The organism is Dactylosporangium sp. NPDC050688 (genome assembly GCF_040654515.1).
In the GTDB taxonomy this organism is placed as follows: Bacteria; Actinomycetota; Actinomycetes; order Mycobacteriales; family Micromonosporaceae; genus Dactylosporangium.
Genome location: NZ_JBFAIC010000028.1, coordinates 56412 through 114082 on the forward strand (window position 1 = coordinate 56412; position 57671 = coordinate 114082).

General features: G+C 76.2%; 26 protein-coding genes (2 of these 26 cut by a window edge). 7 read left to right on the top strand and 19 right to left on the bottom strand.

All coding sequences use genetic code 11. The features are described 5' to 3' along the window. On the bottom strand, positions 1 to 118 hold the start of the coding sequence (mqnE, locus tag AB0H83_RS25635; protein ID WP_360098621.1) for an aminofutalosine synthase MqnE. Its footprint begins 1049 nt before the window's first position; 118 of the gene's 1167 nt are visible here — the first part of the coding sequence; its start codon is at positions 116 to 118; the stop codon falls past the left edge of the window. Positions 119 to 162: 44 nt separating this feature from the next. Next, the gene (locus AB0H83_RS25640; RefSeq protein WP_360098623.1) at positions 163 to 1242 is read right to left on the bottom strand and encodes a hypothetical protein; all 1080 of its coding nucleotides are present in this window, start codon (positions 1240 to 1242) and stop codon (positions 163 to 165) included. Between the two features lie 207 nt (positions 1243 to 1449). Here AB0H83_RS25640 and AB0H83_RS25645 point away from each other — a divergent pair, with 207 nt between their 5' ends. The 6 genes from AB0H83_RS25645 to AB0H83_RS25670 all read left to right on the top strand — a co-directional run bounded on the left by AB0H83_RS25645 (position 1450) and on the right by AB0H83_RS25670 (position 11797). Then, complete coding sequence (locus AB0H83_RS25645) at positions 1450 to 2322, top strand: 1,4-dihydroxy-6-naphthoate synthase (protein WP_360098625.1); 873 nt, start codon at positions 1450 to 1452, stop codon at positions 2320 to 2322. 37 nt (positions 2323 to 2359) lie between these two features. Continuing rightward, positions 2360 to 2740 (top strand): DUF6069 family protein, encoded by a 381-nt coding sequence (locus AB0H83_RS25650; RefSeq protein ID WP_360098627.1) that lies wholly within the window; start codon positions 2360 to 2362, stop codon positions 2738 to 2740. Positions 2741 to 2832: 92 nt separating this feature from the next. Beyond that, on the top strand, positions 2833 to 5481 hold the full coding sequence (locus AB0H83_RS25655; protein WP_360098629.1) for a LuxR C-terminal-related transcriptional regulator: 2649 nt from the start codon (positions 2833 to 2835) through the stop codon (positions 5479 to 5481). After that, the gene (locus AB0H83_RS25660) at positions 5478 to 7724 is read left to right on the top strand and encodes a helix-turn-helix transcriptional regulator (protein WP_360098631.1); all 2247 of its coding nucleotides are present in this window, start codon (positions 5478 to 5480) and stop codon (positions 7722 to 7724) included. The genes AB0H83_RS25655 and AB0H83_RS25660 overlap by 4 nt, the downstream gene beginning before the upstream one ends. Further along, the gene (locus AB0H83_RS25665) at positions 7718 to 10546 is read left to right on the top strand and encodes a LuxR C-terminal-related transcriptional regulator (RefSeq protein ID WP_360098633.1); all 2829 of its coding nucleotides are present in this window, start codon (positions 7718 to 7720) and stop codon (positions 10544 to 10546) included. The genes AB0H83_RS25660 and AB0H83_RS25665 overlap by 7 nt, the downstream gene beginning before the upstream one ends. A gap of 567 nt (positions 10547 to 11113) precedes the next feature. Next, a complete protein-coding gene (locus AB0H83_RS25670; protein ID WP_360098635.1) occupies positions 11114 to 11797 on the top strand; it encodes a LuxR C-terminal-related transcriptional regulator in 684 nt (227 codons plus the stop codon). Between the two features lie 205 nt (positions 11798 to 12002). On the opposite strand, the gene AB0H83_RS25675 is transcribed toward AB0H83_RS25670, so the two are convergent. The 7 genes from AB0H83_RS25675 to AB0H83_RS25705 form a co-directional block, all read right to left on the bottom strand. After that, positions 12003 to 21824 (bottom strand): type I polyketide synthase, encoded by a 9822-nt coding sequence (locus AB0H83_RS25675; RefSeq protein ID WP_360098637.1) that lies wholly within the window; start codon positions 21822 to 21824, stop codon positions 12003 to 12005. Positions 21825 to 21892: 68 nt separating this feature from the next. Continuing rightward, complete coding sequence (locus AB0H83_RS25680; protein ID WP_360098639.1) at positions 21893 to 22105, bottom strand: MbtH family NRPS accessory protein; 213 nt, start codon at positions 22103 to 22105, stop codon at positions 21893 to 21895. 35 nt (positions 22106 to 22140) lie between these two features. Continuing rightward, complete coding sequence (locus tag AB0H83_RS25685) at positions 22141 to 22896, bottom strand: alpha/beta fold hydrolase (protein WP_360098641.1); 756 nt, start codon at positions 22894 to 22896, stop codon at positions 22141 to 22143. After that, positions 22889 to 30811 carry an amino acid adenylation domain-containing protein gene (locus AB0H83_RS25690; protein ID WP_360098643.1) on the bottom strand — a complete coding sequence of 2641 codons (7923 nt, stop codon included), beginning with the start codon at positions 30809 to 30811 and terminating at the stop codon, positions 22889 to 22891. Before AB0H83_RS25690 ends, AB0H83_RS25685 begins: the two co-directional genes overlap by 8 nt. Positions 30812 to 30996: 185 nt before the next feature. Then, positions 30997 to 31770, bottom strand: a complete 774-nt coding sequence (locus tag AB0H83_RS25695) for an NAD-dependent epimerase/dehydratase family protein (protein ID WP_360098645.1) — start codon at positions 31768 to 31770, stop codon at positions 30997 to 30999. 63 nt (positions 31771 to 31833) lie between these two features. Further along, positions 31834 to 33039, bottom strand: coding sequence for a cyclic dehypoxanthinyl futalosine synthase (gene mqnC, locus AB0H83_RS25700; protein ID WP_360098647.1), 1206 nt, complete (start codon positions 33037 to 33039; stop codon positions 31834 to 31836). Positions 33040 to 33089: 50 nt separating this feature from the next. Continuing rightward, entirely contained in the window at positions 33090 to 34019 is a 930-nt protein-coding gene (locus AB0H83_RS25705; RefSeq protein ID WP_360098649.1) for a menaquinone biosynthesis protein, read from the bottom strand. A gap of 162 nt (positions 34020 to 34181) precedes the next feature. On the opposite strand from AB0H83_RS25705, the gene AB0H83_RS25710 reads away from it, so the two are divergent. Next, complete coding sequence (locus tag AB0H83_RS25710) at positions 34182 to 35399, top strand: nucleotide disphospho-sugar-binding domain-containing protein (RefSeq protein ID WP_360098651.1); 1218 nt, start codon at positions 34182 to 34184, stop codon at positions 35397 to 35399. Positions 35400 to 35402: 3 nt separating this feature from the next. On the opposite strand, the gene rfbH is transcribed toward AB0H83_RS25710, so the two are convergent. From rfbH to AB0H83_RS25760, 10 genes are all read right to left on the bottom strand, one after another. Then, positions 35403 to 36713: a lipopolysaccharide biosynthesis protein RfbH gene (gene rfbH / locus AB0H83_RS25715; RefSeq protein WP_360098653.1), complete on the bottom strand. Its 1311-nt coding sequence runs from the start codon at positions 36711 to 36713 to the stop codon at positions 35403 to 35405. 28 nt (positions 36714 to 36741) lie between these two features. Continuing rightward, positions 36742 to 37788 carry an NAD(P)-dependent oxidoreductase gene (locus tag AB0H83_RS25720; RefSeq protein WP_360098655.1) on the bottom strand — a complete coding sequence of 349 codons (1047 nt, stop codon included), beginning with the start codon at positions 37786 to 37788 and terminating at the stop codon, positions 36742 to 36744. A 150-nt stretch (positions 37789 to 37938) separates the two neighbouring features. Continuing rightward, positions 37939 to 39264, bottom strand: a complete 1326-nt coding sequence (locus AB0H83_RS25725; RefSeq protein WP_360098657.1) for an MFS transporter — start codon at positions 39262 to 39264, stop codon at positions 37939 to 37941. A gap of 1 nt (position 39265) precedes the next feature. Beyond that, the gene (locus AB0H83_RS25730) at positions 39266 to 46987 is read right to left on the bottom strand and encodes an amino acid adenylation domain-containing protein (protein WP_360098659.1); all 7722 of its coding nucleotides are present in this window, start codon (positions 46985 to 46987) and stop codon (positions 39266 to 39268) included. A 95-nt stretch (positions 46988 to 47082) separates the two neighbouring features. After that, the gene (locus AB0H83_RS25735; protein ID WP_360098661.1) at positions 47083 to 48261 is read right to left on the bottom strand and encodes a macrolide family glycosyltransferase; all 1179 of its coding nucleotides are present in this window, start codon (positions 48259 to 48261) and stop codon (positions 47083 to 47085) included. Further along, complete coding sequence (locus AB0H83_RS25740) at positions 48258 to 49241, bottom strand: hypothetical protein (RefSeq protein WP_360098663.1); 984 nt, start codon at positions 49239 to 49241, stop codon at positions 48258 to 48260. Before AB0H83_RS25740 ends, AB0H83_RS25735 begins: the two co-directional genes overlap by 4 nt. A gap of 18 nt (positions 49242 to 49259) precedes the next feature. Further along, positions 49260 to 50201 carry a hypothetical protein gene (locus AB0H83_RS25745; protein ID WP_360098665.1) on the bottom strand — a complete coding sequence of 314 codons (942 nt, stop codon included), beginning with the start codon at positions 50199 to 50201 and terminating at the stop codon, positions 49260 to 49262. 19 nt (positions 50202 to 50220) lie between these two features. Next, on the bottom strand, positions 50221 to 51489 hold the full coding sequence (locus AB0H83_RS25750; protein ID WP_360098667.1) for an activator-dependent family glycosyltransferase: 1269 nt from the start codon (positions 51487 to 51489) through the stop codon (positions 50221 to 50223). 24 nt (positions 51490 to 51513) lie between these two features. Beyond that, positions 51514 to 52269 (bottom strand): alpha/beta fold hydrolase, encoded by a 756-nt coding sequence (locus AB0H83_RS25755; protein WP_360098669.1) that lies wholly within the window; start codon positions 52267 to 52269, stop codon positions 51514 to 51516. Next, positions 52266 to 57671: the 3' end of a type I polyketide synthase gene (locus AB0H83_RS25760; protein WP_360098671.1), read on the bottom strand. The gene runs 15234 nt beyond the window's last position; the window shows 5406 of its 20640 coding nt (coding positions 15235–20640); the start codon falls outside the window, past its right edge; the stop codon is at positions 52266 to 52268. Before AB0H83_RS25760 ends, AB0H83_RS25755 begins: the two co-directional genes overlap by 4 nt.

Consider the following 57671-nt stretch of genomic DNA (forward strand, 5'->3'; position numbering starts at 1 on the left):
CCAGCCCGCCGAGCCAGGCGAGGTCGTCGCACGCGTACAGCGCGATGCCGTCCTCGCGGCTGAGCCGCTCACCGGCGACGACCTTCGCCTCCAGTTCCCGCTTCAGACCTGTGTCCACCAACGACTCCTCATCGGCTCTGTGTGGGGGCTTGCGAGCGGGGCTCAGTAGAGCCCCTCGGGCGCGGCCGAGGTGATCTGCAGCGGCCGGACGTTCGCGACGGCGTCGCACGGCCAGGCGTCCCCGGCCCGGTGCCGGACCGCCTGGTCGCGCTCCATGATGTTGGGCAGGAAGAGGTCGTCGTGCAGGACGGTGAGGCGCACCCGGCCGGTCTCGCCGTAGCCGACCGTCCGGCGCGGGTCCTCCTTGTCGACGACGGCCATCGTGACCTGCGGATAGTTGGGCAGGTACGGCAGGACGGCACCGTCGCGCTCGACCGGCAGGCCCATCGCGCAGCCGAAGGTGTTGCCGTACGTCATGCCGATCACCCCGCCCTGCAGCGCCTCGGCGATCTCGGTGTACATCGGCGGGGTCAGCTGGGTGCCGCCCAGGCCGACGCCCTGCAGGCCGGCGACCAGCTCGGGCCGGCGGGAGATGAGCGCCTGCAGGATCGCCGGCGTCGTCTCCAGGTACTGCACCCGGCCGGTCTCCAGCACGTCGGTCATCTGCTCGATGGTGTGCTCGACGTACATGTTCATCTCGACCAGCCGGCTGTCGCGGATCAGCGTCTTGATCCAGCGCGGGTCGAGGTCCATCGTGTAGACGGTCGAGTCGTAGAGCTCGGCGATCTGGTTCGCGCCGCGGCCGACGATGTGCGGGCCGCTCGGGCAGGCGTACAGCCAGGTCCGGCCCGGTTCGAAGCCGCTGAGCCGCAGCCCGCGCAGCCGCCACGCGGTGTGGTGCTCGGCCATCGACGGGGTGTGGAAGATGCGGCACGGCTTGCCGGTGGTGCCGCCGGACTCCCAGATCCGCCCCGCGAGCGGGCGCGGCACGTCGGAGGGGACCAGCTGCACGGGGTCGAGCTCACGCAGCGTGGCCAGCGAGAACGGCCCGAACTGGGCCAGCTCGTCGTAGCGGGTGATGTCGAACGGGTCGAACCCGAGGTGCGGGCGGCGGGCCAGCCAGTACGGGCTGCCGCTGGCCGGGTCGAGGTGCCGGCGGACCACGCGCACGGTCCACGCGTCGAGATCGGCGGCGAGCCATGCGTCGGTGAGCGCCGCGGCGGGTTCCATGACGGTCGTCATCGATTCGTCCTTCGGGTGCCGGAAGCGATGGGCCCGGCTGGGATGCACCGGACACGTGGAGACGGGCAGCGGTCTGCGACCGACGCAGTTCTGCTGCTGGCATCGTGCCGTGGCGGAGATTGGGGAAATCACCACACTTGATCCCCGCGCACACCGTGGCCGCCACGAACCGGGACAAGCCGTCCCGTCCGGCCGTAAGATCCGCCCATGACCGAGCGGCAGCTGTCGATCGCGTACTCGCCGTGCCCCAACGACACGTTCGTCTTCCACGCGTGGACGCACGGCCTGCTGCCGGGCACGCCGGCCACGGCCGTCACGCACGCGGACATCGACGTCACCAACCACCTCGCGGGTAGCGACCGGTTCGACGTCATGAAGATCTCCTACGCGGCGCTGCCGGCGTTCCTGGACCGGTTCGCCCTGCTGCCGTGCGGCGGCGCCCTCGGCCGCGGCTGCGGGCCGCTGCTGGTCGGCCGGCAGGAGCACCCGCCGGCGCGGCTGGGCACGGCGGTCGTCGCCGTGCCCAGCGAGCAGTCCACGGCCTATCTGCTGCTGCGGCTGTGGGCGCAGCGGGCCGTGCCGGGCGGCCTCGGCGGGATCATGGTCATGCCGTTCCACGAGATCATGCCCGCGGTCCGCGACGGCCTGGTCGACGCCGGCCTGATCATCCACGAGGCCCGCTTCACCTACCCCGCCTACGGGCTGCTGGAGCTGGTCGACCTCGGCCGCTTCTGGGAGCAGGACACCGGCCTGCCGATCCCCCTCGGCGCGATCGTCGCCCGCCGCGACCTGGGCGCCGAACGCATCGCCGCGGTCACCGGCGCGGTCCGCGCGTCGGTACGGCACGCCTGGGCGCACCCGGAGGCCTCCCGGGACTACGTCCGCGAGCATGCCCAGGAGCTGGCGCCGGAGGTGACGGCGCAACACATCGCCCTGTACGTCAACGGGTTCACCGAGGACCTCGGCGACGACGGCCTGGCCGCCGTCCGCGCCCTGCTGGACCGGGCAGCCGCGGCCGGCCTGTGCCCGGCGGTGCCACCCCGCGCGCTCGACGCGGCGCAACCGTCACCCGTGTCCTGAAGCAGCACAGTTCCGCCTACCCCGGAGGTTCAAGCACATGAAGCCGTCCGCCGTGCGCCCGCTCGCCATCGTCAGCGCCGCCGTCCTCGCCCTCATCGTCTACTTCATCGCCCGTGCGGTCGCCGGTGACCTGGTGGTCAAGACCGGCGGCAGCGAGCAGACGGTCAGCCCGGTCGCGGTCGTCATCACCGTCGTCCTCGTCGGCCTGCTCGGCTGGGGGCTGCTCGCCCTGCTGGAGCGCCTCACCGCGAAGGGCCGCACCATCTGGACCGTCATCGCGGTCGTGTTCCTGGTGCTGTCGCTGCTCGGGCCGCTCGGCGGGACCGACGCCGGCACGAAGGTCTCGCTCGCGCTGCTGCACCTGCTGGTCGGCGCCGTGATCATCACGGGGTTCACCCGGCCGGCGCCGCGCACCTGACCGCCCGCCGGCCCTGGGCTCACCGCAGGCCCTGGGCCGGACCGGACGGACCGACCGGCACCTCACACCGACCGCACCGATGGGACACCGTCATGACACCGCAGCCCGCCGAGCCGGACCGCGGCGCCGGCACCGCGCCGGCGCGCGGCGGTCCGCCGGTGCTGCCGGACGTCGGGGCGGCCGCCGTGGTGATGGTCACCGGCGCGCCCGGCACGGGCAAGACCAGCCTGGTGCGGGCACCCGCCGGGCCCGGCGTGACGGTGCTGTCCGCGACCTGCACGGAGGCCGGCGCCGCGGTGGAGTTCGCCGCGGCGCGGCAGCTGCTGCCGGCGCAGCCGCGGGCGGGGACCCATCCGGCACCGGCCGACGGCGGCCACCGCACGGTGCTGGACCTGTACCGGCGCGCACTCGGCCTGCTGCAGTTCGGCCCGGTGCGGCTCGTCCTGGACGACGCCCACTGGTGCGACACGGCGACCCTGCGCTGGCTGCACTACCTGCTGCGGCGCTGCACCAGCCGGCCGCTGCAGGTGGTCCTCGCCGTTACGCCCCGCGAGCATCCCGCCCTCGACCCGCTGTTCGCCGACATCCTGGGCGGCCCGCGGCACACGGTGCTCGACCTCGACGCGCCCGAGCACGCCGGCGCCGAGCCGCGCACCGGCCGGCTGCGCCGCTTCCTGAGCCGCCAGCCGAACCTGCTGCGGGTCGCCGTGGCCACCGCCGTGCTGCAGCAGCACGACGCCGAGCTCGTCGGCGCGCTCGCCGGGCTGCCGCCCCAGCTGACCGTCGCCCGCCTGGCGACGCTGCGCAACACCGGGGTCCTCACCGGCGACCCGGACCGGCCGGTCCCGCCGGCCGTCGCCGTGGAGCTGTTCGGCCTGCTCGCCGCCGACGAGCTGCAGCGGCTGCGGCGGCGGGCGGTGTCCATGCTCAACGACGCCGACGCGCCTGTGCGGCGCATCGCCGACGTGCTGGTGGACCTCGACGACCTCGACGAGCCCTGGATGCTGGAGCGGCTGCGGGAGGCGGCCGAGCTGGCCTACCAGCACGACGCGCCCGCCGCGGTGCGCATCTGGACCCGGCTGCTGGCCGCCCAGCCGCAGTCGCCCGACGCCGCGGTCGACGTGGCGTTCGGGCTGCTCAACGTCGATCCGGCGGCCGCGCTGGGGCACGCCCGGCAGGCGTTGCCGCGCACCACCGACGCCCGCACGAAGGCGCGGGCCGTGGTCTGCCTGGGCCTCGCCGCGCTCGTCACCGGGCGCGAACCGACCGCGCCGTACCTGCTGCACGACGCCATGGAGACGCTGCGCCGCGCCGCCGGGAGCACCCCGACACTGCGGGACCGCATCCGGCTCGCGACGGTCGAGTCGACGCTGGCCGCCAACGCCGTCATCGGCGGCGCCACCTACCACACCGTGCGCTCCCGGATCGGCGACGCGCCCGCCGCCGTCGCCGACGCCTCCTCCAGCCGCCGGATGCTGGCCGTGCACGCGCTCGCCACCGCCTACGAGGGCGTCGACGCCGAGCGGGCGACCCGGTACGCCCGGCTCGTGCTGGACCGGCCGGTGACCGGCGACAGCTGGGCGCCGCTGATGGCGACCCGGGTGCTGCTGATGGCCGACGACACCGCCGGAGCCCTGGCCGCGGCGAGCCGGCTCGCCGCGCACCACCGCGACCGCGGGGAGCCCTGCGCCGAGGCGGTCGCCCGGGCGACCTGGGCGCGCGTACTGCTGGAGGTCGGCGACCTCGAGGCCGCCTGGGCGGAGGCGACGGCGGCGCTGCGGCTGGCCGGCGACGGCGAGTGGGGCGCCGCCACCTGGTCCGCGCAGACGATCATCTCGCTGATCGACAGTTCGCAGGCCCGGGTCCTCGCCGCCGAGGCGGGCCTGGAGGCGATGCAGGAGCGGACCTCCGACATGCCGCTGTGGGAGCAGGTGCAGGCGGTCGGGGCAGGGGCGCTCGCCGCGTACTGGGGCCAGGACCACGACCGGGCGCTGCAGCGGCTGCGGGTCTGCGGGCAGGTCATCGACGACGCCGGGGTGTGCAGCCCGGCGTTCAGCAGCTGGTGGCTGGACGAGATCGTCCTGCTGGCGGTGCGCGGCCGGCGGCAGGAGGCGCATCTGCGGCTCGAGCAGGCGGAGGAGCGGTGCCGGCGGTGGCAGACGCCGCGGACGACCGGCATGGCGCTGCTGGCCCGCGCCGCGCTCACCGAGGACGGCGCCAAGATCGAGCTGCTTTTCGGCGCGCTCGCCGAGCTGGAGCGCTCCCCCGCCCCGCTGCACCAGGTGAAGGCGCAGCTGATGCTCGGCCGGACGCTGACCGTCCTGGGCGACCGCACCGCCGCCCGCCGGCACCTGCGCGACGGCATGGTGCTGTCCAGCCGGCTCGGGTACACGATGCTGGCCGCGCACTGCCGCAACGTGCTCAGCTCCGCCGGCGGGCGCACCGGCACGCAGCTCGCCGCGTGCGGTGAGCTGTCCAGCAGTGAGAAGGCCGTCGCGTCCCTGGCCGCCGGCGGCGCGACCAACCGGCAGATCGCCGAGGAGCTGTTCATCTCCATGCGGACCGTCGAGTTTCACCTCACCAACGTCTACCGGCGGCTCGGCATCCGCCGCAGGGACGCCCTGGCCGGCATCGTGGAGCCGATGCCGCTGTCGCGCCGGGGCACCGCCGCGGCGCGGCCGGCCGGTCCCGCGCCGGGAACCGGCCCGCTGGCCGGGCCCGCCGGTGGGGGCGCGTCGTGACCGCACCGGCCCGCCCCGCCACCGCGAACGCCGCCGCGCTGTGGCGCTCCGCGCTCGCCACCGCAGGCCGGGGCACGTTGGACGCGCACACCGGGGCGCTCATCGCCGCCGCCGCGGCCGGCGACCCGGCGGTGCTGCTCGCCGCGGCCGCGCAGGGCGACCCGGCGGTGCTGCTGGCCGCGGTGCGCCGCTGCGGCGCGCACGTGGACCTCGACCGGCTCAACGCCGCCTGCCGCGAGGTGCGCCGCGACCGGATCGCCGAGCGGCTGGCCCACCTGTCCGGCCCGCAGCTGCGGTGGTTGCGGGTCCGGGCGCTGCTCGGGCCGGGGGTGCCGGAGCGCCTCGCGGCCAGGCTCACGCACGGCCTGCCCGGCTGCCCCGGGCTCGACCCAGCCGACCCGCTCGTCGCCGAGGTGGCGCTCGCCGCGATGGACGGCGCCGAGCGGGCAGCGCTGCGCCGGGACACCGCCGGGGCCGCGAACGACCGAGGGCTGCCACCGGCGCTCGTGGGCCGGCTGCTGTGCGCGACCGAGCCTGGCTGGCCCGGCTGGGCGCTGAACGCGCTGCTGGCCGCCGCTGCCTCCGCCGGCACCGGACGGCGCTGGGAGGCGGCGGTGACGCTGTACGAACGGGCGCTGTGCGAATCGATGGCCGACGACCTGCGGCTGGCGACCCAGCTGGCCCTCGGCGACGCCCAGCTGGGCTGCGCGCCGGAGGCCGCCGACCGCACCTACCGCGCGGTGCTGCGCGACGCGCCGGACGGCGAGACGGCCGGGGCGCGGACGGCGGCCGCGGGCAGGCTGCTGATCCGTGGCGCCGACGACGCCGCGCGGCGGGAACTGGCCGCCGCCTACCACCGGGCGGCCGGGCCGGCGCGACCGCAGGCCGCCACCGCCGCCGAGCGGGCCGCGCTGGCGGCGCTGTACTGGCTGGCGTCCGACCGGTCCGGGGTCCCGCCCGAGCTGACCTGCGACCGGGTGCCCGCGCCCAGCGGCGCCGCCGGCGACCCCGCGGGGCGGGGGGTCATCGCGTGGCGGGAGGCGGTGGCGGGCGAGGACCTGGATGCGGCCCGCCGGCACGCCCTCGCCGCGCTGGACCCACCGGCCGGTGCCGTGGTGCCGCTGCCGGTGCAGGTGGCGGCGGCGCGCACCCTGACGCTCACGGAGGACTTCGCGGCGGCGGAGCGGCAGCTGGACGGGCTCGTCGAGGCGTCCCGCGGGGCCGGCGGCGCCGCGGCCGGGGCGCTGGTCGCCCGCGCCGAGCTGTGCCTGCGCACCGGCCGCCTCGACGACGCCGAGCGCGACCTGCACGACCTGCGCCAGTGTCTGCCGGAGCAGTCCTGGCACCCCAGCATCCTGCCCCGGCTGCGGGCGCTGCAGCTCATGCAGCTGCTGGCCACGGGCCGGCGGCGCAAGGTGCGCGCGGTGCTGGACGCGCCGCTGCCGCCGGGCAGTGACCAGGGCGTCGCCTGGGCGCACCTGCTGTACGCCCGGGCGCTGGCCGAGGCCGCCGACGGTCAGGTCGACACGGCCGTGCGGATGCTGCACGAGTGCGGCCGCCGGTGCCTGGCCGCCGGGCACCGCAACCCGGCCCTGCTGCCGTGGCGGTCGCAGGCCGCGCTGCTGGAGCACGGGCGCGGCCGCGACACCGAGGCGGCGCTGCTGCTGCGGGCGGAGCGGCTGGCCGCCGAGCGGTGGGGAACCGGCGGCGCCGTCGCCCTCACCGAGCTGCGGGCGGCGCTGCTGCACGCTGAGGCGGTGAACCGGGCGGACCGGGCGGTGGTGGCGCTCTGGGCGGCGATGCGCGGCAGCTGGTCGGCGGAGACGCTGCTGACGCTGGAGCGGGCGGCGGCCGAGCTGCGCGGTTCGCCGGCGGCGGACGCGGCCATGCGCGCCGCCGGGCGCATCGGACCCGGCAACGGTTGGAGCGTCCGGGCCGGCGGCCGGGGTATCGCCCCGGCCGGGAGGAGCGCCGCGGTGCGCCGCCACGCCGCCCGCCCCGCCGAGGCGCGCGCCGCGCAGCCGGGCGGGGACGCGGGCACCTTGTCCGCGGCCCAGTTGAGGGTCGCCGAGCTGGCGGCGAACGGGCTGCCGAACGCGGCCATCGCCGAGATCCTGGGCATCACCAGGCGCACCGTCGAGCTGCATCTGAGCAACGCGTACCGCAGACTCGGGATCGTCGGCAGATCGGAACTTTCCGATGTGCTGAGTGGCGCGGCTGGGGAACACTCTGCGGTGTGCTGATCGAGCGGGAGCATGAACGGGACCTCTGCCAGGCCGCACTGACCCGCCTCCGCGGCGGGCACGGCGGTGTCCTGGCGGTCGCCGGCAGCCTGGGGTCGGGCAGGTCGGCGCTGCTGCGGCTGGTGGCGGACCTGGCCGCCGACGGCGGGGTGCCGGTGGTCGGGGCCGCGGCGATCCGCGCCGAGCGGGACCTGCCGCGGAGCCTGGCGGCACGGCTGTGGCGGGACATCCGCGGGTCGGCCGCCGCGCGCGCCGGCATGCTGCTGGTCACCATCGACGACCTGCAGTGGGCTGACGACGCGAGCCTGGCCTGGCTCGCCCGGCTCGAGCGGCACGCCACCCGGGCGGGCGGGGTGGCGGTGCTGGTGGCGTTCGCGGTTCTGGAGGGCGACGCGGGCGGCGACCGGCCCGCGGTCCGGGCCGCGCTGGGCCGCGCCGACCGGACGCTGCGGCCGGCGCCGCTGTCGCCGGCCGGTGTCGAGCGGCTGCTGCCCCAGGTGGGCCGGGCCGCGGCGGCCCGCTGTCACCGGCTCAGCGGCGGCAGTCCGTGGCTGGCGCGCGCGCTCGCGGCGGATGCCGCCGGGTGGCCGGCGTCCGCCGCCGTCGAACCGCCGGACGTCACCCGCCGCGCGTACGAGCCGCTGCTGCGCAGGGTCACCGCCGCGGTCACCGCACTGCCCGCCGCGCAGTGCGCGTTCCTGCTGCACGGGGTGCTGCTCGGCGCCGGCACGGACCCCGGCCTCGTCGGCCGGCTCGTCGGCCTCGACGACGTCGACACCCGCACCGCCGCCCGCGCGCTGCGGGCGCTGGGGCTGCACGGCGCGCCCGAGCCGCAGCCGTTGATGGACGCGCTGGTGCGGCACGTCTTCGGCAGCACCATCTGCCCGGAGTCGTTCGCGGTCGGTCACGGGCACGCGGCGGAGGCGCTGTACCGGGCCGGCGCGCCCGACGAGCGCGTCGCGGCGCACCTGGAGCAGGCGGTCGTGCTGGACCCGTACGCGGCGGGCGTGCTTTCCGGCGCCGCGGCGGCCGCGCTCGCCCGCCACGACGTGGGCACCGCGGTGCGGTATCTGCGGGTGGCGCTGCGCGGTCTGCCGCCGGGTGACCCGCAACGGGCCGCGGTCCTCGTCGACCTCGCCGTCGCCGAGCGGTGCGGCAACCCGTCGACGCTGGTGCGCCGCGTGCTGCAGGCGCTGCCGGCGCTGCCCGGCGACGACGCGCGGGCCGCCGCCCTGGCCCGGATCCCGCCGATGGCGCTGCTGGCCGGCGCGGACCCCGCCGTCGAGGCGATCGACGGCGTCCTGCGGCGGCTGGCGCCCGGACCCGACGGCGCCCCGCCCGCCGAGCCCGGCGGTGCCCCGCCCGCCGAGCCCGGCGGATCCGGGGAGCCGCTCGCCGCCCGGGACCGCGAGGCGCCGCCGGTGGGCGTCGAGGCGCTGGCGGTGGGCGTCGAGGCGCTGGCGGTGGGCGTCGAGGCGCCGCCGGTGGGCGTGGAGGCGCTGGTGTTGCGGCTGGAGGCGCGTCGGATGATCGCGGGCTGGCAGGACCCGTCGGTGCTGGCCACCGCGACGGCCCGCCTGCGCGGCAGGATGATGCGGCCACGCACCCCGGCCGAGCGGGAGCTGGCGGCGGTGCTGCTGTTCTGCGCGACCATGTCGGCGGAGCTGTCCGCGCCCGAGCTGGCGCCCCTCGCCCGGCTGCTGTTCGAACATCTGCCGGCCGACCACGACACGCTCGCCTCGGTCGCGCCGCTGCTGGTCGCCAGCGCCGTCGCCATCGAGCGGGTGCCGGCGCTGCAGCAGTGGCTCGCGGAGGCGCGCCGGGCCGCCGACGCCGCGCCGTGCCGTCGGGTAGCGGCGCAGGTCCATGTGCAGCTGGCCTTCCAGCAGCTGCACACCGGGCAGCCCGGGGCGGCGGCGGTCAGTGCCGCGAACGCGCTCGCCGTGCTGCCCGACGGCCTCGGCGAGGACGGGATCAGCGTCGCGATGCTGTCGGCGGTCGCCGCCGTGGTGCCGGACGACCGGCTGCGGCAGCGGGCGGCGGCGCTGTGCCGCCCGGAACGGACGACCGCCGAGACGGGCGTCCTGCCGATGGTGAGCAACCTGTTGTACGGGGCGATGCGGTACAACGCCGATCCGCACGCGGCGCTCGTCGCGCTGACCGAGTGCGAGCAGCAGCTGGCCACCCACGGCTGGCGCAACCGGGCGCTCTTTCCCACCGGCACGATGATCGCGCCGCTGCTGCACCGGCTCGGGCGGCCTGCGGAGGCCGTGGACCACATCGCCGAGGAGTGCCGGCTGGTGGCCGCCTGGGGCTCGCCGGCGGCCACCGGCCGGGCCCTGCGGGTCTGGGGCGAGCTCAGCCACGGCCGGCAGGCGCTGCGCCTGCTCGACGACGCCGTCGACGTGCTGGAGCACTCCGCCAACGAGCTGGAGCTGGCCCGTGCGCTGCTGGCCCGGGGAACCAGGCTGCTGGCGACGGGGCGGCGCGGCGCCGGCGAGGACCTGCGCCGCGGCGGGCAGCTGGCCGCCGCGGCCGGGTTCTCTTGGCTGGCGGAGCCGGCCACCGTGGCCCTCGAGGCGCACCACGAGCAGCTGGCACCCGGGATCAGTTCCTTCACCCCGGCCGAGCGGACCGTCACGGACCTGGTCACGGCGGGTCTGACGAACCAGGCCGTCGCCGCGCGGCTGGGCATCTCCCAGCGGGCCGTGGAGAAACACCTGACCAGTTGCTACCGGAAACTGGGCGTCGCGAATAGGTCCGCACTAAAGGCCGTACTCAGCCAGGTAGTAACCAAAATGTCCGATCTAGCCGTAGAATAGGCTCGTTCGCCTCCAAACAAGGGCGGATATCACGGCACGTGATAGCGGTGCCACCGAAAGCATTCATCGGCACGCTTCCGCGCCCCGCCGATCGGCACACACGCTCAAGTCAATGCTCAAATTTTTCGCAAGATCGACGCCCGCCTCTATGGCTTACCCGGCGGTCGCATCTCGGACAGATCGCGACTTCGGTCAGGATTCCGTTGCGTTCGGCGCCCATCCCGACCCTCCGGGACGGTCAGCCACTCATCCAGGCCTATGTTGACCTGCGTAAATCCGTCGTCAACGGCACACCTACGGAAACCTTGGCCACCCAGCGTCCCCGTCCGGCCACGCCGCGCTGTGCACTACGGTCCACCACACCGAACTAGGCGCACACCTACCACAGTCTTTACTGCCCGATTTGCTCGCGTTGACGCTCGCGGAAAGCCGTGCAAGGCTCCCGATGCGAGTTCAAATTTGGAGCATTTGGGAGACGTGTCGATGCTTCTTGTCGGTAACTTGAAGGCAGACGTTCGAGACGCAACTCAGACCGACCCGCTCCAGAGGCAAAACAGGAGTGAAACATTGCCGGAACAAGGCTGCGCGTTTTCGCAGCAGTATCCGGCGCTCGTCGGCGCGAGCGAATACGGCGAGCTGTTTCTGTCCATTGTCGAAAGGACCGGGGTCGGCCTCGCCGTCCTGAATCCACAACTGCGCATCCAGCAGACGAACGAGGCGCTCCTGGAGCACTGCGGCCAGCCGCGCTTCGACCTGCACGGATTCGACTTCTCCGAATTGCTGCACCCGAGTGTGCGCCAGCACATGCGCCGCCAGTTCGAGCGGCTCCTCACCGGTCGCAGCGGTCGTTTCGTCGAGCATCTCGCCGCGCTCTGGGCAACCCGTACGGCCTTCACCGGTTCGCTCACCGGAATGGCCGTGCAGGGCGACGCCGGGCAGCTGAAGACAATCGTCGTCCTGGTCGCGCCGGACAAGGGCGAGGACGATCGGCGGGTGCTCATCAGCCCGAACAAGATCTTGACGGAAATCAATGCAAAGATCCTCGAGGGAGTGGCCACCGGTGTCCCCACCGTGCAACTGGCCGCGAAGCTGTACCTGAGCCGGCAGGGAATCGAGTACCACGTCAGCAACATGCTGCGGCAGTTCAAGGTGCCGAACCGGGCGGCGCTGGTGTCGAAGGCCTACTCGATGGGCCTCTTCGGGGTCGGCTCGTGGCCGCCCAAGGTGCTCAGCGAATACGTGCGGCGTTGAAGGCGGCACAGCACGGGGCGACCGGACGGCCGGGGCGGATCCTCCGCCCCGGCCGTTCGCGTGTGTGCGCCGTCCACTGAGGACGCCCGGCGGCCGCACGCGGGGTGCCGCCGCCGTCCACTGAGGACGCCCGGCCGCCGCACGCGGGATGCCGCCGCCGGACGCCCGACCGCTGACCTTCGCCAGGCCCGGCGGCGACCTGCGGTCAGGTCAGCCCGAGTTCGCGGTCGATCAGGTCGAACATCTGCTCGTCGTCGGCGTCGTCCAGCCCGTCCCCCGGCCCGTCCCCGGCCGGCCCGTCGTCCCAGCGGCGCAGCAGGTTGCGCAGCCGGTCGGCGACCTGCCGCCGGGTGCCGGGGTCGACGTCGCCGTCGGGCAGCGCCGCCGCGAGCGCGTCCAGCGCCGCCAGCGGGCCGTCTCCGGCGTCCGGGACGAGCGCCGTGTTGAGGTGCCGGGCGAGCGCGGCCGGCGTCGGGTGGTCGAACACCACCGTCACCGGCAGGCGCAGCCCCGTCACGGCGGTGAGCTTGTTGCGCAGGTCGACCGCGGTGAGCGAGTCGAAGCCGAGCTCACGGAACGGCCGCGACGCGGACACCGCGTCCGGGGTCGCGTGCCCGAGCGTCCCCGCGGCGTGGCTGCGGACCAGGTGCACCAGCTCCCGCTGCCGCTCATCGGCGGCCAGGCCGAGCAGCCGCCGGGCCGGCTCCGGCCGCTGCGCACCGGGCTCCTGCCCGCCGGCGGCCGTGGGACCGGCGGAGGCGGCCTCGGGCAGCTCGTCGAGCAGCGGGCGGTGCCGGGCCATCGAGTACAGGGTGCCGAACCGGGGCCAGTCGACCCGGGCCACGACCAGCGCGGCCTCGCCGTGCTCGACCGCGTCCCGCAGCGCGGCGACCGCGTGCCGCGGGTCCATGCCGAGGATGCCGTGCCCAGCCAGCCGCGCGGACTCGCCCGCGTCGACCATGCCGCCGGCCTCCCAGGCGCCCCAGGCGATGCACGTCGCGGCCTGGCCGCGGTGGCGCCGGTGCCGGGCCAGCGCCTCGAGGTAGGCGTTGCCGGCCGCGTACGCCGCCTGGCCGAGGTTGCCCCAGACGCCGGCGCCGGAGGAGAACATGACGAACGCGTCGAGCGGGACCGCCGCCAGCAGCGCGTCCAGGTGCATCGCCCCGGCGGCCTTGCCGCGCAGGACCGCGGCCATGTCCGCCAGGTCGGTGCCGGTCAGGGGCCGCTCGTCACCGGGTACCCCGGCCGCGTGCACCACCGCGGTGAGCGGCGCACCCGCCGGCACGTCCGCCAGCAGCCGGCGCACCGCCTCGCGGTCGCCGACGTCGCAGGCCACCACGGTCGCCTCCGCGCCGAGCGCGGCGAGCTCCGCGACCAGGTCCGCGGCGCCCGGCGCGGCCATCCCGCGCCGGCTGGTCAGCACCAGCCGGGTCGCGCCGGCGCGGGCCAGCCAGCGGGCCACGTGCCCGCCGAGCGACCCGGTGCCGCCGGTCACCAGCACCGTGCCGTGCGGGCGCCACGGCCGGCGCGGGCCGTCGGCGAGCGGGGCCCGCACCAGCCGCCGGCCGAAGATCCCGTCGGCACGAATCGCGACCTGGTCCTCGTCGCCGATGCCGGCCAGCACCGCGCACAGCCGGGCGGCCGCGGCGGCGTCCATCGTGGACGGCAGGTCGACCAGGCCGCCCCAGCCCGCGGGGTCGTCAAGACCGGCGACGATGCCCATACCCCACACCTGTGCCTGGGCCGGCCGGTGCAGCAGGTCGCCGGCGCCGACGCAGACCGCCCCGCCGGTCGCGCACCACAGCTTCGCGCCGACGCCCTCGTCGTGCAGCGCCTGCACCAGCCCGACGTTGCCGGCCAGGCCCGCGGGCAGCTCCGGCACCGTGCCGTGCGGCGCCTCGTCCCAGGCCAGCAGCGACAGCACCCCGTCGACCGGCCGGCCGGTCAGCGGGCGCAGCCGCTCGGCGATCCTGCCCCGGTCGGCCTCGCCCGCCGGCAGCCGCAGCAGCTCGGCTCGGGCGCCGTGCGCGGCGAGCGCGGGCAGGACCGCGTCGGCCGGGCCATCGAGGGTGCCCCCGGCCGGCTCGTCACCGGCCGCCACGACCAGCCAGCGGCCGGTGAGCGCGACCCCGGCGGGCTCGGCGAGCGCGGCCCACCGCACCGCGTACCGCAGCTCGTCGACGGCGGCCCGCACCGACGACTCCTCGTGCCAGGTCCGCAGCGCCGGCAGGACGGCGGCGAGCGCGGCCGGATCCGCCGCCGTCGCAACGGCCAGGCCGGCGACGTCGCCGCGCCGGACCGCGGCCCAGAACCGCTCGTCGGCGGGCGCGGCGGCCGCCGCGGTGGCCGTGGCCGGCGCCTCGAGCCAGAGCCGGCGCCGCTGGTAGGCGTACGTCGGCAGGTCCACGACCGTGCGGCCGGTGCCGAGCAGCGGCGTGAAGTCCACCGCGCAGCCACGCACGTACAGCTCCGCGACGGAGCGGGCGAAGCGGTCGGGCCCGCCGTCGCCGCGGCGCAGCGACCCGGCCACCACGTAGGCGCCGTCGGTGCCCGCGTCGGCGGTCTCCTGGATCGGCACGGTGAGCACCGGGTGCGGGCTGCACTCGACGAACGCCCGGTAGCCGTCCTCGACGAGCCGCTGCACGCACTCGGCGAAGCGGACCGGCTCGCGCAGGTTGCGGTACCAGTAGCCGGCGTCCAGCTGCGGACCGGCGAGCCACTCGCCGGTCGCGGTCGACAGCATCGGCACCGTGCCGGGGACCCCGCGGACCGGGGCGAGCGCCGCCAGCAGCCGCCCCTCGATCGGCTCGACCTGCGCCGAGTGCGACGCGTAGTCGACCTCGACGAGCCGGGCCCGGACCCCGTCGGCGGCGCAGCCGGCCACGAACCGGTGCACGGCCTCGACGTCGCCGGCGACGACCACCGCCGTCGGCGCGTTGACCACGGCGACGCTGATCCCGCCCGTGCCGGCCGCGGCGCCGGCGGCGATGCGGTCCCGCACGGCGGCGACGGGCAGCGCGACCGACGCCATCGCTCCCCCGCCGGCGAGCGCGACGATCGCCTTGCTGCGCTCCGCGACGACCCGGGCGGCGTCGGGCAGGCTGAGCATCCCGGCCACGCAGGCGGCGGCGATCTCGCCCTGGGAGTGGCCGACGACGGCGTCGGGGCGCACGCCGTACGAGCGCCACAGCGCGGCGAGGGAGACCATCACCGCCCACGACGCGGGCTGCACGACGTCGACCCGGTCCAGGCCGGGCGCGCCGTCCTCGCCGCGCAGGACCGCGGTCAGCGACCAGTCCACGAATGGGGCCAGGGCCTCCTCGCACGCCCGCACCGAGGCGGCGAACACCGGCGCGGCGTCGAGCAGCCCGGCCGCCATCCCGGCCCACTGGGCGCCCTGGCCGGGGAAGACGAACACGACCCGGCCGTCGACGTCGGCCACGCCCTGCACCACGCCGCCCTGCGCGGCGGTCCCGGCGCCGGTGGCGAGCGCGGCGAGCCCTTCGACCACGTCGGCGCGGCCGCGGCCGAGGACGACGGCGCGGTGCGGCAGGGCGGCCCGCGTGGTGAGCAGCGACCATGCGACGTCGGCGAGGTCCGCCGCGGCGCCGTCCGCGTCGCCGGTACCGTGGTGCGCGCCGCCGATCAGCTCGCGCAACCGTCCGGCCTGGGCGGCGAGTGCCGTGGCGCCGTGCGCGGAGACCACGACCGGCACCGGCCCGTCGGCCACCGGCACGGCCGGCGGTGCCACGGCGGCCGGGGCGGATGCGGGCGGCTCCTCCAGGATCACGTGGGCGTTGGTGCCGCTGATGCCGAACGACGACACCCCGGCGCGGCGCGGCCGTCCGCCCGCCGGCCACGGCCGGGCGCGGTCCAGCAGCCGCACGGTGCCGGGCGACCAGTCGACGTGCGGCGACGGCTCGTCGGCGTGCAGGGTCCTGGGCAGCAGCCCGTGCTCCATCGCCAGCACCATCTTGATGACGCCACCGATGCCGGCCGCGGTCTGCGTGTGCCCCACGTTGGACTTGAGCGAGCCCAGCCACAGCGGCTCCGCCGGGTCGCGGCCGGCGCCGTACGTCGCGAGGAGCGCCTGCGCCTCGATCGGGTCGCCGAGCAGGGTGCCGGTGCCGTGCCCCTCGACCACGTCGACGTCGGCCGCGCCGAGGCCGGCGTCGGCGAGGGCGGTGCGGATCACCCGCTGCTGCGACGGCCCGTTGGGCGCGGTGAGGCCGTTGGAGGCGCCGTCCTGGTTGACCGCGGTCCCGCGCACGACGGCGAGGACCCGGTGCCCGTTGGTCCGGGCGTCGGACAGCCGCTCCAGCATCACCATGCCGGCGCCCTCGGCGAGGCCGAACCCGTCGGCGCCGGCCCCGAACGCCTTGCACCGCCCGTCGCGGGCGAGGCCGCGCTGGCGGCTGAAGCCGACGAACTGCGCCGGGGTCGACATCACCATCGCCGCACCGGCCAGGGCCAGGTCGCACTCGCCGCGGCGCAGCGACTCCACCGCCAGGTGCAGCGCGACCAGCGACGAGGAGCACGCGGTGTCGACGGTGACCGCCGGGCCCTCCAGCCCGAGCACGTAGCTGACCCGGCCCGACGCGACGCTGGACGCGCCGCCGGTGACGAGGTACCCCTCCAGGCCCTCGGTGCCTTCGCCGCCGGCCTGCAGCCGGGAGCCGTACGCCTGGTCGGCCATGCCGACGAAGACCCCGGTCCGGCTGTTGCGCAGCGACGTCGGGGCGATCCGGGCATGTTCGGTGGCGTCCCGGGCGACCTCGAGCAGCAGCCGCTGCTGCGGGTCCATGGCGACCGCCTCGCGGGGGCTGATGCCGAACGCCTCGGGGTCGAAGTCGGCGGCGTCGTAGAGGAAGCCGCCGTGCCGCACGTACGTGGTGCCGGCGTGGTCGGGGTCCGGGTCGTAGAGGCCGGTGAGGTCCCAGCCCCGGTCGGCAGGCATCGCCCCGACGGCGTCGACCTCGCCGGCGACGACCCGCCACAGGTCCTGCGGGCTGCGCACCCCGCCCGGGTACCGGCAGCCGATGCCGACGATGACGACCGGGTCGTCCCGGTCGACGACGGCAACGGGCCCCGCGGCCGGCCCTGTGGCCGGCGCTGCGGAGGCCGCGTCGCCGAACAGCTCGGCGCGCAGGAACCGGGCCAGGTGCGCGGGCGTCGGGTGGTCGAACACCGCCGTGGCGGGCAGGCGCAGGCCGGTCGCGGCGTTGAGCCCGTTGCGCAGCTCGACCGCGGACAGCGAGTCGAAGCCGAGCTCCATGAACGCCCGGGAGCTCTCGACGGTGGCCGGGGACGCGTGCCCGAGGACCCGGGCCACCTGGCCGCGGACGAGGTCGAGCAGGGCCCGGTCACGCTCGGCGGTGCCGAGCCCGGCCAGCCGGCGGGCGAGGTCGCCGCCGGCCGCTGCCCCGGCCGGGGCCGCGGGCTCGTCCCGCAGGCGGCGCAGCTGCGGCAGCGCGCTGATCAGCGGGCTGGGCCGGGCGCTGCCGAAGACGGCGGCGAAGCGTTCCCAGTCGACGTCCGCGACGGCGACGGTGGTGTCGTCGTGGTCCAGCGCCTGCTGCAGGGCGTGCATGGCCGGCTCGGGGTCGATCAGCGGGACGCCGCGGCGGCGCAGCGTGTCGGCGAGAGAGTCGGCGATCATGCCGCCACCGGCCCACGGGCCCCACGCGATCGAGTGGGCGGCGACGCCGTCGGCGCGCAGCTGTTCGGCGAGGGCGTCGAGGTGGGCGTTCGCGGCCGCGTACGCGCCGTGGTCGCCGACGCCCCAGACGGCCGCGATCGAGGAGAAGTAGACGACGGCGTCGAGGGCGTCGCGGTCCAGCAGGGCGTCCAGGTGCAGCGCACCGGCGACCTTCCCGGCGGCGACGGCGGCCATCCCGTCGACGGTCAGGTCCGGCAGCGCGGCCAGGTCGGCGACGCCGGCGGTGTGCATGACGGCGGTGATCGGCTCGCCGCGGCCGGCGCAGCCGGCGACGAGCGCCGCGACGGCGTCGTGGTCGGCGACGTCGCAGGCGACCACCCTCGCCTCGGTGCCGGCGGCGGCGAGTTCGGCGACGAGGTCGGCCGCGCCGGGGGCCGCAGCGCCGCGGCGGCTGGTGAGCACCAGGCGGCGGGCGCCGGCCGCGGCGAGCCAGCGGGCCACGTGCCCGCCGAGCGCCCCGGTGCCGCCGGTGACCAGCACGGTCCCGGACGGCCGCCAGGTGCGGGCGGGTGCCGCGGTGCCGGTCCCGGCGGGCATCAGCCGCCGCCCGAAGACGGCGGTGGCGCGCACCGCGACCTGGTCCTCCCCCGCGAGCCCGCCGGCGCCGGCGAGCACCGCGCACAACCTGGCGCCCGCACGGTCGTCGAGGTCGCTGGCCGGCAGGTCGACAAGGCCGCCCCAGGTGCGCGGGTGCTCCAGGGCCGCGACCCGGCCGAGGCCCCAGGTCTGTGCCTGTGCCGGGGCGGCGGGCCGCTCGCCGTCGACAGCGACCGCGCCGCGGGTCACGCACCACAGCGGCGCGGTGACGCCGAGGTCGGCGAGGGCCTGCACGAGCAGCAGGTTGCCGGCCGCGCCGGCGGGCACGGCGGCGGGTGCCTCGTCGCCGGTGGCGAGCAGCGACAGCACCCCGGCGACGGGGCCGGTCAGCGACCCGCGCAGCAGGCCGGCGAGGGCCGGGCGGTCGGTGCCGGGCAGGTCCACGGCGAGGGTGCGCACGGTCGCACCGTGCGCGGCCAGCGCTGCCCCGACCGGCCCGGCGAGCGTCCCGGCGGTCCCGGTGTCCGGGTGGACCAGCAGCCACTCGCCGGTCAGGGTGGCGGCCGGCGGCTCGGGCAGGGCGTCCCAGCGGACCTTGTACCGCCACCCGTCGACCGTGCCGCGGACGGCCCGCTGCTCGTGCCAGGTGCGCAGGGCGGGCAGCACGGCGGAGACCGCGCCGGTGTCGGTGGCGAGGACCCCGGCGAGCCCGGCCGCGTCGCTGCGCTCGACGGCGGCCCAGAACTCGGCGTCGACGGTGCCGGCCGGTCCGGCGGCCGCGGGGTCCTCCAGCAGCGGCGCCTCGAGCCAGTACCGCTGCCGCTGGAAGGCGTAGGTGGGCAGGTCGACGGTGCGCCGGTCGGGGCCGAAGACGCCGGTCCAGTCGACGGCCGCGCCGTGCGCCCAGACGGCGCCCAGCGCGGTGAGGAACCGGTCCCGGCCGCCGTCGTCGCGGCGCAGGGTACCGGTGACGAACGCCTCGGCGGCGGCGTCCTCCAGCGTCTCCTGGATCCCGACGGTGAGCACCGGGTGGGCGCTGACCTCGATGAACGTCGTCACGCCCGCCTCGGCGAGGTCGCGGACGGCGCCGGCGAACTCGACGGTGTGGCGCAGGTTGCGGTACCAGTACTCGGCGTCGCCGACGGCCACCCCGTCGAGGTCGGCGCCGACCGTCGGGTGCATCGGCACGGTCGACGGCCGGGGCGCGACCGGGCCGAGGACTTCGAGGAGCCGGTCCCGGATCGCCTCCACCTGCACACCGTGGGAGGCGTAGTCGACGTCGATGCGCTTCGTCCGTACACCTGCCGCCGCACACACCGCGGTGAACTCATCGAGCGTGCCGGGCTCGCCGGAGACCACCACGGAGGTGGTGCCGTTGACCGCGGCGACGCCCAGCCGGCCGGCCCACGGGGCGAGCCGCCGCGCGGCGTCCTCGGCCGGCTCCGCCACCGACAGCATGCCGCCCTTGCCGGCCAGCGCCGACAGCGCCTGGCTGCGCAGCGTCACGACCCGGGCGGCGTCGTCGAGGGTGAGGACCCCGGCGACGTACGCGGCGGCGATCTCGCCCTGCGAGTGCCCGACGACGACGTCGGGTTCGACGCCGGCGGCCCGCCAGGCGGCGGCGAGGGCCACCATCACCGCGAACAGCACCGGCTGGACGACGTCGACCCGGCTGAGCGGGGCCGCGCCCGGCGCGCCGCGCAGGACCTCGGTCAGCGACCAGTCCACGTACGGGGCGAACGCCGCCTCGCACCCGGCGATCGACGCGGCGAACACCGGGTCGGTGTCGAGCAGGCGCACGGCCATGCCGGTCCACTGCGCGCCCTGGCCAGGGAACACGAACGCGACCTTGCCGCCGGGGCGGGCGACGGCGGCAGGCGCGGCACCGGCGGCGAGCTGCCGCAGCTGGGCGCGGACGCCGGCGTGGTCGGCGCCGACGACGGCGGTGCGGTGCGACAGCGCGGCGCGGGTGCTGGCCAGCGACCAGCCGACGGCGGCGAGGTCGAGCTCGGGGTGGTCGGCGAGGTACCCGGCGAGCCGGCCGGCCTGCGCCCGCAGCGCCGCGTCGCCGCGCCCCGAGACCACGATCGGCACCGGTCCCGGCGCGGACTCCACCAGGCCGGCTTCCTCCGGCTCCGGGGCCTCCAGGATCACGTGCGCGTTGGTGCCGGAGACGCCGAACGACGACACGGCGGCGCGGCGCGGGTGGCCGGTCCGCGGCCACGGGACCGCCTCGCGCAGCAGCTCGACCCGGCCGGCGGACCAGTCGACGTGGGTGGAGGGCGACGAGACGTGCAGGGTGCGCGGCAGCACGCCGTGCCGCATGGCGAGGATCATCTTGATCACGCCGCCGACGCCGGCGGCCGCCTGGGTGTGCCCGACGTTCGACTTCAGCGAGCCCAGCCACAGCGGGCCGGCGTCGCCGCGGTGCCGGCCGTAGGTGGCCAGCAGCGCCTGCGCCTCGATCGGGTCGCCGAGGGCCGTGCCGGTGCCGTGCGCCTCGACGGCGTCGACGTCGGCCGGCGACAGCCCGGCGTCGGCGAGCGCGGCGCGGATGACCCGCTGCTGCGACGGGCCGTTCGGCGCGGTCAGCCCGTTGGACGCGCCGTCCTGGTTGAGCGCGGAGCCGCGCACGACGGCGAGGATCCGGTGGCCGCGGGCCCGGGCGGTGGACAGCCGCTCCAGCACGAGCATGCCGGCGCCCTCACCCCAGCCGGTGCCGTCGGCGTCGTCGGAGAACGCCTTGCACCGCCCGTCGGGCGACAGCCCCCGCTTGCGGCTGAACTCCATGAGCACGCCCGGCGTCGACATGACGGTGACGCCGCCGACGAGCGCGAGCTCGCACTCGCCCCCGCGCAGCGCCCGGGTCGCCAGGTGCAGCGCGACGAGCGACGACGAGCAGGCGGTGTCGACGGTGACAGCCTGCCCCTCCAGGCCGAGGGTGTAGGCGACGCGGCCGGACGCGACGCTGGTCAGGCTGCCTGTCAGCAGGTAGCCGTGCATGCCGTCGGCGGGGCGGTGCAGCGCCGGGCCGTAGTGGGTGTAGGGCACGCCGACGTATACGCCGCCGGGCCGGCCGGCCATCGACAACGGGTCGATGCGGGCCGACTCCAGGGCCTCCCACGCCACCTCCAGCAGCAGCCGCTGCTGCGGGTCCATGCCGAGCGCCTCGCGCGGGCTGATGCCGAAGAACGCCGGGTCGAACTGGGCGGCGTCGTGCAGGAACGAGCCGTGCCGGGTGCAGCACTTCCCGACCGCGTCGGGGTCCGGGTCGTACAGGTCGGTCCGCCAGCCGCGGTCGGCCGGGAACGTCGTCACCGTGTCGGCGCCGGCCGCGACGAGCTGCCAGAGCGCCTCGGGGGTGTCGACGCCGCCCGCGTACCGGCAGCTCATGCCGACGATCACGACCGGGTCGCCGGCGTCGGAGGCGGCCGGGGCCGCCGGGCCCGGCTCGTCGAAGGACTCGCCGAGCAGCTCGGCGCGCAGGAACGCGGCGACGGCGGCCGGGGTCGGATAGTCGAACAGCAGGGTCGAGGGGATGCGGATCCCGGTGGCCGCGGCGAGCGCCTCCCGCAGCCGGGTGCCGATGGCCCGGTACACGCCGAGCTGCCGGAAGGCGAGCCCGGCGGCGACCGGTCCCGGCTTGCCGGTGGCGGCGACGACCGCGGCCCGGACCACGTCGAGCAGTATCCGGTCCCGGTCCGCGCCGGCCGCGGCGCGCAGCCGCGGGAGCAACGGGGGCTGGTCGTCGAGGGGACGCTCGGAGGCCATGGGCTGCACCGCCTTCGGTGAGGGGCCCGCGGCCCGGGGCGGGCCGCGGCGGATCGCTGGGGGGACGCTCAGAGGTTCTGGTGTTCCATGGCGCGGCGCAGGCTCAGCGGGCGCATGTCGGTCCACACCTCGTCGACGTGGGCGAGGCACTCGTCCTTCGTGCCGGCGAAGCCGGTCTCCCGCCAGCCGGCGGGGACGTCGCGGCCGTCGGGCCAGATCGAGTACTGCTCCTCGTCGTTGACCACCACGCTGTAGCGGCGGGTCTCGTCGTCGTCGGCCATGTCGGTGTCCTTCCGGGAAAAGGTGGGCGGGGCGTTCAGCGCAGGGCGAGTTCGTCGGCGAGCCGGCCGAGGACGAGCCCGGCGTGGCCGAGGACGGCGAAGTGGTCGCCGGGCAGGATCCGCCGGTCGAAGCGGCCGGTGGTCACCGCGGCCCAGCCGTTGACGTCCTCGGGGCCGCTGACGGTGTCGCCGGCCCCGACGTAGGCGCTGACGGGGCAGGTGAGCGGGGGTCCGGGCGCGGGGACGTACCCCTCGACCATCGCCATGTCGGCCCGCAGCACCGGCAGGTAGACCGCGGCGATCTGCGGGTCGTCGAGCACCTCGGCGGGGATGCCGCCGTGCCGGGCCTGCATCGCCCGGCCGAACTCGAGGTCCGGCAGGTGGCTGAGCGCAGGCATCCGGGCGGCGCCGCCGGGCGGTTTCGCCCCGGCGATCACCAGCCGGGTCGGCGACAGCAGGTGCTCGCTGCGCAGGTGCCGGGCCAGCTCGTACGCGATGAGCGCGCCCATGCTGTTGCCCAGCAACGCGAACGGCACGTCCAGCGCCGGCAGCAGCGCGTCGGCGAGGTCGGGGACGAGGTCGACGACGCCGGTCGGCAGCGGCTCACTGAAGCGCGACTCGCGGCCGGGCAGCTGGACCGGGCACACCTCCAGCCCGTAGGGCAGGTGCTGCTGCCACATCCGGAACGCGGAGGCGGCCCCGCCGGCGTGCGGGAAGCAGAACACCCGCAGCACGGTGTCGTAGGAGCGCCGCCGGTTCGGCAGCCAGGGGTTGGGCAGGAAGTCATTCACCAGCGGTCACCGTCTTCGCGGAGGCGTTGCGGACATCGAAGGGGCGGCAGCAGCGGGTCTGCGGGTCGGCGACGGCCTCGGCGAGCAGCGCCGTGTACCGCTCGGCGAGCCGGGTGACGGTCGCGTCGTCGAACAGGTCCACGCTGTACTCGAGCAGCCCGTCGACGCCGAGGCAGGCACCGCCGGGGCCGAGCCGCTCCCGCAGCATCAGGTTGAGGTCGAACTTCGCCGTCGTCGACGGGGCCGGCTCGATCCGCATCCGCAGGCCGGGCAGCTCCAGCGCGCCGCGGTCGGTGTCGTCGGCGACGATCATCACCTGGAACAGCGGGTGCCGGGCGCCGGACCTGGCCGGGTTCAGCGCCCGTACCAGGTGGTCGAAGGGCACGTCCTGGTGGGCGTACGCGTCCAGGTCGGTGTCGCGGACCCTGGCGAGCAGGTCGGTGAAGGCCGGGTCGCCGGAGGTGTCGGTGCGCAGCACGACGGTGTTGACGAAGATGCCGACGAGGTCGTCGAGGGCCGGGTCGGTGCGGCCCGCGGCGGGCGTGCCGAGCGGGATGTCCGTGCCTGCGCCCGCGCCGGTGAGCAGCGCCGCGAGGGCCGCCTGGGCGACCATGAACACGCTGGCCCGGTGCCCACGGGCGAGCGCGGCCATGCCGTCGTGGACGGCGGCCGGGACGGTGAAGCGGACCCCGCGGCCGGCGGAGGTCGACACGGCCGGGCGGGGCCGGTCGAACGGCAGCGCCAGCTCCGCCGGGACCTTCGCCAGGGCCCGCCGCCAGTAGGCGGTCTGCCGGGACAGCAGGCTGCGGGGGTCGCGCTGCTCGCCGAGCAGCTGCTGCTGCCACAGCGTGTAGTCGGCGTACTGGGCCGGCAGCGGCTCCCACCGGACCCGGTCGCCGGCGACCCTGGCGGCGTAGGCGCGGGCGAGGTCCGTGGCGAGCGGCACCATCGACCAGCCGTCGCAGGCGATGTGGTGCAGCACCAGGCTCAGCACGTGCTCGCCGGGGCCGGCCGGCAGCAGCCAGGCGCGCAGCGGCAGGTCCGCCTCGAGGCGGAAGGCGGTGGCGGCGGTGCCGGCGAGGGCGGCGTCCAGGTCGAGGTCGCCGTCGATGAGGGTCAGCTCGACGGCGGCGTCGGCGGCCGGCACGATCCGCTGGGCGGCGACCCCGTCGAGCTCGACGACCGTGGTGCGCAGGCTCTCGTGTCGGGCGACGACGTCGCCCAGCGCCCCGGCGAGCGCCGCGGTGTCCAGGGTGCCGGTCAGCCGGATCGTCAGCGGCACGTTGTAGGTGGCGCTGGGGCCGGTCAGCCGGTACAGGAACCACAGGCGCTGCTGGGCGAAGGACAGCGGCACCACGCCGGGCCGCGGCGCCGGGACCAGCGGGGGCCGGGTGCTGCTGGCGGCGCGGTCGAGGCGGGCGGCGAGCCCGGCCGGGGTCGGCGCCTCGAACACCGCCCGGACCGGCACCTCCACGCCGAGGTCGGCGCGGAGGCGGGCGACGAGGCGGGTGGCGAGCATCGAGTGGCCGCCGAGGGCGAAGAAGTCGTCCTCGACGCCGATGCCGGGCCGGTCCAGGATCTCCTCCCAGACCCGCAGCATCGCGGCCTCGGCGGCGGTGCGCGGCGCCACGTAGGCCGCGCCGACCGGCTGCAGCGGCATGTCGGCCAGCGCCCGCTCGTCGGTCTTGCCGCTGGTCAGCTCCGGCAGCGCGGGCACGAAGACGAGGCGGGCCGGCACCATGACCGCCGGCAGCACCGCCCGCAGCCGCTTGAGCAGGGCGGCGGCCTGTGGCGCCGGGGCGGCGCCGTGTGCGACGAACCCGACGAGCGCCGGTTCGCCGTCGAGCCGGCGCACGAGCACGGCCGCGTCGAGGACGCCGGGTAGCTCCCGCAGCGCCGCGGCGACCTCGCCGGGCTCGATCCGCACGCCGCGCAGCTTCACCTGACTGTCGGTGCGGCGCAGGAACAGCAGCTGACCGTCGCCGCTCCAGCGCACCAGGTCGCCGGTGCGGTACAGCCGCCCGCCGGGCGGGCCGAACGGGTCGGGGACGAACGCGGCGGCGCTCGCGCCGGGCCGGTCCAGGTAGCCGTGGGCCAGCCCGCCCCCGGCGAGGTACAGCTCGCCGGCCGCGCCAGGCGGGACCGGGCGGAGCCGCTCGTCGAGCACGTAGGCGCGGGCGTTGCGGATCGGCCGGCCGATCGGGACGTGGCGCGGCAGCGGCCCGCGGCGGGTCCGCCAGGCGGTCGCCTCGATCGCCGTCTCCGTCGGCCCGTACAGGTTGAGCAGCTCGACGTCGAGCAGGTCCAGGCAGCGGCCGGCGAGTTCGGCCGGGAGCGCCTCGCCGCCGCAGAGGACGCGGCGCAGGGTCGTACACCGGCCGGCGTCGACAACGTCGAGGAACTGCCGCAGCGTGGTCGGCACGAACTTCACGGACGTCACCGCGAAGTCCTCGATCGTGCGGGCCAGGTAGCCGGGGTCGCGGTGCCCGTCGGGGTCGGCCAGGACGATGGTGGCGCCGGCGGCGAGCGTGCCGAACAGCTCCAGCAGCGCCGGGTCGAACGTCAGCGGGGTCTTGAACAGGACCCGGTCGGACGGGGTGACGGGGACGGCGTCGACGTACCAGCGCAGGGTGTTGACGACCGCCTCGTGCGGCACGACGACACCCTTCGGCCGGCCGGTGGAGCCCGACGTGTACAGCACGTACGCCTCGTCACCGGGCAGCGGCGCCGCGATGCTTTCTGTGGTGTCGCCGCCGATGCCGCCGGTGTCGTCGGTGTCGTCGGTGAGCACGACCGGCACGTCGGGCAGCAGGTCGCGGTGCGCCGCGTCGGTGACCGTGACGGCCGGGCGGGCGTCGCTCAGCAGCCGCGCGATGCGGGCCGCGGGCGCGTCGAGGTCGACGGGGATGAACGCGGCGCCCGCCTTGCCGGCGGCGAGGGCTGCGGCGACCAGGTCCGCGCCCCGGGGCAGGGCCAGGGCGACCCGCCCGTCGCGGCCCGCCCCGCAGGCGCGCAGCCGGGCGGCGAGCCGGGCGGCCCGCGCGTCCAGCTCCGCGTAGGTGACCGGGCCGCCGGCCCCGTCGAGCGCGACCGCGTCGGGAGTCCGCCGGACCTGTGCCGCCACCAGCTCCGGCAGCGTCGCCGGGTCCCGCGACGGCTGCGAGGCAAGGCCCTGCGACGGCTGCGAGGCAAGGCTCTGCGACGGCTGTGGGGCGGCGCCCTGCGGCGGCTGTGGGGCGGCGCCCGACCAGGTGTGCAGGACCAGGTCGCGTTCGGCGGGGTCCATGACGTCGAGGTCGGCGCAGCGCACGTCGGGGTCCGCGGCGACCGCGGCCAGGACCCGCACCAGGCGGGTGGCGAGCCGGTCCGCGTCGGCGCGGTCGAAGCGGTCGGTGCGGTACCGCAGGTCGGCCCGGATGCCGTCGCAGCGCCCGCCCGGGCCGAAACGCTCCCGCAGCACCAGGACCAGGTCGAACTTCGCGGTCGTCGCGGCCAGGGCCTCCTCGGTGACCCGCAGGCCGGGCAGTTCGGCGCGCACCTGTTCGGTGCCGTCGGCGACGAGCATCACCTGGAAGAACGGGTGGCGGCCGTCGTCGCGGGGCGGGTTGAGGGCGAGCACCAGGTGCTCGAACGGGACGTCCTGGTGCGCGTACGCGGCGAGGTCGGTGTCGCGGACCCGCTCCAGCAGCTCCCGGAAGGTCGGGTCGCCGGAGGTGTCGGTGCGCAGCACGAGGGTGTTGACGAAGAAGCCGACGAGGTCGTCGAGGGCCTCGTCGAGGCGGCCGGCGACGGGGCTGCCGATGGGGATGTCGGTGCCGGCGCCGAGGGCGGTCAGCAGCGCGGCGAGGGCCGCCTGCACGACCATGAAGACGCTGCCGCGGCCGTTGCGGGCCAGCCGGGCCAGGGCGGCGTGCAGCGCGGGCTCGACCGTGAAGCGCACGTCGGCGCCCCCGCCCGGCGCGCCGGTGCCGTTGCCCGGCAGTTCCAGGGCGGCGGGCGCACCGGCGAGCGCGGTCCGCCAGTACGCGACCTGCCGGCTCAGCAGGCTGCTGGGGTCGGTGTCGGCGCCGAGCAGCCGCTGCTGCCACAGGGTGTAGTCGGCGTACTGGACCGGCAGCGGCGCCCACCGCGGCAGTTCGCCGTCGCGGCGGGCGGCGTAGGCGGCGGTGAGGTCGCGCGCCAGCGGCGCCATCGACCAGGCGTCGGCGGCGATGTGGTGCAGCACCACGACGACGACGTGCTCGCCGGCGCCGAGCGCGAACAGGTGCACCCGCAGCGGCAGCTCGGCGGTGAGGTCGAACGGCTCGGCGGCGGCCGCGGCGATCGCGGCGGGCAGGTCGCCGGGGTGCACGGACCGGGCCGAGCACGGGACACGGACCGTGGCGGCGGGCTCGACCTGCTGCACGGCGATGCCGTCGACGGTGCGCACCGTCGTGCGCAGCGTCTCGTGCCGGGCGGCGACGTCGTGGAACGCGGCCCGCAGCGCCTCGGCGTCCAGGTCGCCGGTCAGCCGCAGCGCGAGGGGGATGTTGTACGTGGCGGCGGGCCCCTCGAACTCGTGCAGGAACCACAGCCGTTGCTGCGCCGGGGACAGCGGCACCGCCGGCGGGCGGTCGGCGGCCACCAGCGCGGGCCGGATCCCGGCGACGAGCCGGCCGCGGCCGGCGTCCAGGGCCGCGTCGAGCGCGGCGTCGAGGCCGCCGGCGATGGCCGCGATCGTCGGGGTCTCGAAGAGCGTCCGGATCGTCAGCTCCAGGCCCAGCGCGGCGCGGACCCGGCTGACCAGCCGCGTCGCCAACAGCGAGTGCCCGCCGAGGGCGAAGAAGTCGTCCTCGACGCCGATCCGGTCGCGGCCGAACACGTCGGACCACACGCCGGCGAGGCGCCGCTCGAGGTCGGTGCGGGGGGCGACGTAGGCGCGCCGGGCGACCTGGACGCCGTCGGTGCCGCGGGCCAGCAGCGCCGCCCGGTCGACCTTGCCGTTGGCGCCGGCCGGCAGCGCGGCGTGCAGCACGTAGCCGTCGGGGACCATGTACCGCGGCAGCCGGGTGCCGAGCTGCTCGTGCCAGTCGGCGAGCTGCCCGGCCGCCGGGGCGGCGACGACGTGTGCGACGAGCCGGTCGTCGCCGTCGGTGTCGCCGCGGAGAGGCAGCACGACGACCTCGGTGGCGCCGGTGACCGCGCGCAGCGCCGCCTCGACCTCGCCGAGCTCGATGCGGTACCCGCGGATCTTCACCTGCTGGTCGCGGCGGCCGAGGTACTCGATGGTGAGCCCGTCGCCGCGGCGGCGGCAGCGGGCTAGGTCGCTGGTGCGGTACAGCCTGGCGCCGGGCCGCGACCCGTACGGGTGCGGGACGAACGCGGCGGCGGTGAGGCCGGGCCGGCCGGCGTAGCCGCGGGCGAGGCCGCCGCCGACGTACAGCATGCCGGGCACGCCGACGGGGACGGGGCGCAGGTCGTCGTCGAGGACGTACGCCTCGGCGTTGGGGTACGGCCCGCCGATGAGGCACAGCGCGCCGCCGTCGCCTTCCCGGTCGTGCACGAGGTAGGTGCTGTCGATGGTGGCCTCGGTCAGGCCGTAGGAGTTGACGACCTCCCCGCCGGGGCCGAGCAGCGCCCGCAGCCGCACCAGGTCGTCGCCGTGCACCAGGTCGGAGCCGACGATGAGCAGGCGCAGGCCGTCGAGGCGGGCACCGGTCGCGGCGGCGTGGTCGGCGAGGCGGCGGGCGACGAGCGGCACGAACTCGGCGCAGTCGACGGCCTCCCGCCGCAGCAGCTCCAGCAGGTGCTCCGGCTGCAGCAGCAGCTCGCGCGGGCACAGCACGAGACGGGCGCCGTTGCACAGGGCGCGGGTGAGGTCGCCGACGAAGACGTCGAAGCCGAAGTTCGCCATCTGCAGCACCGACGTGACCCGGCCCGGCAGCCGGTACGCCTGGTCCCAGCCGCGCTGCACGGCCAGCAGCGCGTCGTCGGTGACCATGACGCCCTTCGGCCGGCCGGTCGAGCCGGACGTGAAGATGACGTACGCGAGGGCACCCTCGACCCGCCGGGGCGCCCGTCCGCCGCCGTCCTCGGCGACCGGGTCGTCCAGGACGACGCTGACGCCGTCGAACTGGTCGTCCAGGGCGACGCTGACGCCGTCGAACTCGGCGGCCAGGGCGGTGGTGGTGACCGCGAGCCGGACCCCGGCGTCGGCGGCCACGGCAGCGCGGCGGGCGGCGGGCTGGTCCGGGTCGAGGGCGACGAACGCCGCCCCGGCCTTCCACACGCCGAGCACCGCGACGACGAGGCCCGCGCAGCGGGGCAGGAGCACGCCGACGCGGCCCTCCGGCCCGGCACCGTGCCGGCGCAGCCGCCGGGCGAGGGCCTCGGCGCGGGTGTCCAGGTCCGCGTAGGACAGCCGCTCGCCGTCGTGGACGACCGCGGTCGCGTCCGGGGTCGCCGCGGCCTGGGCCTCGAACAGCTCCAGGACGTTGCGCGCCGGATGCGGCGCGGTGACCGGCCCGCGACCGGCGGCGAGCAGCTCCCGGCACTGCGCCGGCGGGGTCAGCTCGATGCCGTCGACGCGGTCGCCGGGGTGTGCGGTCAGGCCGCGCAGCACGTGCTCGTACATGGCGGCGAAGCCGTGCACGGTCACCGCGTCGAACAGGGCCGTGTCGTACTCGAAGACGACGGTGAGGTCGCGTTCGACGATGAGCATGTCGACGAACAGGTCGACCTTCGCGACGGCCGCGGGCGGGGTCAGCACCGACGCGTGCAGGCCGGTCGGGTGCGGCATGACCCGGGCCCGGTCGAGGTTGAAGAACGTCCGCAGCAGCGGCGCCGGGCCGGTGCCTTCCCCACGGAGCAGCTCGATGCTGAAGTCGGGGTGGTCGTAGGCGCCGACGAGGGCCTGCTGGACGGCCCGCACCTGCTCGGCGACCGTGGCGGCGCCGTCGCGGACCAGCCGGACCGGCAGCACCGTGTTGCAGTGCCCGACGAGCACGTCCGCGCCGGGGTGGTCGCGCTGGGCCACCGGGATGCCCACGACGATGTCGTCCTCGCCGGTGAGCCTGTGCAGCAGGTGCGCGTACGCGGTGAACAGCACCGTGAACAGCGTCGTGTGCAGCTCCCGCGCGCGGGTGGCGGCGAGGCCGGCGACGGCCGGGTCCAGGGCGAGCTCGATGCGGGCGGCCGGGCCGGCGCCGCGGGCGGGCCGGGGCCGATCCAGCGGCAGCTGCAGCACGGGCCGGGGGCCGCGGAACCGTCCGGTCCAGTACGCGGCCGCCGCCTGGCCGGCCGGGCCGTCGCGGCGGGCCGCCTGGCGCGCGACGTGGTCGCGGTAGGCCGGTGCGGGCCCCAGTCCGGCGGGGACGCCGGTGCGCTCCTGCTCGTACAGGCGCAGCAGCTCGTCGATGACGACCACGAACGACCATCCGTCGATGACGCTGTGGTGCACCAGCAGGTGCAGCTGGTGGTGCTCGGGCCCGAGGCGCAGCAGCGCGGCGCGCAGCAGCGGCCCGCTGGTCAGGTCGAAGGTCTCCCGGACCCGGTCCTGCAACCAGGCCGCGCGGTCTTCGCCCACGTCCACGACGGGCAGCTCGACCGGCGCGGGCGGCTGTACCCGCTGCCAGGAGCCGTCCGCGGCGAAGACGGTCCGCAGGCTGTCGTGCCGCGCCACCACCGCGTCCAGCGCCCGGCGCAGCGTGCCGATGTCGAGCGGACCGGCCAGGTCCAGCAGCGCGGTCTCGTTGTAGGCCTGCGAGGAGGCGTCGCCGAGCTGGTCGAGGAACCAGATCTCCCGCTGCGTCTGCGACAGCGGATAATGCGCTGCCGCGGCGTGCGGTTCGGCCTCGCTGATCAGCGCGTACACATGCGCCATCACCCTCGCGTGCACCGTCAGCAGCCGGTCGACCGAGGCTTCCAGGTCGCTCATCGTCGCGTCGTCGGTCGGCTGCACAGGTCCCCCGTCTCGATGGTGCCCGCGACTGACCGTAGGCGGCGGGGCCTAGCACAATCCTCAAACTTCGCCGCGCACCGGTACGGGCTGCAACGCGGGCCGGCCGCCCCTTCCCGACGCCGGCCGGCCCGCTGCTCGTGCGCTCCCCGCCCGTGGCCCGCTCAGCGCGTCGGCGCTGCCACCGCCCGGTCCAGGTAGCGGTCCAGCAGCATGTCGAGGTAGCCCGGGTCGGCGGGGGCGACCGGCGAGACGGTGCCGAAGTCCGGCACGAGCGTCCGCAGCCGCTCCAGGGACACCTCGGTGCGGGAGAACGGACCCGTCGAGTAGACCCGGTCGGGCGCGGCGCCGAGGCGCTTCGCGACGCCGTCGACGATCTCCTCGACCGGCAGCGGCCGGCCGGAGGCGACGTTGACGACCACGTCGCCGGCGCCGGCGACGAGGAGCCGGTCGATGGCGTGCATCAGGTCGCGGGCGTCGAGCAGGTCGCGGTGCGCCCCGCGGTACACGGTGACGGTGCCGCTGCCGACCTGCCGCACGATCGCCGGCAGCAGCTGGTGCGGCCGCTGGTGCGGGCCGACCACGTGGCTGAGCCGCAGCACGACGTGGCGCACCCCGGACGCCCGCACGCAGGCCTCCAGGGCCAGCTTGTGCCGGCCGTACGCCGACGGCGGGAACAGCGGCCCGTCCTCCGCCGCGGGGGCGGCGGTGTGGCCGTACATCGCGAACGACGCGGTGGAGAAGTACAGCAGCGTCCGGTCCTGCGCCGCGCACCCGCGCAGCGCCGCGTAGAGCACCTCGGCCTCCCGGTCGAACTCGGCCGGGTCGGTGACCGAGGTGCTGGACACGCCCGCGGCGAGGGCCGTCACCTCCGGGAACCGGTCGCCGAACGCCTCGCCGAGGTTCTTCGCCAGGAACCCGTTACCGATGATCTGCATGTCATCCTCCCGACCGGGCCGGCGCCGGCCGGAGCTCGTCGCCGCGACAGCCACCCGCACGGCTCATCCGACCGGTGTCACCTTCAACAGCCGCTGGGGCGCGATCGCGCCGATTCCGCCGCCCTCGACCGCGGTCGAGCTCAGGTGCGACACCACGCGGTCGTCGACCGGGTCGTCGGCCGGGTCCTCCAGCACCCGCAGGTGCTCGTAGGTGGTGCTGCGCTGGGCCGGCACCCGGCCCGACGCCCGGATCAGGTGGATCATCTCCAGCAGGTTGGAGCGGTGCTTCGCCCCCGCGGAGGAGACCACGTTCTCCTCCAGCATCACCGAGCCGAGGTCGTCGGCGCCGTAGTGCAGCGACAGCTGACCGATCTCCTTGCCGGTCGTGAGCCACGAGCCCTGGATGTGGGCGACGTTGTCGAAGAACAGCCGGGCGATGGCGATCATCCGCAGGTACTCCAGGGAGGTCGCCTGCGTCTGGCCCTGCAGCTTGTTGTTCTCCGGCTGGTACGTGTACGGGATGAACGCCCGGAACCCGCCGGTGCGGTCCTGCACGTCGCGGACCATCCGGAGGTGCTCGATGCGCTCCGCGTTGGTCTCGCCGGTGCCCATGAGCATCGTGCAGGTCGACTCGACGCCCAGGCCGTGCGCGATCTCCATGATCTCCAGCCAGCGCTCGCCGCTCTCCTTCAGCGGGGCGATCGCCGTGCGGGCCCGGGCCGGCAGCAGCTCGGCGCCGGCGCCGGCGAACGAGTCGAGGCCGGCCGCCTTGATCCGCTGGATCGCCTCCTCCGGGCTGACCCCGGACACCTTCGCCATGTGCTGCACCTCGGACGCGCCGAGCGAGTGGATGACCAGCGACGGGTACGCGTCCTTGATGGCCTTGAACATGCCCTCGTAGTACTCGACGCCGTAGTCCGGGTGGTGCCCGCCCTGGAACATGATCTGGGTACCGCCGAGCTCCACGGTCTCCGCGCAGCGGCGCAGGATGTCGGTGAGGTCGCGCTCCCAGGTCTTGTCGCTCTTCGGCGGCGCGTAGAAGGCGCAGAACTTGCACGCCGTCACGCAGACGTTGGTGTAGTTGATGTTGCGTTCGATGATGTACGTGGCGATGTGCTCGACACCGGCGTACCGGCGGCGGCGCACCGTGTCCGCCGCGGCGCCGAGGGCGTGCAGCGGCGCGGAGCGGTACAGCTCCAGCGCCTCCTCGGCGGAGATGCGTTCGCCTGCGGCGGCTCGGTCGAGCACCGCACTGGCAGATCGGGGCATGGCAGAGCCTTTCGGGGAGTGACGATGTCCGTGTGCCGGGCCGGCCCGGGTCACGGCGTTGACAGCAACCGCACCTCGACGTCCGGCGGGAAGCCGGCCTCCGGGCCGCCGACCCGGCGGGCGAACTCGGCGATCCCGGCCAGCTGCCGCGGTCCGAGGCTGAAGTCGAGCGCCGTCACGTAGTACCGGCGCAGGATCGCCGCGTCGAACGGCTCCCAGCGGGCCGCCTGCTCGCAGACGGCGTCGACCTCGCGCAGCGACAGGTCCCGCGACGCCAGGAACGCCCGGTGCACCCGCTGGACGGTGCGCGGCTCCCGGGCCGCGAAGTCACGGCGGGCGGCGAACACCGCGAAGACGAACGGCAGGCCCGTCCACTCCCGCCACATCTCGCCGAGGTCGTACACGTGCAGGTTCAGCCGCTGCGCGTCGGCGAGCGCGGCCCGCAGCGCGACGTCGCCGATGACCACGGCCGCCGGTGCGTCGCTGAGCATGACGTCCAGGTCGGGCGGGGCCGCGAAGTACTGCGGCCGCACCCCGACGAGGTCGCTGAGCAGCAGCGCGGCCAGCCGGACCGAGGTGCGGCTGGTGGAGCCGAGCGCCACCCGCGCGCCGTCGAGCCGCTCCAGCGGCACCTTGCTCACGATGAGGCACGACATGACCGGGCCGTCGCTGCCCACCGCGATGTCGGGCAGCGCGACCAGGTCGCCGGCGTGCTTGAGGAACTCCATCAGGCTGATCGGCCCGATGTCCAGGTCACCGGCGGTGAGGGCGTCGCTGAGCCCGTCCGGGCTGTCCCGGCGCAGGTCGAGGTCGAGCAGGCTGCCGGTGCGGGCGAGCCCCCAGAACAGCGGCACACAGTTGAGGAACTCGATGTGCCCGACGCGCGGGCGCACCGGGCGGCGCCATCCGGCCGGTGCGATGCCGTTGGCGAACGGGATCGCCGGGGTCGGCTCGGTGAGGGTGCCGAGCGGTTCAGGCATCGCGACTCCTGCGTTCGAGCGGTCGGAAGGCACCCGCGGACGACGGTCACTATCCAGCACCGGACGGGTGCCGGGCCCGCGATGCACCTGAAGTCTGGGGGTTTCCCGGGTTCTTGCGCCGTGCCCGGCCCGTGACCGAGGTGGCGGCGGCATCCTGGGCGGGTGCGTGTGCTGTTCTCCGTCTCGTCCTGGCCCACCCACTACTCGGCGATGGTGCCGCTCGGCTGGGCGCTGCAGGCGGCCGGGCACGAGCTGCGGGTGCTGTGCGCGCCGTCGCAGACGGCGGCGGTGGCCGGGGCCGGCCTGCCGCCGGTGCCGCTGCTGGGCGGCATGGAGGTGGCCGTGCACAACCGGCTCTCCTACGTCCGGGAGGCCCTCGCCGGGCAGTGGCCGTACCCGTGGACGCCGCTGCACCCGGTGACCGGCGCGCAGATGTCCACACTGGACGGTTTCGACGCCGCGGCGTACGCGCGCACCGACGGGGCCAGGTTCGCCGCGGCGTCCGCGGCCGGGCACGACGCCGCCGTGGCGTTCGCCCGGCAGTGGCGCCCGGACCTGGTCGTGCACGACCCGGTCAGCACCGAGGGCCTGCTTGCCGCGATGGTGGCAGGTGTACCGGCGGTGCTCGCGCTCTGGGGTCCGGTGGGCACGCACGAGCCGCCGCCGGTGCGGATCCTGCCCGACGACCTCGGCGACTCGTTCGCCAGGCACGGCTTCGGACCGTTCGGGCCCGACCTGATCCGGTTCGTGCTCGACCCGTGCCCGGACGAGGTGGTGCCGCCGGTGCGCGGGCTGCGGCTGCCGGTGCGGTACGTGCCCTACAACGGTCCCGGCGTGCCGCCGGCCGGGATGACTCGGGGCGCGGCGAAGCGGGTGTGCGTCACGTGGTCCACGGCGCTGAGCACGATGACCGGCCCGCGGTCCTACGCGCTGCCGGCGATCGTCGCCGCGCTCACCGGCCTCGGCGTGGAGACGGTGCTCACCGCGACCCGCGAGGACGCCGCGGCGCTCGGCCCCGTCCCGGACGGGGTGCGGCTGCTGGAGCGGTGCCCCCTGTACGCGCTGCTGCCCGGCTGCGACGCGGTCGTCCACCACGGCGGCGCCGGCAGCGCGATGACCGCCATGGTGACCGGAACCCCGCAGCTGGCCATCACGTTCGCCAGCGAACAGGCCCGCCTCGCCGGGCGGATCGCCGCGTCCGGCGCCGGGCTGCACCTGCCGGGGCACACCGCCACGGTGGAGGCGATCGGGGCCGCGGTCGCGGCGCTGCTGGCGGATCCCGGGCACCGCCGGGCCGCGGCCGGCCTGCGCCGGGCCGCGGTCAACCGGCCGACTCCGGTGGAACTGCTGCCCCGCCTGGAGAAGCTCGCCGCGGGTTAGCGCTCAGTGCTTGCGCTCCGCGAACTCGCGGATCGAGGACACCATGTAGTCGATCATCTCGGTGGTGACGCCCGGGAAGACGCCGATCCAGAACGTCCGCTCCGTGATGACGTCGCTGTTCTCCAGGCTGCCGCTGACCCGGTACGGCTCGTCGCGGTACGCGGGCTGCCGGGCCAGATTGCCGGCGAACAGCAGCCGGGTGCCGATGTTGCGCGACTGCAGGAAGTCCACCAGCGCCCGCCGCTCGAAGCCCGCGTCGGCGGTGAGGGTGATGACGAAGCCGAACCAGCTCGGGTCGCTGCCCGGCGTCGCCTCCGGCAGCAGCAGGCCCGGCGTGCCGTCGAGGCCGTCGCGCAGCCGCTGCCAGTTGCGCCGGCGGGCGGCCACGAAGTCCTCGAGCTTGGTCAGCTGGGTCAGGCCCAGCGCGGCCTGGATGTCGGTCGCCTTCAGGTTGTAGCCGACGTGGGAGAAGATGTACTTGTGGTCGTAGCCGTACGGCAGGTCACCCATCTGGTAGTCGAACCGTTTGAGGCACTTGTTGTCCTGCCCCGGCTCGCACCAGCAGTCCCGGCCCCAGTCGCGCATCGACTCGGTGACCCGCGCCAGCTCCAGGCTGTCGGTGAGGATGCAGCCGCCCTCCCCCATCGTCAGGTGGTGCGCCGGGTAGAAACTGACCGTGGAGTAGTCCCCGAACGTGCCGGTGATTTTTCCCTGGTACGTGGAGAGCACCGCGTCGCAGTTGTCCTCGACCAGGAACAGCCCCCGGTCCTTGCACAGCTGCCGGATCTCCGCGACCGGGAACGGGTTGCCCATCGTGTGCGCCATCATGACCATGCGGGTCTTCGGGCTCAACGCCGCCTCGACCCGCTCCACGGTGGTGTTGTAGGTGCCGAGGTCGACGTCGACGAAGACCGGCACCAGTCCGTGCTGCAGCAGCGGGTTCACCGTCGTCGGGAAGCTGGCCGCGACGGTGATCACCTCGTCGCCGCGGCGCAGGCGCCGGTCGCCCAGCTCCGGTGCGCCCAGCGACGCGACGGCCAGGAGGTTGGCCGAGGAGCCGGAGTTGGTCAGGTGCGCCTTGCGCACGCCGATCGCGCGGGCGAAGAGCCGCTCGAAGCGCAGCGCGGTCGCGCCGGAGGCGATGCGCATCTCCAGGGCCTGCTCGACCAGGGCGGCCCGGTCGTCCTCGTCCAGGACCGCGCCGGACGGCATGATCGGCGTGACCCCCGGCACGAAGCCCTGATCGGCCGCCGCCCGGTCGCGGTGGAGTTTGCGGGTCTGCTCCAGGATGAGCTGCTTGACCTCGTCAGCCATGCGTGGGATCTCCGTTCGGTGCAGAGCGTCAATGGGGGGCGGTCGCGCCACCGGGGCCGACCGGCTGCGCTGCCCGTCCGTGCGCCCGCGCCTGCAGCCACAGTGCGGCGACGGCGTCAGCGAGCGGCCGGGACGGCTCCCAGCGCAGGTCGCGCCGGGCGGTGCCGAGGTCGAGCGGCTGTGCGGTGATGCCCGCGTCCCGGCGATCGCCCGGCGCGGTCGGACTGGACGGTCGGGCGGTGCCCCCGGCGCACCGCAGCAGCAGGTCCACCACGTCGGTGACGGCGGTCAGCCGCCCACCGCCGATGTTGACCACCGGGGGTCCCCCGCGGGCCGTCGCGGCGCGCAGGACGGCGTCGCCGACGTCCCGGACGTCGACGAAGTCCCGGGCGCCGGCCAGTGGCGGCAGCTCGACGCCGGCCTGGCCGGTGCCGTCGTCCGCGGCGAGCCGGCGGGCGATCCCGCCGAGCAGGCCCTCCGGGGGCGCGAACGGGCCGACGGCGGTGGAGATGCGCAGCACGACCGCGTCGATGCGGCCCGCGGCCACGGCGGCGGTCACGATCCGGGTCCCGGCGAGCTTCGTCCGCGCGTACCGGCTGACGGGGCGCTCGGTGAGGTCCTCGGTGAGCGGCATGCCGGGCGGCTGGTCGCCGTACTCGTACGCAGAGCCGATGTGCACCAGCCTGACGCCACCGGTACTGCCACCGGCGCGTGCCGGCACCGCGGCGACCGCGGCGACCAGGCGCCGCACCAGCAGCACGTTGCCGTCGTGCAGCTGCCGCTCGTCGGCCCCGGCGGCGCCCCACAGCGCGCCGGCGGCGTTGACGACGGCGTCCGGCCCGGCCCGCAGCAGCGCGCCGGCGAGATCCCCGGGGTGGTCGCGGACCGGGTCGAGGCGCAGGCAGGCACAGCCGGGGTCGAGCTTCGGGCCGGCCGCCGCGGGGTCGCGGACGGCGGCGGTGACCCGCCAGCCGGCCCGCAGCATGGCCGTGGTGACGTTGCGCCCGACGAACCCGGTCGCACCGAACACCACCGCGTGCGGCGCCCGATCCGGGGTCGGCCCGGTGGTGTGCATGACGGCCTCCTTGACGGCCCCGACGGCGCCCGGCCGTGCGGCGGGCCGCCGACGTCCTGCCATCGTGTGGCAGGCGCAGCGGATCGGTGCCGCATGCAAATCAAGTCTGGGGGTTTCCCCGGACTCCGGCCCCGCCGCCGCGTCGCCACCTCACACCGCCACCGGCTGCGGCGGCGCGCCGGCGGCCACGGCAGGTGCCGGGGCGTCGGGCAGTTCCCGCTCCAGCAGGCGCACCCTCGGCCGCAGCGCGGTGAACACCACGATGGCGAGCAGCAGCGGCGCGGCGGCCAGGAACACCAGCGCGATCCCGCCCGCGGTGCCGCCCCCGGTGACCCGTCCGAGGGTGCCCGCGAGGGGGCCGCCCGGCTCGACCAGCGGCGTCGCGGCGTACTGCGCGAGCGGGCCCGCGGTCGCGTACGCGAGGGGCTGCGCGGACCAGGCGATCATCCGCCGGACCGCGAACACCCGGCCCTGCACCTCCTGTGGTGTCTTGCGCTGCCACAGGGTGGCGGTGACCGCGTTCGTCACGGCGTAGCCGGCGAGGATGCCGAACATGCCCGCGGCTGCCGTCCACACGGCGTGCCCGGCGCCCATCGCGACGACCAGCGCCGCCTGTACGGTGGCGACGGTGAGCACGGCGCGCACTCGGTGCCGCGGCTCGCGGGTGACGCTGATGACGGCACCGCCGAGCACCATCCCGGCCCAGCCGACGGCCTCCACGATGCCGTAGGCGGCCGCCCCGGACAGGCTCAGCACCAGCGGCGGGACCAGCACGATCACCCACTGCATGCCGAAGTTGTGCACCGCGAAGAACAGCAGCAGCCCGGACAGCCCCGGCCGGGCCCTGATGTACCGCCAGCCGGCGCTCAGCTCGCCGGTGAGCCGCGCCGCCCGGTCGCGGTCGCGGGCCGGCGGGGGTGGCATCCGGCGCAGCGACCACAGCATCGTGCCGAGCGCCGCGGTGAACGTGACCACGTCGAGCAGCAGCAGCCCGCGCAGGCCGAGGACGCCGTACAGGCTGCCGGCGATGACGGCGCCGAGCACCTCGCCGAGGGCCTCGGCGAGGCCGACCCGGCCGTTGGCCCTGCTCAGGTGCTCCCGCGGCACGATCTCGCCGACCAGCGCCGAGAACGCCGGCCACTGGATCGCCTTGAACACCGACAGCAGGACCGCGACCACGTACACCTGCCAGAGCGCGAACAGTCCGGCGCTGACCAGGATCAGGGCGACCAGCGTGACCGCGGCGGTGCCGGCGTCGCTGAGCAGCATCGCCCGGCGGCGGTCCCACCGGTCGACGAGGGCACCGGCGAGCGGTAGCAGCACGATGCCGGGCAGCGTCGCGGCGAGCACCAGGAACGTGAACGCCGCCGGCGAGCCCGTCCGGTCGTAGACCCAGATGCCGGCGGCGAACGCCGTCACCGACGAGCCGATGAGGGAGACGGCCTGGCCGGCCCAGACGACGTGGAACAGCCGCATGTCAGGCGCCTTCCGGGCGGTCGGTGAGCTCGCCGAGCACGGCGAACAGCTCGGCGAGGCGCTCGCGCACGGTCGCGGCGTCGTACAGCGCGGTGCTGTACTCGACCCAGCCGCTGATGCCCTCGGCCGTGTCGTGGCAGCGCAGGTGCAGGTCGTAGCGGCAGGTGCCGCGGTCCATGTCGACCGGCTCGAGCCGCAGGCCGGGCATCGGGCCCGCGCCGGGCGGCAGGTTCTGCACGGCGAACATGAACCGGCACAGCGGCGGCCGGTCGCCGGCCCGCGCGGCGGGGTCGTAGCGGTCGGCGAGCACCTCGAACGGGGTCTGCGGCTGATCCCAGATCGCGAGCATCGTGCCGCGCACCCGGGCGACCAGCTCGGGCAGCGTGGGTGCGCCGGTGACGTCCGCGGGCACCGGCACGACGTCGGCGAACGGCCCGACCTCGTCCTGCGCCGAGGCCGGCCGGGCGGCCACGGGCACCGCGACGAGGAAGCGTTGCGCGCCGACCTGCCGGGCCAGCCAGAGCTGGACCGCGGCGAGCAGGACCATGAACGTGGTCGCGCCCGTCGCGCCGGCCGCCGCGCGGACCGCCCCGGCCAGCTCGGCGGGGAGCGTGAAGCGGTGCACGGCGCCGGCCACGGACCAGGTCCCGGCCCGGGGCCGGTCGGGGGCGGCGGCGACGTCGACGGGGACGCCGCGCAGCAGGTCGTCCCAGAACCGCAGGTCGCCGGCGGCGGGCGCCGCGTGGGCGGCGAACCCGGCGACCCGGGGCAGCGCCGGCCGGACGCCGCCGGTGAGGTGTGTGTAGTACGCGGCGAGGTCGCGCTGGATGACGCTGAGCGACCAGCCGTCGGCGACGGCGTGGTGCACCGCGACCGCGAACAGGTGCCGGTCCGCGGCGGTGCGGGCGACGGTGGCCCGCACCGGGGAGCCGCCGGTGAGGTCGAACGGGCGGCGCAGGTCGGCCTCGGCGAGGGCCACGGCGTCGGCCTCGCTGCCGGCGTCCTGGACCGTGATCCCGGCCGGCAGGACCGGCTCGACGATCGCGTGTCCGCCGCCGGCGGTGAATCTGGTGCGCAGCGCGGGGTGCCGGGCCACGACCGCGTCGACGGCCCGGGTGAGCGCGACGACGTCGAGGGCGCCGTCCAGCCAGGCCGCGAAGCCGATGTGGTACGCCGCCCCGGCCGCCGGGTGCCGCACCATGGCCGCCTGCGCGGGGGTCGGCCGGCCGGTGCCGGCGGACTCCACCGTGGACGCATCGGGGGCCGGCAGCTCCCCGCCGGAAACCTCGACTGTGGACGTGGCGGACACCGGCCGCTCCCCGCCGACCGACTCCACTGTGGACGCGGTGGGAAGCGGTGCGGCGACGGCGGTGGCGAGCGCGGCCACGGTCCGCAGCTCGAAGACCGCCCGCAGCGGCACGGCCCGGCCGAACGCGGCCCCCAGCGCGGCGGCGAGCCGGGCGGCGAGCAGCGAGTGCCCGCCGATGGCGAAGAAGTCCTCGTCCCGGCCGACCGGCCCGGCGTGCGGCAGTTCGGTGCGCAGCACCTCGTGGACCACGGCGGCGACGCGGCGCTCGGTGCCGGTCCGTGGCGGGTCGGCGGCCGGCGCCGCGAGCGGCACCGCGGCGAGGGCGGTGCGGTCGACCTTCTGGTTGGTGGTGCGCGGCAGCGCCGCCAGGGCGTGCACCGTCGCCGGCACCATGTGCTCCGGCAGCAGGTCGCGCAGCGCCGCCTGTACCGCGGCGGCATCCACAGCGCCGGGTGCCACGAAGGCGGCCAGCCGGGCCGGCGTCCCGGTGGCGACGACGGCGGCCTCGGCGATGCCCGGCAGCCCGCGCAGCACCGCCTCGACCTCGCCGGGCTCGACCCGGTTGCCGCGGATCTTCACCTGGTCGTCGGCGCGGCCGACGAAGTGCAGCACCCCGTCGGTGTCGCGGACCGCGGTGTCGCCGGTGCGGTACGCGCGGGCGCCCGGCACCCCGGAGAACGGGTCGGGCACGAACCTGGCCGCGGTCAGCGCCGGCCGGCCGTGGTAGCCGTCGGCGAGCCGGTCACCGCCGATCCACACCTCGCCGGGCACGCCGGTGGCGGCGAGGTCGCCGGCGGCGTCGACGAGCCAGGCGCGGGCGCCGGGGACGGGCCGGCCGATGGGGGCGCCGCCGAGCTCGCCGGGTCCGGCGTCGACGGGGTGCCAGGTGGTGGTCATGGTGGCCTCGGTCGGCCCGTACTGGTTGACGACCGTGGGCCGCCCGGCGAACAGGGCCCGGGCGCGGGCAGCGTCGTGCCGGTCGAGGACCTCCCCGGCGGTGAGCAGCAGCCGCAGCCGCAGCCCGGTCCCGGGGCGGGCCGCGGCCTCCGCGAGCAGCGCCCGCAGCAGGGTCGGCACGACGCTGAGCAGGCAGGTGACGCCGTCGCGGTCGATCGCGTCGAGGATGGCGGCCGGGTCGGTGGCCTGCTCGTCGGCGAGGAGCACCACGCGGGCTCCGGCGGCGAGGGGGCCGATGAGGTCCCGGACCGACGCGTCGAAGGCGAGCGCCGGCAGCTGCAGGACGGTGTCGGCCGGGCCCAGCCGGAACGTCGGCAGCAGGTACCGGGTGAGGTAGCCGGCCGCGGCCGCGTGCGGGGTGCGGACCCCCTTCGGCGTCCCCGTCGAGCCGGACGTGTAGGCGAGGTAGGCGACGGACTGCGGCCTGGGCCGGCCGTCACCCGCCAAGGCCGGGGCCGCCGGGTCGCGGCGCTGGATGGCGAGGCCCTCGGTGATGAAACTGTGCGCGCCGCTGTCGCGCAGGACCGCGTCCCGCCGGGCCTGGGGGTGGCGCAGGTCGAGCGCGACGTACGCGGCGCCGGTCCGCAGCACGGCGAGGACCGCCACGACCTGGTCGGCGCCGCGGGGCAGGGCGATGCCGACCACATGACCGGCCCGCACCCCACGGGCGCGCAGCCGGCCCGCGAGCGCACCGGCCCGCTCGCCGAGCTGCCGGTACGTGACCGCACCGGCGCCGGAGAGGACCGCCACCGCGTCGGGGCGCCGGGCGATCTCGTCGCCGACGAGCGTGTGCAGGCACGTCGGCGCCGGCCGGCCCGCGGGTTCCTCGCCGGTGAGCGCCGCACGCTGGGCCGCGTCGAGCAGGTCGAGGCGTTCGAGGGGGGTGTCGGGTGCGGCGACCGCGCCGGCGAGCAGAGTCAGCAGGTGCCCGCCGGTGCGGACCACGCGGCCGGCGTCGAAGCGGGCCGTCTGGTACACCAGCGAGCCGGCGAGCCCGTCGGGGCCGTCCTCGAAGGACAGGTTCAGCTCGGCCTTCGCCGAGGACGGGACGAACGGCTCGGGGTGCAGCGTCACCCCGCCGGCCAGGGTCGCCACGCCCGGTGGCTGGTCGATGGTGACGGTGTACCGGGTGAGCGCCGCCGCGTCCAGCCGCAGCGCCTCGACGAGCCGGGCGAACGGCAGCTGCCGGTGCTCGTACGCCTCGACGACCGCGGTCCGCACGTCGCGCAGCAGCTCCCGGAACGTGCCGGTGCCGCGCACCCGGACCCGCAACAGGACGGTGTTGAGCAGCATCCCGACGACGTGCTCCAGCTCCGGCCGGGCCCGGTCGGCGACCGGCATCGCCAGGACCACATCGCCGCCGCCGGTCCAGCGGTGCAGCAGCGTCACGTACGCGGCGAGCAGCACCATGAACGGCGTGCCGCCCTCGGTTGCGGCGAGGTCCCGCAGCGCGGACGCGACCGGTGCGGGCACGGTGAAGCGGTGCGCGGACCCGGCCGGGTCCGGGGTCGCCGGCCGGGGCCGGTCGGCGGGCAGCTCGGGCGCCGCGGGCAGGTCCCGCAGCCGGTCCCGCCAGTACGCGAGCTCCGCCTCGAGCCGGTCGCCGCCGGCCAGGCCGCGCTGCCACCGCGCGTAGTCGGCGGCGGTGCGGCGGGCCGGCACCGGCGGCTGCGGGCGGCCCGCGGCGGCCGCCTCGTAGGCGGTGACGAGGTCGTCGTGCAGGACGTTGAGCGACCAGGCGTCGACGACGGCATGGTGGAACGCCAGGGCCAGGACGTGCTCGCCGTCGGCGACGGCGACCAGGGCGGCCCGCATCAGCGGCGGCTCGGCCAGGTCGAACCCGGCGCCGGTGACGTCGCCGACGAGGCGGGACAGCGCGGCGGCGCGGTCCGCCGCCAGCAGGTGCCGCAGGTCGTGCTGGTGCACGGTGACGTCGAGCCGGTCGGCGACGACCCGGCGCGGTTCGCCGCCGGCGGCGGTGAACGTGGTCCGCAGCGCGTCGTGCCGCCGCGGCAGCGCGGTCAGCGCGGTCACGAGCGCGGCGGCGTCCAGCGGGCCGCGCAGCCGGCTGACGACCGGCACCACGTACGACGGGTCGGCCGGGTGGAGCTGGTCGAGAAGCCACAGCCCGGCCTCGGCCGCGGACAGCTCCGGCACCGGGCCGGTCCCGGCCGGCACCGCCGGGACCGGGGGCAGCGGCGGGCCGGCAGCCGGCCGGTCCAGCAGCGGCGCGAACCGGGCCGGGGTCGGCGCGTCGAACGCCCAGCGCAGCGGCGCGTCGACACCGAAGGTCTGCTGGACCCGCGACAGCAGCCGCACGGCGAGGATCGAGTGGCCGCCGAGGGCGAAGAAGTCGTCGTCGCGCCCGACCCGTTCGACGCCGAGGACCTCCGACCACAGCGCCGCGAGCTCCTCCTCGACCGGGCCCTGCGGGGCGGTGTAGCCGGCGCGGTCCGGTGTCACGTCCGGCGGGTCGGGCAGCCGCCGGTAGTCGACCTTGCCGCTGGACAGCTGCGGCAGCGCCGGCAGCACCACGATCGCGGCCGGCACCATGTACTCCGGCAGCCTCGACCGCAGCCAGGCCTGCAGTCCGGCGATGTCAGGCGCGGTGCCGGCGGGGGTCACGTACGCGATGAGGCGCTCGTCGCGGGCGATCACGGCGGCGTGCCGGACCCGCTCGGTGAGCACCGCCTCGATCTCGCCGAGCTCGACCCGGAAGCCGCGCAGCTTCACCTGCCGGTCGAGCCGGCCGAGGAAGTCGATGCGGCCGTCGTCGCGCCAGCGCACCAGGTCGCCGGTGCGGTACAGCCGGCCGCCCGGCGGCCCGAACGGGTCGGGCACGAACCGGTCGGCGGTGAGGCCCGGCCGGCCGAGATAGCCGCGGGCCAGCTGGACGCCGCCGACGCACAGCTCGCCGGGCACGCCGACGGGCTGCGGCTGCAGGGCGGCGTCCAGCACGTAGCAGCGCACGTTGGTGGTGGCCGCGCCGATCGGCACGCGGGGGTCGCCGTCGAGGCGGCACCGGTCGGCGGTGACATTGACGGCGGTCTCCGTGGGCCCGTACGCGTTGTACAGCTCCGCGCCGAGTGAGCCGAGGAACCTGGCCCGCAGCTCGGGGGTGAGGGCCTCGCCGGCGCTCTTGACCACGCGCAGCGCGGGCAGCGGGGTGTCGCCGCCGTACGCCAGCAGCGCCGCCAGCATCGTCGGCACGAACCGCACGTAGGTGACCCGCTCCGCGGCGAGCACCGAGCGCAGGTAGGCCGGGTCGCGGTGGCCGCCGGGCTCGGCGATGACCAGCCGGGCGCCGCTGGACAGCGCGGCGAAGATCTCCACGACCGAGTCGTCGAAGGTGACGTTCGTCTTGAACAGCACGGTCGCGCCGGGGCCGAGCGCGAACCGGTCGACCTGCCAGTGCACCTGGTTGTGGGCGGCGCGGTGGCTGACCATGACGCCCTTGGGCCGCCCGGTCGAGCCGGAGGTGTAGAAGACGTACGCGAGGTGCTCCGGCAGGATCTGCGGGTCGGGGCAGCGGTCCGGCCGGGCCGCGATCCGGTCGCGCTCGGCGTCCAGGCGCACCGCGGTGGCGCCGGTGCCGTCGAGGATCCCGGCGAGCGGGCCGTCGGTGACGACGAGGGCCGCGCCGGCGTCGCGGACGACGGTGCCGGTGCGGTCGGCCGGGTGCTCCGGGTCCAGCGGCAGGTACGGGGCGCCGGCCCGCACGATCGCGACGATCGCGACGACCAGGTCGATGCCGCGGTGCAGCAGCACGCCGACTGGCCGGTCCGGGCCGGCGCCGGCGTCGCGCAGGTGTCCGGCGAGCCGGTCGACGCGGGCGGCCAGCTCCCGGTAGGTGACCTGGCGGCCGCGCTGGACGAGGGCGATGTCGTCGCTGTCGCGGCGGGCGGCGATGCGCGCGGTGAGGTCGGGCCGGTCGGTGTGCACCCGGACCGGCCCCTGCCACGCCTCGGTCACCAGCGCGTGCTCGGCCGGGTCCAGCAGCGGCAGCCGGTCCACCGGCAGCGAAGGGTCGGCGGCCGCGGCGGCGAGCAGGTTCAGGTAGTGCCGCAGCGCGCGGCGGGCGGCCGGCTCGTCCCACACGTCGCGCCGGTACTCGACCTCGACCTCCAAGCCGTCGGGCAGCTCGCTGACCGAGACGGCGAGGTCGAACTTCGCGGTGTCCGGGCGGCACCGCTCGACCAGGGTCATGCGGGCCGCACCGAGCCGCACCGTGGTGCCGGTCCGGGCGGCGGAGCTGTTCCAGTCGAACACCACCTGCAGCAGCGGGTTCGTGCCGGTGTCGCGGGCCAGCGGCAGCGCCGCGACCACCCGCTCGAACGGCACGTCCTGATGCGCCTGGGCGGCGGTGGCCGCGTCGCGGACCCGGCCCAGCAGGGTCGCGAACGGCAGGCGGGGCTCGACGTCGGCGCGGACCACGACGGTGTTGACGAACAGGCCGACGAGCGGCTCCAGCTCCGGCAGGGCACGGTTGGCCACGGGGGTGCCGACGAGGATGTCGCGCTGCCCGCTGTAGCGGTGCAGCAGCGCGTGCAGCGCGGCCAGCAGCACCACGTACGGGGTGGCGCCGTGGGCGCGGGCGACGGCGCGCACGGCGGCGGTGACACCGGCGGCGACCCTGCCCCGCACCCGGCCGCCGCCACCGGCACCCGAGGCGGCGCCCTCGCCGCCGACTCCCGTGGTGGCGGGGCCGGGGCATGGGGACGGCAGTTCCAGGCGCTCGGCGGCGCCGGCCAGCTGCCCGGTCCAGTAGGCCAGCTGCCGGTCGTAGCCGCCGTCAGCGAGGCGGCGCACCTGCCAGGCGGCGTAGTCGGCGTACTGGATCGGTGGGTCGGCCGGGGCCGGCCCGGCGCCGAGCGCCGCGGCGTAGCCGGCGGACAGCTCGCGGGCGAGGATGTCGACGGACCAGCCGTCGAAGGCGACGTGGTGCAGGGTGAGCACCAGGTGGTGCCGGTCGGCGGCGGTGCGGGCGAGCACGGCCCGCCACACCGGCCCCTCGCGCAGGTCGAACGGGCGGTGGTACTCGTCGCGGGCCAGCCCGTCCAGCCGCTCGTCGGCGGCGCCGGGCAGGTCTACCCGCCGCAGCCGCAGGCCGACCGGCCCGGTCACCTGTTCCTCGCCGTCGTCCGTGGACCGGTACCTCGTGCGCAGGATCTCGTGCCGCCGCTCGACGCCGCGCAGCGCCGCCTCCAGGGCGTCCGGATCCAGCGGGCCGTCGATGCGCAGCGTGAAGATCACGTGGTAGGTGGGGGTGCCCGGGCGCAGCCGCTCCAGGAACAGCAGGCGCTGCTGCGCCGGGGACGCCGGGCGCGGGCCGCCGCCACGCGGGATCGCCGGTGCCGGCGGCCCGGCGGCGAGCCGCGCCAGCCGCTGCTCCACCAGGTCGCGCACGTCCGCCGCCAGGCCCGCCGGACCGGAGCCGGGGCTGGTGCTGGTGCTCATCGGGGTCCCTCCGTCGCGCGCGGGCGCCGGCACACCGGCGTCTGCTGACAGACAACACGACGTGAGTTAGGGACTTTGCCAAGAGATCCGGCCGGTCAGTCCATCAGGATGCGTTCGATGACGTCGGCGCCCTCGGCGGCGCCGCCACCGGCACGCATCGCGGCGCTCATGGCGGCGACGCGGGCGAGGGTCTGCGGGTCCGCGGTCAGCTCGTCGACGGCGGCCCGCAGCGTCGCCGGGTCGAGGTTCGAGGCCGGCAGGTAACGGCCGATGCCGAGCTCGTGCACCCGGCGGGCGTTGACGGCGTTCTCCGGGGTGTGCGGCACGACGACAACCGGGCAGCCGTGGTACAGCGCCTCCACCAGGCTGCCCATCCCGCCGTGCGTCACGAACACCGACGCCCGCGGCAGTACCGCCAGGTGCGGCAGCCACTCGTGGGCCTCGACGTTGACCGCGGACACCCCGGCGTCCAGGGCGTTGCCGCGGCCCAGGGTCATCACGACGTGCCAGGACTTGTCGGCGAACGCGTCGGCGCACAGCTGGAACATCCCGGTCCGCTCGTTGGACTCCGTGCCCATCGAGATGAGCGCGACCGGCACGTCGTCGTCGGGCGCCGCCCAGGTGACCGCGGGCGGCTCGTCGGGCAGGCAGTGGCCGAGGAACGTGAACTTCTCGTCGAACGTGTCGCCGCGCGGCTGCAGCTCCCGCGGCAGGAACACGAGGTTGTGGCGGTCGGAGACGGCCATCATCGCCCACATGGCCGCCGGGTCCGGCTCGACCTCGGCCAGGATCCGCATGATCTCCTCGACGCCCTTGTGCACGTAGTCCGAGTCCGGGTCCATCGTGTCCGCGTGCAGCGAGTAGTGGTCGTTGGAGGCCACGTACGGGAAGTACTGCAGCGTGCGGCAGCCCCACTCGCGGGCCAGGATCCGGGCCGGCACGAAGCTTTCGAAGTCGTAGGCGATGAGGTCGGGCCGGTCGTGTTCGAAGGCCGCGCGGGCGGCCGGGATCACCCGCGTGTTGGCATCGGCGAGGATGTCCAGGCCGAGGTCGGCGATCTCGGCGCTCTGGACGTGGCTGCCGGCGCTCAGCCGCCGCCGCACCGACCGGTAGCCGGCCAGGGCCGCACCGGCCGACGTCACTGCGGTGCGGTAGGCCTCGTCGATGACGTACGTGACGCGGTGGCCGCGGCGCACGAGGTGCCGGGCGATCTGCAGCGACGGGTTGAAGTGCCCGAAGTCCGGGAAGACGAAGATCGCGATGTGGGCGGTCATGAGACCCGCCGCGGCGGGAGCACGACGCCGTTGTCGAAGATGGCCGCCATCACCTCGGGCAGGTCGGCGGGCGACTCCACGTGCACCACCGGGAACGGGAAGCCGATCCAGCCGCGCGGCAGCGACGGGCCGAGGACGAGCCCGACGCGGGTCTTGTGCCGGCGCATCTCGGCGCTCATGTCGTCGATGCGGATCGTCTCGACGGCGTTGCGGCCGAACATGTCGGCGACCTCGGCGGCGCTGGTGAGGGTGCGCGGCTCCAGCGACGAGCACAGCGGCAGCACCGGGGCGCCGAGGCCGGCCCCGGCGGCGATCGCGGCGATCGAGTCGGCCACCGCCTGCCGCAGCGGCGTGTGGACCGCCACCGAGTTGGCCTCCTGGACCTGGACCTGGCCCAGCCCGCCGGACGCGGCGGTCTCGGCGGCGAGCCGCTCCAGCGCCTCGCGGTAGCCGCTGAGCAGCAGGATGCGGAACGTGCCGGTGGGGTGGGTGCCGAAGTCGCCGGCGAGCCAGACGCCGTCGCGTTTCGGCTCGACGAGCAGCGCCTCGTCCTGGTCGACGGGCAGGAACGCGACGGCGACGCCCTCGGCCGGCCCGTCGGGGTCGCGGGGGCCGACGTGGTCCATCCGCATCAGCAGGTCGAACAGCTGCTGGCGGGGCAGCGCGCCGGCCAGCGCGGAGCTGACCATCGAGCCGAGGCTGAGCCCGCCGACCGCGGCCGGGTGGATGCCCTGCACGGCGAGGACGTCGTGGATGCCGACCATCGCGGCGGCCAGCGCGACCGAGCCGTGCCGCGACCGGGTCTCCATGTCGTCGTGGTCGTCCTCCCGGCGGCGCAGCAGCAGGTCCAGGTCCAGGCCGGTCCAGGCGCCGACCTTGTCGTAGACCTTCTGCATCGCCGGATGCGCGTCGTGGAACTCCATGACGCCGCGCGGGTCGTAGTTGAGCAGGTTCGTACCGAAGATGAACGCGAGGCTCATGCTGGCAGCCTTCCTGGGTCACATGGGCAGGAGCACGTCGTGTTCGCGGACGGCGGCCACGACCTGGCTGATGTCGTCCGGGGCGTCGACGTACACGACGGGGAACGGGAACTCGAACCCGTCACGGGGCAGGGTGGGGCCGAGGATGACGCCGAGCCGCGCACCGAGGCGGCGCATCTGCCCGGTGAGGTGGTCGGCCCGGACCGGCTCGACGACGTTGCGGCTGAACTCGCTGCGGACCTGCTCGGCGCTGTGCAGCACCCGCGGCTCCAGCGACGAGCACATCGGCACCGCCGGGTCGCTGAACTCGATGCCGGCGGCGACGCGGGCCAGCACGTCACGGGCGCGGTACCGCAGCGGGCTGTGCACGGCGACGGTCTCGTCGCTGAACACGAAGTACTCCGGCGGGTAGCCGGACGCGAGCTCGTCCAGCGCGTCGCGGTAGCCGCTGAGCAGCAGCATCCGGAACGCGCCGCTGGTGTGCATGCCGAAGTCGCCGCCGAACCAGATCCCGGGCCTGGTGCCGTAGAACGACTCGTAGGTCTGCCCGAGCGGCAGGACCGCGGCGACGCACCCCTCGGGCCGCTCGGCGCGGTCGGGGCGCTGGTCGCCGTCGGTGTGCGCGAGCAGGCCGATGACGTCCTGCCGGGACACCGCGCCGCACAGCGCGCCGGACACCATGGCGCCGAGGCTGATCCCGCCGATCATCGCCGGGTGGATGCCGTGCCCGGCGAGCAGGTCGGCGATGCCGAACATGGCCGCGGCCAGCCCGATCGAGGTGTTGCGGGAGCGCTGCGCCGGGTCGCTGCCGGGCCGCAGCAGCAGGCCGGTGTCGATGCCGGTCCACTGCGCCGCCCGGTCGTAGGCGGCCCGGACCGGCTCGTGCCGCTCGTACAGCCCGGCGAGGCCGGTCGGGTCGTAGGTGAGGTTCTTCTGGCCGAGGATGAACGCGAGGCTCACGACGGCTCCTCTCGGGACGTTAGGGGCGCCGCCAGGCCGCCGGGCGCTGCTCGGCGGTGAACCGTTCGAGTTCGGCGACGACCTGCGCCGGGGCGGGCCGCCGCAGCGCCTCGTCCCGCAGCGTCGCGGCGTTGCCGGCGAACCCGGGCTCCGACACGAGGCGGCTGACCGCGTCGCGGATCTGCTGCGGCCCGGCCTGCACGTGCGGCAGGAACAGACCCGCCCCCGCCTCCTGCAGGCCGGTGGCGCGCAGGGTCTGGTCGGCGACCGGGGTCGAGACGAACAGCTGCGGCACGCCGTGCACGAGGGCGGTGGCGTAGCTGCCGAAGCCGCCGTGGTGGATCAGCGCGGCGCAGCTGGGCAGCAGCGCGTGCAGCGGCACGGACTGCACCACGCGGGCGTTGTCCGGCACCCGGTCCAGCTCCTGCACCTGGGCGGGCAGCAGCGCGGCGACGACCTCGACGTCGAGGTCCGACAGCGCCTCGAGGACCGCGGCCTTCGACACGTAGTCGCCGCCGTAGCGTTCGGTGTTGGCCGCGCCGAGGCTCAGGCACACGCGGGGCCGCGCGGCGGGCTCGGCGAGCCAGTCCGGCACGACGGCCGGGCCGTTGTACGGCACGAACCGCACCGGGACCCGCCGCACGTCCGACGGCACCGACAGCCGCTCCGGCAACGGGTCCAGGGTCAGCTGCCCGGTGATGAGCTCCTCGGTGAAGGTGCCGCCGAGCGCCTCGGCGTGCCCGCCGAGCCAGTCCGCCATCGGGTCTTCGCGCTGCTGCTGCGGTACCTCGTCGCGCAGCTTCGTGAACAGCTGCCGCTTCATCGCCCACACGTCCGCGAAGCACATGGAGCGCACGTGCGCGGCACCGACGGCGCCGGCGGCGAGCGGGCCGGCGTAGGTGAGCGGGTCCCACACGACGAGGTCGGGCCGCCAGTGCCGGGCGAACGCGACCAGGTCGGCGATCATCGGCTCGTTGTAGTAGGCGAAGCCCCAGGCGCCCATCTGGGCCCGTTCCAGCTCCCGCTCCCAGGTGAGCTTCGCCGGGTCGAGCTCGCTCCAGTCGACCGACTCGACCTCCTGCGACTCGCGGTGCTGCGCCATCGCGGCGCTGATGTTGCTGTCGTCGCCGACGCCGACCGCGGTCATGCCGGTGCGGGCGATGACGTCGGTGAACGCCGGCGAGCTGGCGACGCGGACCTCGTGGCCGGCGGCGCGCACCGCCCACGCGATCGGCGTCATGCAGAACAGGTGGGACTTCTCCGGCAGCGTCACGAACAGCACCCGCATCGGAAGTCGGCTCCTTTCCGAGGTTCAGACGGCGGCGGGGGTCATCGACCCGGCGATGACCGCCAGGACGGCGGCCTGGTGCCGCGCGAGGAAGAAGTGGCCGCCGTCGTAGACGTGCAGCACCGCCGGCCCGGTCGTGTGGCCGCGCCAGGCGTCGGCCTCCTCGACGCTGACCTTCGGGTCGTCGTGGCCGGTGAACACGGTCACCGGGCAGCGCAGCGGCTCGCCTTCGGTGTACACGTACGTCTCGGCGGCCTTGTAGTCGTTGCGGACGACCGGCAGCACCGCGCGCAGCAGCTCCTCCTCGTCGAAGACCCGGGTGTCGGTGCCGCTGAGCGACTTCATCTCGGCGATGATGCCGGCGTCGTCGCGGCGGTGGACGTCCTCGTCGCGCAGCCGGGACGGGGCCCGGCGGCCGGAGACGAACAGGTGCATGGGTTCCCGGGACATGGCGGTGAGCCGGCGGGCCACCTCGAACGCGACGGTGGCGCCCATACTGTGGCCGAACAGCGCGAACGGCCGGTCCAGCCAGGGCAGGACCGCGTCGGTGCACCGGTCGGCGAGCACCCGCAGGTCGTCGATGAGCGGCTCGGCGCGCCGTTCCTGCCGGCCCGGGTACTGCACGGACAGCACGTCGACGCCCGGTCCGGCGTTGGCCGAGACGGGCACGAAGTACGGAGCCGAGCTGCCGGCGTGCGGGAAGCACACCAGCCGGACCGGGGCGTCCGGGCGGGGGTGGTACCGGCGCACCCACAGGTCGCTGGTGGTGGTCATGCTCATCGTGCACCTTTCAACTCGTCGACCCACCGCCGCACCGCCTGGGCGGTCGAGCCGGCGTGGTGCTCCATCATCGTGAAGTGGTTGCCGGGCACGTCCTGGGTCGTGTCCGCGCCCTGCCAGGACGTCTGCCACTCGTGCCGCGCGTACGGCTGCCCGTCGGGCCCGGCGGCGACGATCGGCTCCGAGGAGCGCAGCAGCAGCGTCGGGGTGCTCAGTGGCCCCGGTCGCCAGCCGCCGAACAGGTCGAAGTACCAGCTCATCGCGGTCAGCCGGGCCGAGTCGAGGGTGGTGAACAGGCCCTGCCGGTCGAACATGCCGTCGATGAGTTCGGCCTGGAACTTCGCGAGGGGCGAGTCCTCGGTCGCCGGGTACGTGTCCAGCAGGACCACCCCGGCGGCGGGGGCGCCGAGCTCGTGCAGCCGGGTCGCGGCGGCGTGGGCGAGCAGCCCGCCGCCGGAGGAGCCGAGCAGGACCGCGGGCCGGTCGCCGGCGCACTCCCGGACGAGTTCGGCCTGCATCTCGGTGACCGTCTCCCAGGTCGCGGGGAGCCGCTCGCCGGTGAGGAAGCCCGGCACCGACAGTGCCCACACGTCGTAGGTGTCGCGGAGGTTGGCGGCGAGTCGCGCGTACTGGTGGACGCCGGCGAGCGCGACGAACGAGCTGAAGCAGACGAGCACTGGACGGGTCGGCCCGGCGGCGAGCTTGACCGGCTGGAGCTCGCGGCCGAAGTCGGCGCGGGCCTTGAACGTGGGGCGCAGCGCGGCGGCGGCGCGCAGCAGCGCGTAGCCCTGGTCGACCTGGCCGTTGCGGCAGGCGTCGCGGAACATCGCACCGATGCCGTCCTCGCGGGGTTCGCCGTGGCCGCCGGTGTCGGCGGCGGCCGCGGCGGGTGCCGGCGCGGCGGCGTGCAGGTCCAGCTCACCGAGCAGGTGCGCGGCGAGCGCGGCCGGGGTCGGGTGGTCGAACACCAGCGTCGGGGGCAGCCGCAGGCCGGTGGCGGCGCCGATGCGGTTGCGCAGCTCGACGGCGGTGAGCGAGTCGAAGCCCGCCTCCAGCAAACTCTGCCCGGGCGGCACGGCGTCGGGGGTGGTGAAGCCGAGCACCGCGGCGACCTGGGCACGGACGAAGTCGAGCAGGAGCGTCTCGCGGCCTTCGGCGGTCTCGCCGGCGAGCCGCTGCGCCAGCGGCACCGCGCCGGTGGCCGCGCGGCCGGCGGCGCGCCGGGCGGGTGCCCGGACCAGACCGCGCAGCAGCGGGGCCAGGCCGTCGCCGAGGGTCTGCAGCGTCGGCAGGTCCAGGCGGACCGGCACGGCGAGGGGTTCGGCGCGCCCGACGGCGGCGTCGAACAGGGCCAGGCCGCGCTCGGCGTCCAGCGGCAGCAGGCCGCCGCGGGACATGCGGCGGATGTCGGTGCCGGTCAGCTCGCCGGTCATGCCGCTCGCGGTGGTCCACGGCCCCCAGGCGAGCGCGGTCGCCGGCAGCCCTCTTGCGGACCGGCGCTGCGCCCACGCGTCGAGGCAGGCGTTCGCCGCGGCGTAGTTGGCCTGCCCGGCGCCGCCGACGAGCCCGGACACCGAGGAGTACACGGCGAACACGGCCAGGTCGTGCCCGGCGGTCAGCTCGTCGAGGTGGGCGACGGCGTCCGCCTTGGGGCGCAGCACCGCCGACAGGCGGGCGGCGTCGAGGCCGCCGACGGTGCCGTCGTCGAGGACCCCGGCGGTGTGCACGACCGCGGTCAGCGGCCGGCCGGCGGGCACCGACGCGATGAGCGCGGCGACCGCGGCCCGGTCGGCGACGTCGCAGGCGGCGACGGTCACCTCGGCGCCGAGCGCGGTCAGCTCGGCCCGCAGTTGCTCGGCGCCGGCGGCCCGCTCGCCGCTGCGGCTGGCCAGCAGCAGGTGCCGGATGCCGTGCCGGGTCACCAGGTGGCGGGCGACCTGCGCGCCGAGGCCGCCGGTGCCGCCGGTGACGAGCGCGGTGTGCTCCGGGCGCAGCGGCGCCGGGAACGTGAGGACGACCTTGCCGACGTGCCGGGTCTGGCTGACGTAGCGGAACGCGTCGCGGGCCCGGCGCACGTCCCAGGCGGTCACCGGCAGCGGGGTGAGGACCCCCCGCTCGAACAGGGCGACGAGCTCGCGGAGCATGGCACCGATGCGGTCCGGCCCGGCCTCGATCAGGTCGAAGGCGCGGTAGCGCACGCCCGGGTGCGCGGCGGCGACGGCGTCCGCGTCGCGGACGTCGGTCTTGCCCATCTCCAGGAACCGGCCGCCGCGCGGCAGCAGCCGCAGCGACGCGTCGACGAACTCCCGGGCGAGCGCGTTGAGGACGAGGTCGGCGCCGTCGCCGCCGGTCAGCTCCAGGAACTGCGGCTCGAACGCGAGGGTCCGCGACGAGGCGAGGTGGGTGCCGGGGACGCCGAGGTCGCGCACGACCGGCCATTTGCCGGTGCCGGCGGTGGCGAGGACCTCGGCGCCGAGGTGCCGGGCGAGTTGGACGGCGGCCATGCCGACGCCGCCCGCGGCGGCGTGCACCAGGACCCGCTCGCCGGGGCGCAGCCCGCCGAGGTCGACCAGGGCGTAGTACGCGGTGAGGAACACCAGCGGCACCGACGCCGCCTGCGCATTGGACCAGCCGGCGGGGACGGCGACGATCATGCGATGGTCGGCGACGGCGACGGGGCCGAACGCTCCGGGGAACATGCCCATGACCCGGTCGCCGGCGGCGAACCCGGTGACGCCGGGCCCGACCTCGGTGACGACGCCGGCGCCTTCCTGGCCGAGGGAGCCTGCGTCGCCCGGGTACATGCCGAGGGCGTTGAGCACGTCGCGGAAGTTGACGCCGCCGGCGCGCACGGCGATGCGCACCTGCCCGGGGCGTAGCTCGCCGGCGGCCTCGTCGGCGGGCTCGACGGTGAGGCTGTCGAGGGTGCCGTTCTCGCCCGGGGTCAGCCGCCACGGGCCGTCCGGCGGGGTGAGCTCCTCGGTGCCGTCGACCGCCGCGAGGCGCGGGATGCGGGCGGTGCCGCCCTGCAGCAGCAGCGCCGGCTCGCCGGTGGCGAGGGCGGCGGGCAGCGCGGCGACGGAGTCGGCGGCGGTGTCGAGGTCGACGAGGACGAAGCGGCCGGGGTGCTCCGTCTGGGCGGAGCGGACCAGGCCGTGGACGGCCGCGGCGGCTGGGTCGCGCACGTCGTCGCCGACGGCGTCGCGGGTGACGAACACCAGCTGGGATCCGCCGAACGCGGGGGCCGCCAGCCACTCCTGCACGGCGGTGAGGGCCCGTCCGGCAAGCGCGTGTACCGTTTCGGCCGTTTCGGTGCCGGCGCTGACGATGAAGACGGTGCCGGGGACGCGGGCGCCGTGGTCGGCGGCCGCGGCGAGGGCCGCCAGGTCGGCGTAGGTCTCCAGGTGGACGCCGGCGGCGTCCGCGGCCGCCCCGAAGCCGAGCGGGTCGTCGCCGACGACCGCCCAGCGCTGCGGCGCCGCTTCGACGGCCGGCAGGCGCAGCGCCGGCCAGTCCAGGCGCAGCAGTCCCTCGGCGACAGGTGCCGCCGGGGTGCGGGCCGCGGACAGCTCTCGCAGGGTCAGTGACGCCACGGTCGCGACGGGGGCGCCGGCCGGGTCGGTGACGCTCAGCGCGACCGCGTCGGCGCCGATGGTCCGCAGCCGCACCCGCAGCCTGGTGGCGCCGGTGGCGTGGACGGTGACGCCGGTCCACGCGAACGGCAGCCGGCCGCGGTCGGTGCGGCCGAGGCCGGTGAACGCGACGGCGTGCAGGGCCGCGTCGAGCAGCGCCGGGTGGACGGTGAACCGGTCGGCGTCCTCCGTGGCCGGCTCGGGCAGCGCGACCTCGGCGCACACGTCGTCGCCGGCCCGCCACACGGCCTGCAGGCCCTGGAACGCCGGGCCGTACCGGAACCCGGCGGTGGCGAGGGCGGCGTAGAACCCGTCAAGGGGCTGCGGCTCGGCGCCGGCCGGCGGCCACACCGGGTCGGGGTCACCCGCCGGGGCCGCCCCGGCCGCCAGCTGGCCGGTGGCGTGCAGCGTCCACGGCTGGTCGCCGCCGGCGGGCCGGGCGTGGATGGTGACCGGGCGGCCGGTGTCACTGCCGGCCTCCCCGGCGGGCGGGTCGACGCGGACCTGGACCTCCACGGCGCCCCGGTCGGGCAGGATCAGCGGCGCGGCGAGGGTGAGCTCGTCGACGAACGGGCAGCCGACCTCGTCGCCGGCCCGTAGCGCCAGTTCCAGCAGCGCCGTGCCGGGGACGATGACCGCGCCGGGGAGGGCATGGTCGGCGAGCCACGGGTGGGTACGGGTCGACAGCCGGCCGGTGAGCACGGCCGTGCCGACGTCGGCGAGGGTGACGGCGGCGCCGAGCAGCGGGTGGTCGGCGCTGCCGAGCCCGGCCCCGGCGAGACCGGCAGCGGCGCCGGTGCCGGGGCGCGGCCAGAACCGGGTGCGCTGGAACGCGTACGTGGGCAGGTCGGCGGGACGGGCGCCGGCGGCGGTGAACGCGGCGGCCCGGTCGAGGGTCACCCCGGCGGTGACGAGCTGCGCGGCGCCGCGCAGGAACGCCTCGGTCTCCGGCCGGTCCCGGCGGGACAGCGCGACGCAGGTGGCGTCCTGCGGCAGGCTGTCCTGGGCCATGGCGGTGAGCACGGCGTCCGGGCCGACCTCGACGAAGCGGCTGTACCCGGCGGCGTGCAGGGCGGCGATCCCGTCGGCGAAGCGGACCGCCTCGCGGACGTGCCGGACCCAGTACCCGGGGTCGGCCAGCTCCCCCGCGGCGGCGAACGTGCCGGTGAGGTTGCTGATCACCGGCAGCCGCGGCGGGTGGTAGGCGACGGTGGCGGCGACCCGGCCGAACTCGGCGAGCATGCCGTCCATCCGCGGGGAGTGGAACGCGTGCGAGACCCGCAGCCGCCGGGTGCGCCGGCCCGCCGCGGCGAAGTGCGCGGCGATCCGCTCGACCGCGGCCTCGTCGCCGGAGACGACGACGGCGTGCGGACCGTTGACCGCGGCGATCCCGGCCGCGGCCACGGCACCGGCGCCGGTCCTGAGACCGGCCGCGGCGGGGCCGGCCAGCAGGGGCAGCACCTCGTCCTCGGTGGCCTGCAGTGCCACCATGGCGCCGCCGGTGGGCAGGGCCTGCATGAGCGCGGCCCGGGCGGCGACGAGCCGGCACGCGTCGTCGAGGTCGAACACCCCGGCGACGTGGGCGGCGACGACCTCGCCGATGGAGTGGCCGATGAGCGCGTCGGCGGCCAGCCCGACCGACTCGGCGAGGCGGTACATCGCCAGCTCGAACGCGAACAGGGCCGGCTGGGTGTTGCCGGTGCGGTCGAGGGCGTCGCCGCCGGCGAACGCGACCTCGCGCAGTGGACGTTCGAGGACGACGTCGAAGCG

What these genes read in the sequence shown, in the direction of transcription:
- AB0H83_RS25640 (WP_360098623.1), bottom strand. Translation starts at nt 1,242, where the DNA reads ATGACGACCGTCATGGAACCCGCCGCGGCGCTCACCGACGCATGGCTC.
- AB0H83_RS25645 (WP_360098625.1), top strand. Translation starts at nt 1,450, where the DNA reads ATGACCGAGCGGCAGCTGTCGATCGCGTACTCGCCGTGCCCCAACGAC.
- AB0H83_RS25650 (WP_360098627.1), top strand. Translation starts at nt 2,360, where the DNA reads ATGAAGCCGTCCGCCGTGCGCCCGCTCGCCATCGTCAGCGCCGCCGTC.
- AB0H83_RS25655 (WP_360098629.1), top strand. Translation starts at nt 2,833, where the DNA reads ATGACACCGCAGCCCGCCGAGCCGGACCGCGGCGCCGGCACCGCGCCG.
- AB0H83_RS25675 (WP_360098637.1), bottom strand. Translation starts at nt 21,824, where the DNA reads ATGGCCTCCGAGCGTCCCCTCGACGACCAGCCCCCGTTGCTCCCGCGG.
- AB0H83_RS25680 (WP_360098639.1), bottom strand. Translation starts at nt 22,105, where the DNA reads ATGGCCGACGACGACGAGACCCGCCGCTACAGCGTGGTGGTCAACGAC.
- AB0H83_RS25690 (WP_360098643.1), bottom strand. Translation starts at nt 30,811, where the DNA reads ATGAGCGACCTGGAAGCCTCGGTCGACCGGCTGCTGACGGTGCACGCG.
- AB0H83_RS25695 (WP_360098645.1), bottom strand. Translation starts at nt 31,770, where the DNA reads ATGCAGATCATCGGTAACGGGTTCCTGGCGAAGAACCTCGGCGAGGCG.
- mqnC (WP_360098647.1), bottom strand. Translation starts at nt 33,039, where the DNA reads ATGCCCCGATCTGCCAGTGCGGTGCTCGACCGAGCCGCCGCAGGCGAA.
- AB0H83_RS25705 (WP_360098649.1), bottom strand. Translation starts at nt 34,019, where the DNA reads ATGCCTGAACCGCTCGGCACCCTCACCGAGCCGACCCCGGCGATCCCG.
- rfbH (WP_360098653.1), bottom strand. Translation starts at nt 36,713, where the DNA reads ATGGCTGACGAGGTCAAGCAGCTCATCCTGGAGCAGACCCGCAAACTC.
- AB0H83_RS25720 (WP_360098655.1), bottom strand. Translation starts at nt 37,788, where the DNA reads ATGCACACCACCGGGCCGACCCCGGATCGGGCGCCGCACGCGGTGGTG.
- AB0H83_RS25725 (WP_360098657.1), bottom strand. Translation starts at nt 39,264, where the DNA reads ATGCGGCTGTTCCACGTCGTCTGGGCCGGCCAGGCCGTCTCCCTCATC.
- AB0H83_RS25730 (WP_360098659.1), bottom strand. Translation starts at nt 46,987, where the DNA reads ATGAGCACCAGCACCAGCCCCGGCTCCGGTCCGGCGGGCCTGGCGGCG.
- AB0H83_RS25735 (WP_360098661.1), bottom strand. Translation starts at nt 48,261, where the DNA reads ATGACCGCCCACATCGCGATCTTCGTCTTCCCGGACTTCGGGCACTTC.
- AB0H83_RS25740 (WP_360098663.1), bottom strand. Translation starts at nt 49,241, where the DNA reads ATGAGCCTCGCGTTCATCTTCGGTACGAACCTGCTCAACTACGACCCG.
- AB0H83_RS25750 (WP_360098667.1), bottom strand. Translation starts at nt 51,489, where the DNA reads ATGCGGGTGCTGTTCGTGACGCTGCCGGAGAAGTCCCACCTGTTCTGC.
- AB0H83_RS25755 (WP_360098669.1), bottom strand. Translation starts at nt 52,269, where the DNA reads ATGAGCATGACCACCACCAGCGACCTGTGGGTGCGCCGGTACCACCCC.